44 protein-coding genes (1 of these 44 running past the window's edge) are annotated in these 57,671 nt (G+C 74.7%); 34 read left to right on the top strand and 10 right to left on the bottom strand.

From position 1 onward, the window contains the following. Positions 1–645 carry the final stretch of a cation:proton antiporter gene (locus KBX37_RS07665; protein ID WP_307848987.1) on the top strand. It extends 681 nt beyond the left edge of the window, so 645 of the gene's 1,326 nt are visible here — the last part of the coding sequence; the start codon falls outside the window, past its left edge; its stop codon occupies positions 643–645. On the opposite strand, the gene KBX37_RS07660 is transcribed toward KBX37_RS07665, so the two are convergent. The 5 genes from KBX37_RS07660 to modA form a co-directional block, all read right to left on the bottom strand. Continuing rightward, positions 627–1,925, bottom strand: coding sequence for an SLC13 family permease (locus KBX37_RS07660; protein ID WP_210775222.1), 1,299 nt, complete (start codon positions 1,923–1,925; stop codon positions 627–629). The genes KBX37_RS07665 and KBX37_RS07660 overlap by 19 nt on opposite strands. Further along, the gene (locus tag KBX37_RS07655) at positions 1,922–2,371 is read right to left on the bottom strand and encodes a CBS domain-containing protein (RefSeq protein ID WP_210775221.1); all 450 of its coding nucleotides are present in this window, start codon (positions 2,369–2,371) and stop codon (positions 1,922–1,924) included. The genes KBX37_RS07660 and KBX37_RS07655 overlap by 4 nt, the downstream gene beginning before the upstream one ends. A 151-nt stretch (positions 2,372–2,522) precedes the next feature. Next, positions 2,523–3,593 (bottom strand): ABC transporter ATP-binding protein, encoded by a 1,071-nt coding sequence (locus KBX37_RS07650; RefSeq protein ID WP_210775220.1) that lies wholly within the window; start codon positions 3,591–3,593, stop codon positions 2,523–2,525. Beyond that, on the bottom strand, positions 3,590–4,417 hold the full coding sequence (locus KBX37_RS07645) for an ABC transporter permease (protein ID WP_210775219.1): 828 nt from the start codon (positions 4,415–4,417) through the stop codon (positions 3,590–3,592). The genes KBX37_RS07650 and KBX37_RS07645 overlap by 4 nt, the downstream gene beginning before the upstream one ends. Beyond that, positions 4,414–5,196 (bottom strand): molybdate ABC transporter substrate-binding protein, encoded by a 783-nt coding sequence (gene modA, locus KBX37_RS07640; RefSeq protein WP_210775218.1) that lies wholly within the window; start codon positions 5,194–5,196, stop codon positions 4,414–4,416. The genes KBX37_RS07645 and modA overlap by 4 nt, the downstream gene beginning before the upstream one ends. 101 nt (positions 5,197–5,297) lie before the next feature. Here modA and KBX37_RS07635 point away from each other — a divergent pair, with 101 nt between their 5' ends. Continuing rightward, entirely contained in the window at positions 5,298–6,410 is a 1,113-nt protein-coding gene (locus KBX37_RS07635; RefSeq protein WP_210775217.1) for an RNA-guided endonuclease TnpB family protein, read from the top strand. 119 nt (positions 6,411–6,529) lie between these two features. Here the strand turns inward: KBX37_RS07635 and KBX37_RS07630 are convergent, their stop codons facing one another. Next, on the bottom strand, positions 6,530–6,949 hold the full coding sequence (locus tag KBX37_RS07630; RefSeq protein ID WP_210775216.1) for a molybdopterin-binding protein: 420 nt from the start codon (positions 6,947–6,949) through the stop codon (positions 6,530–6,532). Positions 6,950–7,088: 139 nt separating this feature from the next. Between KBX37_RS07630 and KBX37_RS07625 the strand changes: the two genes are divergently transcribed. The 7 genes from KBX37_RS07625 (at position 7,089) to fxsT (ending at position 16,859) form a co-directional block, all read left to right on the top strand. Then, on the top strand, positions 7,089–7,448 hold the full coding sequence (locus KBX37_RS07625; RefSeq protein ID WP_210775215.1) for a hypothetical protein: 360 nt from the start codon (positions 7,089–7,091) through the stop codon (positions 7,446–7,448). Positions 7,449–7,504: 56 nt separating this feature from the next. Further along, the gene (locus tag KBX37_RS07620) at positions 7,505–8,407 is read left to right on the top strand and encodes a DUF4231 domain-containing protein (protein WP_210775214.1); all 903 of its coding nucleotides are present in this window, start codon (positions 7,505–7,507) and stop codon (positions 8,405–8,407) included. 30 nt (positions 8,408–8,437) lie between these two features. After that, positions 8,438–8,680, top strand: coding sequence for an FxSxx-COOH cyclophane-containing RiPP peptide (gene fxsA / locus KBX37_RS07615; protein ID WP_210775213.1), 243 nt, complete (start codon positions 8,438–8,440; stop codon positions 8,678–8,680). Beyond that, positions 8,652–10,985, top strand: a complete 2,334-nt coding sequence (locus KBX37_RS07610; RefSeq protein ID WP_210775212.1) for an FxsB family cyclophane-forming radical SAM/SPASM peptide maturase — start codon at positions 8,652–8,654, stop codon at positions 10,983–10,985. The genes fxsA and KBX37_RS07610 overlap by 29 nt, the downstream gene beginning before the upstream one ends. Before the next feature lie 129 nt (positions 10,986–11,114). Further along, positions 11,115–11,795 (top strand): TIR-like protein FxsC, encoded by a 681-nt coding sequence (locus KBX37_RS07605; RefSeq protein ID WP_210775211.1) that lies wholly within the window; start codon positions 11,115–11,117, stop codon positions 11,793–11,795. Further along, positions 11,782–12,948, top strand: coding sequence for a TIR-like protein FxsC (locus tag KBX37_RS07600; RefSeq protein ID WP_210775210.1), 1,167 nt, complete (start codon positions 11,782–11,784; stop codon positions 12,946–12,948). The genes KBX37_RS07605 and KBX37_RS07600 overlap by 14 nt, the downstream gene beginning before the upstream one ends. Further along, positions 12,945–16,859: an FxSxx-COOH system tetratricopeptide repeat protein gene (fxsT, locus tag KBX37_RS07595; RefSeq protein ID WP_210775209.1), complete on the top strand. Its 3,915-nt coding sequence runs from the start codon at positions 12,945–12,947 to the stop codon at positions 16,857–16,859. Before KBX37_RS07600 ends, fxsT begins: the two co-directional genes overlap by 4 nt. Here fxsT and KBX37_RS07590 read toward each other — a convergent pair. Both KBX37_RS07590 and KBX37_RS07585 read right to left on the bottom strand, forming a co-directional pair. Further along, a complete protein-coding gene (locus tag KBX37_RS07590; RefSeq protein ID WP_210775208.1) occupies positions 16,853–17,806 on the bottom strand; it encodes an alpha/beta fold hydrolase in 954 nt (317 codons plus the stop codon). The genes fxsT and KBX37_RS07590 overlap by 7 nt on opposite strands. 232 nt (positions 17,807–18,038) lie before the next feature. Next, positions 18,039–19,052 (bottom strand): helix-turn-helix transcriptional regulator, encoded by a 1,014-nt coding sequence (locus KBX37_RS07585; protein WP_210775207.1) that lies wholly within the window; start codon positions 19,050–19,052, stop codon positions 18,039–18,041. Positions 19,053–19,263: 211 nt separating this feature from the next. Here KBX37_RS07585 and KBX37_RS07580 point away from each other — a divergent pair, with 211 nt between their 5' ends. From KBX37_RS07580 to KBX37_RS07465, 24 genes are all read left to right on the top strand, one after another. Further along, positions 19,264–20,199 carry a diacylglycerol kinase family protein gene (locus tag KBX37_RS07580; RefSeq protein WP_210775206.1) on the top strand — a complete coding sequence of 312 codons (936 nt, stop codon included), beginning with the start codon at positions 19,264–19,266 and terminating at the stop codon, positions 20,197–20,199. 32 nt (positions 20,200–20,231) lie between these two features. Beyond that, positions 20,232–20,897: a DUF998 domain-containing protein gene (locus KBX37_RS07575; protein WP_210775205.1), complete on the top strand. Its 666-nt coding sequence runs from the start codon at positions 20,232–20,234 to the stop codon at positions 20,895–20,897. 67 nt (positions 20,898–20,964) lie between these two features. Next, positions 20,965–21,735, top strand: coding sequence for a nucleotidyltransferase domain-containing protein (locus KBX37_RS07570; RefSeq protein WP_210775204.1), 771 nt, complete (start codon positions 20,965–20,967; stop codon positions 21,733–21,735). A gap of 220 nt (positions 21,736–21,955) precedes the next feature. Beyond that, positions 21,956–23,971, top strand: a complete 2,016-nt coding sequence (locus KBX37_RS07565; protein ID WP_210775203.1) for a phage tail sheath C-terminal domain-containing protein — start codon at positions 21,956–21,958, stop codon at positions 23,969–23,971. A 12-nt stretch (positions 23,972–23,983) separates the two neighbouring features. After that, positions 23,984–24,502: a phage tail protein gene (locus KBX37_RS07560; protein ID WP_210775202.1), complete on the top strand. Its 519-nt coding sequence runs from the start codon at positions 23,984–23,986 to the stop codon at positions 24,500–24,502. Continuing rightward, positions 24,499–25,200 (top strand): hypothetical protein, encoded by a 702-nt coding sequence (locus KBX37_RS07555; RefSeq protein ID WP_210775201.1) that lies wholly within the window; start codon positions 24,499–24,501, stop codon positions 25,198–25,200. The genes KBX37_RS07560 and KBX37_RS07555 overlap by 4 nt, the downstream gene beginning before the upstream one ends. Next, positions 25,197–25,952 (top strand): hypothetical protein, encoded by a 756-nt coding sequence (locus tag KBX37_RS07550; protein ID WP_210775200.1) that lies wholly within the window; start codon positions 25,197–25,199, stop codon positions 25,950–25,952. Before KBX37_RS07555 ends, KBX37_RS07550 begins: the two co-directional genes overlap by 4 nt. Then, entirely contained in the window at positions 25,949–27,235 is a 1,287-nt protein-coding gene (locus KBX37_RS07545) for a DUF4255 domain-containing protein (protein ID WP_210775199.1), read from the top strand. Before KBX37_RS07550 ends, KBX37_RS07545 begins: the two co-directional genes overlap by 4 nt. Beyond that, the gene (locus KBX37_RS07540) at positions 27,235–29,070 is read left to right on the top strand and encodes an ATP-binding protein (protein ID WP_210775198.1); all 1,836 of its coding nucleotides are present in this window, start codon (positions 27,235–27,237) and stop codon (positions 29,068–29,070) included. The genes KBX37_RS07545 and KBX37_RS07540 overlap by 1 nt, the downstream gene beginning before the upstream one ends. Further along, positions 29,067–29,393: a hypothetical protein gene (locus KBX37_RS07535; protein ID WP_210775197.1), complete on the top strand. Its 327-nt coding sequence runs from the start codon at positions 29,067–29,069 to the stop codon at positions 29,391–29,393. Before KBX37_RS07540 ends, KBX37_RS07535 begins: the two co-directional genes overlap by 4 nt. Further along, positions 29,306–36,835, top strand: a complete 7,530-nt coding sequence (locus KBX37_RS07530; protein WP_307848992.1) for a DUF4157 domain-containing protein — start codon at positions 29,306–29,308, stop codon at positions 36,833–36,835. The genes KBX37_RS07535 and KBX37_RS07530 overlap by 88 nt, the downstream gene beginning before the upstream one ends. After that, complete coding sequence (locus KBX37_RS07525) at positions 36,832–37,488, top strand: hypothetical protein (protein ID WP_154936630.1); 657 nt, start codon at positions 36,832–36,834, stop codon at positions 37,486–37,488. The genes KBX37_RS07530 and KBX37_RS07525 overlap by 4 nt, the downstream gene beginning before the upstream one ends. Further along, positions 37,485–37,913 (top strand): hypothetical protein, encoded by a 429-nt coding sequence (locus KBX37_RS07520; RefSeq protein WP_210775195.1) that lies wholly within the window; start codon positions 37,485–37,487, stop codon positions 37,911–37,913. The genes KBX37_RS07525 and KBX37_RS07520 overlap by 4 nt, the downstream gene beginning before the upstream one ends. Further along, entirely contained in the window at positions 37,906–39,057 is a 1,152-nt protein-coding gene (locus tag KBX37_RS07515; protein WP_210775194.1) for a hypothetical protein, read from the top strand. Before KBX37_RS07520 ends, KBX37_RS07515 begins: the two co-directional genes overlap by 8 nt. Beyond that, positions 39,054–39,557 (top strand): phage baseplate assembly protein V, encoded by a 504-nt coding sequence (locus KBX37_RS07510; protein WP_179805109.1) that lies wholly within the window; start codon positions 39,054–39,056, stop codon positions 39,555–39,557. Before KBX37_RS07515 ends, KBX37_RS07510 begins: the two co-directional genes overlap by 4 nt. Next, a complete protein-coding gene (locus tag KBX37_RS07505; protein WP_088961873.1) occupies positions 39,557–39,901 on the top strand; it encodes a hypothetical protein in 345 nt (114 codons plus the stop codon). The genes KBX37_RS07510 and KBX37_RS07505 overlap by 1 nt, the downstream gene beginning before the upstream one ends. Beyond that, positions 39,898–40,260 (top strand): GPW/gp25 family protein, encoded by a 363-nt coding sequence (locus KBX37_RS07500; RefSeq protein WP_088961874.1) that lies wholly within the window; start codon positions 39,898–39,900, stop codon positions 40,258–40,260. The genes KBX37_RS07505 and KBX37_RS07500 overlap by 4 nt, the downstream gene beginning before the upstream one ends. Then, a complete protein-coding gene (locus KBX37_RS07495; RefSeq protein WP_210775193.1) occupies positions 40,257–42,635 on the top strand; it encodes a baseplate J/gp47 family protein in 2,379 nt (792 codons plus the stop codon). Before KBX37_RS07500 ends, KBX37_RS07495 begins: the two co-directional genes overlap by 4 nt. Beyond that, positions 42,632–45,088, top strand: a complete 2,457-nt coding sequence (locus KBX37_RS07490) for a putative baseplate assembly protein (protein WP_210775192.1) — start codon at positions 42,632–42,634, stop codon at positions 45,086–45,088. The genes KBX37_RS07495 and KBX37_RS07490 overlap by 4 nt, the downstream gene beginning before the upstream one ends. Beyond that, complete coding sequence (locus tag KBX37_RS07485; protein ID WP_210775191.1) at positions 45,085–47,208, top strand: phage tail protein; 2,124 nt, start codon at positions 45,085–45,087, stop codon at positions 47,206–47,208. The genes KBX37_RS07490 and KBX37_RS07485 overlap by 4 nt, the downstream gene beginning before the upstream one ends. Then, a complete protein-coding gene (locus tag KBX37_RS07480; protein ID WP_210775190.1) occupies positions 47,205–50,639 on the top strand; it encodes a DUF6519 domain-containing protein in 3,435 nt (1,144 codons plus the stop codon). The genes KBX37_RS07485 and KBX37_RS07480 overlap by 4 nt, the downstream gene beginning before the upstream one ends. 258 nt (positions 50,640–50,897) lie before the next feature. Continuing rightward, complete coding sequence (locus KBX37_RS07475) at positions 50,898–51,326, top strand: hypothetical protein (protein ID WP_210775189.1); 429 nt, start codon at positions 50,898–50,900, stop codon at positions 51,324–51,326. Continuing rightward, on the top strand, positions 51,320–51,544 hold the full coding sequence (locus tag KBX37_RS07470; RefSeq protein WP_374103687.1) for a helix-turn-helix transcriptional regulator: 225 nt from the start codon (positions 51,320–51,322) through the stop codon (positions 51,542–51,544). Before KBX37_RS07475 ends, KBX37_RS07470 begins: the two co-directional genes overlap by 7 nt. Then, complete coding sequence (locus KBX37_RS07465) at positions 51,541–52,512, top strand: NAD(P)-dependent alcohol dehydrogenase (protein WP_210775188.1); 972 nt, start codon at positions 51,541–51,543, stop codon at positions 52,510–52,512. Before KBX37_RS07470 ends, KBX37_RS07465 begins: the two co-directional genes overlap by 4 nt. A 27-nt stretch (positions 52,513–52,539) precedes the next feature. Here KBX37_RS07465 and KBX37_RS35430 read toward each other — a convergent pair whose 3' ends face one another. Both KBX37_RS35430 and KBX37_RS07455 read right to left on the bottom strand, forming a co-directional pair. Next, the gene (locus KBX37_RS35430; RefSeq protein ID WP_210775187.1) at positions 52,540–54,039 is read right to left on the bottom strand and encodes a DivIVA domain-containing protein; all 1,500 of its coding nucleotides are present in this window, start codon (positions 54,037–54,039) and stop codon (positions 52,540–52,542) included. A gap of 329 nt (positions 54,040–54,368) precedes the next feature. After that, complete coding sequence (locus KBX37_RS07455) at positions 54,369–55,499, bottom strand: ROK family transcriptional regulator (protein ID WP_210775186.1); 1,131 nt, start codon at positions 55,497–55,499, stop codon at positions 54,369–54,371. A gap of 91 nt (positions 55,500–55,590) precedes the next feature. Here KBX37_RS07455 and KBX37_RS07450 point away from each other — a divergent pair, with 91 nt between their 5' ends. Then, positions 55,591–56,889: a DUF1479 domain-containing protein gene (locus KBX37_RS07450; RefSeq protein ID WP_210775185.1), complete on the top strand. Its 1,299-nt coding sequence runs from the start codon at positions 55,591–55,593 to the stop codon at positions 56,887–56,889. Positions 56,890–57,671 lie beyond the last annotated feature (782 nt).

Raw genomic sequence — 57,671 nt, 5'->3', positions numbered from 1 at the left:
GCGTTGGGCAAGGCCACCCACGGCAACCTGTTCCTGGCCGCGTTCGCCGCCGGGATCACCGTAGCCACGTTCGGGCCGCGGGAGCGCGCGGCGTTCGAGCACTTCGGGGAGAACGTCGCCGAGTTGCTGAAGCTGGCCGCGCTGCTGGTGTTCGGGGCGCTGATCTCGGTGGAGTTCCTCGGGGAGATCTCCTGGACCGGCTGGGTGTTCGCCGTCCTGGCGATCGTGGTCGCCCGGCCGGTCGCGCTGTGGATCTCGTTCCTGCGTTCCGGACTCGGCCTGCGGGAGCAGGCCGCCGCGATGTGGTTCGGGCCGAAGGGGTTCGCGTCGGTGGTCTACGGGCTGCTGGTGCTGGAGTCCGGCATCGCCGCCGGGGACGAGGTGTTCCACCTGGTCGCGCTGACGATCGTCATCTCCATTCTCGCGCACTCCTCGACCGACGTGGTGGTCGCCCGGGCCTTCGACGACACCCGGGAGGTCCCGGCCTGGCACGGGGCCCTGCGCCGAGCGCGGCGGTCGGTGACGACTTCCGGCCGGCGCGACGATCGCGCCGGTGCGTCCCCGCACAGCGAGCCGGTAGCGGGCGACGGACCGGCCGGTGACCGGCCCGCCGACCCGACCGGAGATCAGGCGAGCGCGAAGTAGCGCAGCCAGAGGTAGGGCACCGCGAGCCCGACGGTGATCAGGGTGACCACCAGGCCGTAGCGGGTGAACTGCCAGAAGGTGATGCGGTGTCCGGCGCGTTCGGCGAGGCCGAGCACGACGACGTTGGCCGACGCGCCGACGGCGGTGGCGTTGCCGCCCAGGTCGGCGCCGAGGGCGAGGGCCCACCAGAGCACCCGGGACTGCTCGGTGTCACCCTGGGCGTTGACCAGCTCGGCGACGACCGGGCTCATGGTGGCCACGTACGGGATGTTGTCCACGATCGCCGACAGGACGGCCGAGCCCCAGAGCAGCACCATGGTGGCGGGGAGCAGCCGGTCCGCCGTGGCGTCGATGGCGGCGCGCGAGATCTGCTCCACCACGCCGGTGTTGACCAGGGCGCCCACCATGACGAACAGGCCGGCGAAGAAGACCAGGGTGGGCCATTCGACGTCCCGGCTGATCTCCCCGGCGTCCAGGCGGGAGAGCGCGAGCAGCAGCAGCCCGCCGAGCAGCGCCACCACCGCCGGTTCCAGGTGCAGGGTGGTGTGCAGGACGAACGCGGCGGTCACCGCGCCGAGCACGGCCAGCCCGAGCACGAGCAGCCGCCGGTCCCGGATCGCGTCGGCCTCGCGCAGCGCGGCGATCTGCGCGGCCCGCTCGGGGTCGTAGCGGAACGCCGACCGGAACAGCACCCGGCACAGGCCGAGGAAGACCACCAGCAGCAGCGCGACGAAGGGGGCCAGGTGGACGAGGAAGTCGTTGTAGCTCAGGCCACCCCGGCTGGCGATGATGATGTTCGGCGGGTCGCCGACGAGGGTGGCGGTGCCGCCGATGTTGGAGGCCAGCGCCTCGGCGATCAGGAACGGCACCGCCGGCACGCCGAGGCGTTCGCAGACCAGGAACGTCACCGGGGCGATCAGCAGCACGGTGGTGACGTTGTCCAGCGCCGCCGAGGCCACGGCGGTGATCAGGACCAGGAGCACCATCACCCGGAACGGTCGGCCCCGGGCGCGTTTGGACGCCCACACCGCGACGTACTCGAACGCGCCCGTCCGCTTCAGCACGGCGACGATGAGCATCATCCCGACCAGCAGGAAGAGCACGTTCCAGTCGATGCCGGATTCTTCCGAGAAGAACGCGTGCTCGGTGTCGGTGGCCCCGATCAGGAACATCACCGCCGCCCCGCCGAGCGCGGCGGCGATCCGGTGGATCTTCTCGGTGGCGATCAGGACGTACGCGATCGTGAAGACGGCCACTGCCGCCCAGGCCAGCCCGCTCACGGCGTACCCAGCATCCGGTCGAGCAGCGCGTCGAGGCTGATCCCGCCGATCATCCGCTCCCCGCTGGCCGCCACCGCGACGAGCGGGCTGCGCTTCTGGGCCATCACCGCGGCGATCTCCAGGACGGTCGCACGCGGATCCACCACCGGGGGGTCCGTCTGCTCGGGGGGGAGCAGGTCCGCCACCGTCCGCCCTTCCACCCCCCGCAGGAACAGGTCCGCCGACGGTTCGTCGATCATCCGGGCCAGGGTCGGGTCCTCGCGGCAGTAGCTCGGGATCACCAGGCGGAGCACCTGGGTGCCCGGCAGCACCGTGACGGGGCAACCGGCGTCGTCGACCACGATCAGCCCGGGCAGGTTGTGGCCGGCCAGGAGCCGGGCCGCCTCCAGCGCGGACGTGTCGACGGTGATGGTGGGGAAGGGCACCGCGAGATCTCGGGCTCGCACCAAGGACTCCTGTGGGATCTGGTGGGGACAGGGCTCATCACACGCCGACCAGACTTCCCGGCACACCGGTGATCACTCTAGCCCCCCGGTCGGTCCCGGGCAGGCAGGCGACCGGCCGGACGAGCCGAGTTTCCTCCGCGCTCACCCGTGGCTACGCCGCTCCGGCCGGGTACGCCCGGGTCTCGCTGGCCTTGACCGCCGCCCACACCCGCTGCCCGGGCTCCAAGCGAAGCTGGGCGGCGGCGGCCGGGGTGACGTCGGCGGCGGCCGGGACCGGGCCGGCGAGCTGCACCCGCAGGTTGTCCCCGTGCCGCTGCACTCCGGCGACGGTGGCCGGCCAGGTGTTGCGGGGGCTGCCGTCGGGCTGCCGCGGGTGCAGGGCCACGGCGGCGGGCCGGAAGACCACGAAGGCGTCGCCGTCCAGCCGGTCGGCGGTGGCCAGGGCGAAGCCGTCGCCGAGGCGTACCTGGTGCCCGTCGGCGTGGCCCCGGTAGAGGTTCAGCCCGACGAGGCGGGCGACGTAGTCGGTGCGCGGGCGGGCGGTGACGGTGGCGGCGTCCCCCTCCTGCACCACCCGGCCGTCCTCGACGATGACCAGCCGGTCGGCCAGGGCAAGTGCGTCCAGCGGGTCGTGGGTGACCAGCAGCGTCGCGCCGTCGTGGTCGGCCAGGTGCCGGTGCAGGTGGGCCCGGGTGTCCAGGCGGGTCCGGGCGTCCAGCGCCGCCAGCGGCTCGTCGAGCAGGAGCAACCGCGGGCGTACGGCGAGCGCGCGGGCCAGGGCGACCCGCTGGGCCTGCCCGCCGGAGAGCTGCCGCGGCCGGCTCCGGGCGTGTCCGGACAGTCCGACCCGGTCCAGCCAGCCGGCCGCCTGCTCGCGGGCGGACCGTCGATCGAGGCCCTGCCGGCGGGGGCCGAACGCGACGTTGTCCAGCGCGCTCAGGTGCGGGAAGAGCAGGTAGTCCTGGAACACCACGCCGACCCGGCGCCGCTCCGGCGGGATCCAGCGGGCCCGGTCGGGCCGGTCCAGGTCGACGCCGTCGAGCAGGACGTGACCACCGGTGAGCGGCTGGAGCCCGGCGAGGGCGCGCAGGGCGGTGGTCTTGCCGGCGCCGTTCGGGCCGAGCAGCGCGACCACCTCGCCGGCGCCGACGGTCAGCCGGACGTCGAGGCGGAAGGCGGCCCGGTCGACGACCAGGTGGCCGTCCAGCAGCGGGGCGCTCACGGGCTGGTGATCCAGCGGTCACGCAGGCCGGCGAGGATCGCCACCGAGACGGTGAGCAGGATCAGGCTGAGCACGATCGCCGCGTCCAGGTCGGTCTCCAGGGCCAGGTAGACGGCGAGCGGCATGGTCTGGGTCCGGCCGGGATAGTTGCCGGCGAAGGTGATCGTCGCCCCGAACTCGCCCAGCGCCCGGGCCCAGCAGAGCACCGCGCCGGCCGCGACGCCGGGAGCGATCAGCGGCAGGGTGACGTGGGTGAAGGTGGTCCACCGGCCCGCGCCGAGGGTGGCCGCCGCCTCCTCGTAGCGGCTGTCCGCGCCGCGCAGCGCGCCCTCGACGGCGATGATCAGGAACGGCATCGCCACGAACGCCTCGGCGAGCACCACGCCGGTGGTGGTGAACGGCAGGGTGAGGCCGAAGGCGCCGTCCAGCCACCGCCCGAGCAGCCCGTTGCGGCCGAACACCAGCAGCAACGCCACGCCGCCGACCACCGGGGGCAGCACCAGCGGCACGGTGACCAGGGCCCGCACCACCCGGCGGCCGGGGAACTCCACCCGCGCCAGCAGCCAGGCCAGGGGTACGCCGCAGGCCAGGCAGAGCAGGGTGGCCAGGGTCGCGCACTGCACCGACAGCCGTAGCGCGGTGAGCACGCCCGGCGCGGTCAGCCGCTGCGGCAGCGTCGCCCACGGGGTACGCGCCAGCAGCCCGGCCAGCGGCAGCACCAGGAGGAGCAGCCCCAGCCCGGCCGGTACGAGCAGCGCGACCGGCACCCGCCGGCCGGGCCGTCGCCGGGTACGCGGCGCAGCGGCGTCCGGTGCGGCGGTCACGACCCGGTGGGCGGCTGGAAGCCGGCGTCGGTGAGCACGGCCCGGCCCTGGTCGGAGCGGACGTGCTCGACGAAGGCGCGGGCGGTGGTCGGGTTCGGCGCGTCCTTCAGCACCACCACCGGGTAGTCGTTGACCGCGCGGGCGGACTCGGGGAACTCGACGCCGTCCACCTTCGCGGCGGACCTGACGTCGGTGCGGTAGACCAGCGCGGCGTCGACCTCGCCGAGCGTCACCTTGGACAGCGCGCCCTTGACGTCCTGCTCCAGCGTCACCGGGGTCAGCTTCACGCCCGCCGCGGCGAGCACTCTGGTGGCGGCGCCGCCGCAGGGCACCTGCTCGGCGCAGAGCGCCACCTTGACGTCGGGCCGGGTCAGGTCGGCCAGCCCGGTGACCCGGCCGGGGTTGCCCTTCGGCACGGCGATGACGAGCTGGTTGCGGGCGAAGACGGTGGGGGAGCCGTCGGCGGCCCCGGCGTCGGTGACGGTGGCCATGTTCCTCGCGGCGGCCGAGGCGAACACGTCCGCCGGGGCGCCCTGGGTGATCTGGGTGGCCAGGGCCGAGCTGCCGGCGAAGTTGAAGGTGACCCGCACACCCGGGTGCGCGGCCTCGAACTGGCGGCCCAGCGTCGCGAAGGACTCGGTCAGCGACGCGGCGGCGAAGACGGTCACCGTGCCGGTGACCCCGCTCGGTCCGCCGTCGTCGGCGTCGCCGCCGCAGCCGGCGAGGCCGAACGCGGCCACCGTCGGCAGGACGGCCAGGGCGGTACGGATCCTCGTCATCAGTGTTGTGGCGTGGATACTCCCGCCTTCAGGTGGGGGAGGAAACGCCACTCCCTCCCCTCAGTGATCAATTTACATGAATCATTGGTACAATGTGAGACGTGGGTGAGGTGGTGAAGCGGGCGTACAAGTACCGCTTCTATCCGACTCCTGAGCAGGTCGAGCAGTTGAACCGGACGTTCGGCTGCGTGCGTCTGGTCTACAACCGGGCTCTCGACGCGCGGACCCGGGCGTGGGTCGTGGACCGGCAGCGGACCAGCTATGTGCAGACCTCGGCGTGGCTGACCGAGTGGAAACGCACCGACGAGCTGGCGTTCCTGAACGAGGTGTCGTCGGTGCCGCTGCAGCAGGCGCTGCGGCATCTGCAAGCCGGGTTCGCCGCGTTCTGGGACAAGCGTTCCCGATACCCCCGGTTCAAGTCCAAGCGCAAGTCCCGGGCCTCGGCGGAGTACACCCGCTCGGCGTTCCGCTGGCGCGACGGTCAGCTCACCCTCGCGAAGATGGGCGCACCGCTGGCCGTCGCGTGGTCCCGACCCCTCCCCGAAGGCGCACAGCCGTCCACGGTCACGGTGTCGAGGGATTCCGCTGGGCGCTGGTTCGTGTCCCTGCTGGTCCAGGACCCGACGATCCGGGCACTGCCACCCCTGAGCGCGGCGGTGGGGGTGGATGCGGGTATCACCAGCCTGGTCACTCTGTCCACCGGAGAGAAGGTCACCAACCCGCGTCACGAGCGGGCCGACCGGCGGAAACTGGCTACCGCGCAGCGGGAGTTGTCCCGCAAGGCCAAGGGCTCCGCCAACCGGACGAAAGCCCGGCTGAAGGTTGCCCGGATCCACGCCCGCATCGCCGACCGGCGCCGCGACCACCTGCACAAGCTGAGCACCCGACTCGTCCACGAGAATCAAACGGTCGTGATCGAAGACCTCAGCGTGCGCAACATGATCCGCAATCACAGTCTGGCCCGTGCCATCTCCGACGCTGCCTGGTCGGACCTGCGCGCGATGCTGGAGTACAAAGCCGCCTGGTACGGGCGGACGGTGATCGCGGTCGACCGCTGGTACCCGTCGTCCAAGACCTGCTCGACGTGTGGCCGCATCACCACGGCCATGCCGCTGACCGTCAGGTCGTGGACCTGCCCGGGATGCGCCACAGAGCATGACCGGGACGTCAACGCCGCCAGGAACATCCTCGCCGCCGGGCTGGCGGAGAGGTGAAACGCCTGTGGAGCTGACGTAAGACCTCACGGGAGTCCTCCCTACGGGCAGTCGGCGATGAAGCAGGAAACCCCACGGGCGACCACGGGGAATCCCCTCCCCTCAGGGAGGGGAGGATGTCAACAGCTGTTCCTCCCGCGCAGCAGCGGCGCGGCCCGCTCGACCACGACCGTGGTGGACTTGATCACGGCGACCGCGACCGAGCCGACCGTCAGGCCCAGCTCGTCGACCGCCTCCCGGCTCATCAGCGAGACCACCCGGAACGGGCCGGCCTGGATGTCGACCTGCGCCATCACCGTGTCCCGGACGACGGCGGTGACGATCCCGCGCAGCCGGTTGCGGGCCGAGGAGAACTCGGCGCGCCCGTCCGGCTCGGCGGCCTGGGCCCGGACGAAGCCGGCCAGCTCGACGCCGTCGACCAGCCGGTGGCCGTGCTCGTCCCGGGTCGCCGGCAGGCGTCCGGCGTCCACCCAGCGCCGCACGGTGTCGGTGCTGACGCCCAACAGCTCGGCGGCCTCGCTGATCCGGAACACGGTCACCGGATCACCCTAGCGGCTCGCGTCTGCGTGGCGAAAGCGGCAACGTGCCTTGCGTACCCGAGGGTGATGGCGGGCGGACGGCCGCATCTGCGGGTGCGGCGGTGCGAGAGAAGACGTCCCGCAGGGGCACAATGTGGCCATGCGGCAGGGCTTCGCTCACCAGGCGGTTCTCGACATGGCGCCGGACGCCGATCCGGGCGCGCCCGGGGCGGCCATCACCACGGCCCTCTGCGGCCACTGGGAACACGAGCCGCCCTGTCCGGTCGCGTCCCACCACACCCGGGCCGAACGGTCCGGTGACGAGGTACGCCTGCACATCCTCTTCGCCACCGAACCGCACCTGGTGGAGCGGGTGCGGCAGGACATCGACCGCGCCCTGGCGCGCGGCGAGCTGCGCGGCCCCGACGGCGGGACGACCCGGTGGCGGCTGCGGCTGAGCGGACCGAGCGAGCCGTCGCCGCAGGAGGCGGAGCACCTCGAGCGGTTGACCCGCGGCTAGCCCGTCCGCCGTCCGGCGTCCCCGGGCCGTGGGCGCGGCTGACCTACCATGCGGGCGTGGCGAACTTCGATGCGTCGGCGGCGGTCACGATGGTCTGGCAGCGGCAGAGTGTCTGGTCGCAGGCCGCGGTGGCCGAGAAACGGCGCGTCGTGCGCGCGCGGCGCACGGTCGCCGGCCTCACCATCGGCGCCGCCGTCGCCGGCTCCCTCGCCACCCAGCTCGGCGAGCCGCACCGGACGGCCAGCCGGGCGCTGGCCATCGTCGCCGCCGCCGCGCTGCTGCTGGTGCCGGTGGCGGCGAGGTGGACCTCGCGGGACACGGTGCACGCGTGGACCCGGCTGCGGTCGGTCTCCGAGGCGTTGAAGGCCGACGTCCACCGCTACCTGGCCGGGGTGGCGCCGTTCGCCGGCGCGGACCGCGACCGGGTGCTGCTGCGGCACGCCGACACCCTGCTCGACGACTCGGGTGACCTGGTCGGGCGGACCGTCGGCCTTGCGCCGGTCGCCCGGCCGCTGCCCGACGTCCAGGACGTGCCGAGCTATCTCAGCGCCCGGGTGCGGGGGCAGGTGGCGGGCTACTACACGCCGATGGCGCGGCGGATGGCCCGGCTGGCCGCGCGCGTCCGGTGGGCCGCGACGGCGGTGACCGTGGCCGGCGCCCTGCTCGCCGCGACCGTCGGGGTGCTCGGCGACGGGCTGGGCCTGACCGCGTGGCTCGGGGTCGCGGCGACCGTGACGACCGCCCTGGTCGGCTACGGGGCCGCGCAGCAGTACGAGGCCCAGCAGATCGAGTTCGCCCGGACGGCCGACCAGTTGACCCGGCTGTGCGTGACCCGCGAGGCCGGGCACGGCTGGACCGACGACGACGCGTTCGTCGCCGAGGCCGAGCGGATCATCTCGCTCTCCAACGAGGGCTGGATGGCGAAGATGATCGAAGAAGATGGCACAGCGCAGCAGTGACATCACAGCGGGTGAAATGTATTATCTTCGATGGTGTCGTCGACCGTGGATGTCGACCGACCATCAACCGCATATGGGGGAACCGACGTGGATCGCATCGCAGTCCGTCCCGACCCGACCCCGACCCCGAGCCCGCCGCCACTGGACGACCTGCGGCACACACCGCTCGGCCAGATCTCCCTCTCCCGGGCGCGTGCCGTCGCCCATGTCCACGACCGCAGGGTCGACCGTCCGACCGGCGTCGATGTCGCAGGCTTCGGCTCTTCGATCTGACGCTGGCGGGCCGGGCAGGAAGCCGCCCGGGCAGGTCAGCCCGCTGAGTCAGTACGTGCTCAAGCTGACCAGCCGCTGCGACCTCGCCTGCGACCACTGCTACGTCTACCAGCATCCCGACCAGTCCTGGCGCCACCAGCCACACGTGATGGCGGCGTCCACACTGGAACAGGCGGCGCGCCGGATCGCCGAACACGCCGCCGCGCACGGGCTCGACACCGTCCGCGTCGTGCTGCACGGCGGCGAGCCGCTGCTGGCCGGCGCGGGCGGCCTGGCCGCCGCCGCCGCCGAACTGCGCCGCCGGATCGACCCGGTGGCGCGGCTCGACCTGCGGATGCAGTCCAACGGCGTGCTGCTCACGCCGCGCATCTGCGACGTGCTCGTCGCGTACGACGTGAAGGTCGGCATCTCGCTCGACGGCGACCTGGCGGCCAACGACCTGCACCGCCGCTACGCCAGCGGTCAGAGCAGCCACGCCGCCGTGCTGCGCGGGCTGGCGCTGCTGCGCCGCCCCGAATACCGGTCCAGCTACGCGGGCATCCTGTGCACCATCGACCTGGCCAACGACCCGGTCGCGGGCTACGAGGCGCTGCTGGCCCAGGAGCCGCCGCAGATCGACTTCCTGCTCCCGCACGCCAACTGGGAGCGGCCCCCGGCGCGCCCCGAGGGGGTGCCCACCCCGTACGCCGACTGGCTGCTGGCGATCCACCGGCGGTGGCTGGCCGACGGGCGGCCGGTGCCGATCCGGCTGCTGGAATCCCTGCTCTCCACCGCGTCCGGCGGGGCCACCCGCACCGAGGCGGTCGGGCTGGGCTTCGCCGACCTGGTCGTCATCGAGACGGACGGGACCTTCGAGCAGGTCGACTCCCTCAAGTCCGCCTACGACGGCGCCCCGGCCACCGGGCTGGACATCTTTCGCCACCGGGTCGACGACGCCGCCGCCCACCCCATGATCGCCATCCGGCAGACCGGCCTCGCCGGACTCTGCGCCACCTGCCGGGAGTGCGAGGTCGTGCGGCAGTGCGGCGGCGGGCTCTTCGCCCACCGGTACCGCCCCGACACCGGCTTCGACAACCCGTCGGCCTACTGCGCAGACCTCAAGGAACTGATCCACGCGATGACGACCACCGACGTACCCGACCAGCGGCAGCCCAGCGACGCGCTGAGCCCGACGGTGCTCGACGACCTCGGCACCGGCTACGGCACCGTGGAGTCGACCCGCCACCTCGCCTCGGTCCACCTCGGGCTGGTCCGCGCGCTGCTGGTCGACCTCAGCCCCCGCGCGGCGCACGACGAGCGGGCCGCCGCCGGCTGGCAGCTGCTGGTCGACCTCGACCGCACCGCCCCCGAGGCCGTCCGCGCCGTGCTGGAGCACCCGTTCGTCCGTCGCTGGGCGCAGCGGTGCCGCGACGACGCGACCGCCGACCTGGCATACCTGGCGTGCGTCGCGGCCGCCGCCGCGATCCACGCCGGAGCCGACGCCGAGCTCACCGTGCCGGCGCGCGACGGGGCGCTGAGCCTGCCCACACTCGGCGCGCTGGCCGTCGACGCCGACGAGGAGGCGGTGCTCCTGTCCATCCACGACGGGGGGTTCACCGCGCGGGCCGGCGGGCGCCGGCTCACCGTGCGGCCCGGCCGGCCGGATGTCCCGGACGGGTGGCGGCCGGTGCGGGCGGCGGTCGCCGACGGGCACCACGTCCTGCTGGAGGACACCGACCCGTACCGGGACTGTTTCGCGGTGCCGGTCGCGGCCCGGCTGCCGGCGGCCACCGCCGACGAATGGACCCGGCAGCTGACCCGCGCGCTGCGCCGCGTCGACGTCGAGGCCGGCGGGTACGCCCCGGGCCTGCGGACGCTGCTGCGCACGGTGGTGCCGCTGCGGGCCGACGAGGGCGGGATGCAGCGCAGCGCCGCCGCCGGGGCCGCCTTCGGCGCGGTGGCCGTCGCGCCGGTCGGAGACGACGCGGCGCTCGCGGTGCTGCTGGTGCACGAGGTGCAGCACCTCAAGATGCACGCCGTGCTGGACGTCTGCGACCTGTTCGACCGGCACGACCGGCGCCGGCTGACCGTACCCTGGCGGGCGGACCCGCGACCGGTGGAGGGCGTCCTGCACGGCACGTACGCCCACCTGGCCGTCGCCGACGTGTGGCGTCGCCGGCCCGGCGGCGCGGCGGCGACCACCTTCCGCCGCTACCGCGACTGGACCGACGGCGCCCTCGACGCGCTGCTCGACCTCGGTGCGCTGACCGCCGCCGGCGAGCGGTTCGCGCACCGGATGCGCGACACGCTGGACAGCTGGTCGTGACCCCCGATGCCGCCGCGGTCACTGCTCCGGGCACCGATCGGCCCCGGTGCGGGTGACGGGGACACCCGGTATTGCGTACGCCGATACTGTGGACGGTTCAGGATGTCCCACGTCGGGCGGGAGCGGCAGGTGACCGAGGAAGAGTTCCGGGTCGACCCGTCCGCGCCCGTGTTCTTCCTCAGCTACGCCCGGACGAAGAACCGGGTCGCCGCGCCCCCGCGGGACACCAACAGCAAGGTGTTCCAGCTCTTCGTGGACCTCTCCGACCACGTGGTCGAGCTGCTCGGCCTGCCGCCGGGACGCCCGGCCGGCTTCATGGACCGGATGATCGACGGGGGGCAGCTCTGGACGGAGGACCTGGCCTTCGCCGCCGGTCACAGCCAGGTCTTCATCCCGCTGATCTCGCCGCAGTACCTCAACAGCGCCTGGTGCGCCCGCGAGTGGGACGCCTTCGCCCGCCGCCGGTTCACGCTGCGCCCCGGCGCGGCGGCCACGCCGGGGGAGACCCCGGTCATCCCGGTCAACTGGTCGGTGGTGGAGCGGCACCGGGTGCCGCCGGTCGTGTCGCAGCGGCAGATGTTCACCCCCACCCGGTTACCCTCGGACATCGCCCCGCAGTACCACGACGAGGGCATCTACGGCCTGCTCAGCCTCGGCAAGAACGGCAAGGACGCCTACGACGCGGTGGTGTGGCGCCTGGCGCAACGGGTCGCCAGGGCGTACCACACGCACTGGGTGCAGGCCCAGGTCCCCGCCGACCTGCAGCAGCTCCGCGCGACGTTCGAGGAGGTCGGGCATGACCTGGTCTGACGCTTCCTCGTCCGGCGCGCCACCGGGCCGGCAGACGTACTTCTTCCTCAGCTACGCCCATTCGGTGCCGCTGTCCGCGTCGGCCCGCCCCGACACCGACTTCTGGGTCAACCGGTTCTTCCAGGACCTCGGCGCCGCCGTGCGACGCGGCGCCCGCCGCACCGGCGAGCTGGACGTGGGGTTCTTCGATGGGCTGGTCAGCCCCGGCGCCGACCTCAAGCAGACGCTCACCGACGCGCTCAGCCTCGCCCACGTCTTCGTGCCGCTCTACTCGCCCAAGTACTTCAGCAACGCCTGGGCGGTCGGCGAGCGGGACTCGTTCCGCAGCCGGCTCACCCGGCTGGCGCCCGGCCGGGCCGCGCGGCACATCCTGCCGGTGCTCTGGCTGCCCCCGTCGCCCTGGGAGGAGCGGCCCGAGACGGCGCAGGCGCTGGAGCTGGTCGGCGACGGCGTCGAGCGGGCCGACTACGCCGAGAACGGGCTGCGCGCGCTGTGCAAGCTCAGCGCCTACCGCCGGCAGTACGAGAGCATCCTGTCCGTGCTCGCCGACCGGATCATCACGGTGGCGGAGAGCGAGCCGCTCGCCCCGTCCCGCGCCGCGACGGTGACCAGCAACCCGGTGACCGACAGCGGGGAGACCGCGCTGGTGGTCACCACGCTCACCCCGCACGACCCGCGCTGGCGGCCGTACGGCGACCAGCACGAGCTGGCCGTCGCCGACTACGTCGCGGCCACCGCCGAGCGGCTGGGCCTGTCCACCCGGGTGGTCGCCTTCGCCGACGCCCGCGCCCAGGCGCCGCAGTGCCCCACCGTCGTGCTGGTCGACGCCGCCATCGGCGCCGAGGCCGCGCGCGACGCGGTCGACGGGCTGCCCCGCTGGGCGGTGCCGCTGGTCATCGCCGCCGACGGTGAGCGTGGCGAGACGACGCCCGAGGCGATCGCCGGTACGTTGCAGGACGCGCGCTTTCCCCAGGTGCTGCCGGTGCGGGACATCGCGGAGTTCGAGCGCTGCGCGCCGCAGCTGGTGATCGAGGCCCGTAAGCAGTTCCTCCGACACGGTCCGGTCGATCCGCCCGACGGCCCGGCCGTGCCCCGGCCGAGCCTGCGTCCGGCCGGCGCATCAGACGTAGGGCGAGGGAAGGAAGACCGATGACGCGACCGCGCGATGGCCAGGTGGTCACCTTCTACTCATACAAGGGTGGCACCGGCCGCACGATGGCGCTGGCCAACACGGCCTGGATCCTGGCCGCGAACGGGCAGCGGGTGCTCGTCGCCGACTGGGACCTGGAATCCCCCGGCCTGCACCGGTTCTACGCGCCGTTCCTCGACCCCGAGCAGGTCGCCTCCACCGGCGGGGTGATGGACCTGATCCTGGAGTACGAGTGGGAGAACGCCCGGCGGCGCGCCGAGTCCGACGCCGCCGCCCGCCCCGGTGACTGGCACCGCCAGTTCGCCCGGGTGCACAAGTACGCCTTCTCGGTGAACTGGGAGTTCCCCGGCGGCGGCAGCCTCGACCTGCTGCTCGCCGGCCGGCACAACCCCGACTACGCCACCAGCGTCACCGGCCTGAACTGGGACAACTTCTACAACCGTCTCGGCGGCGCGCAGTTCTTCGACGCCCTGCGCGAGGACATGAAGCGGCACTACGACTACACGCTGATCGACAGCCGTACCGGCATCAGCGACGTCGCCGAGATCTGCACCATCCACCTGCCGGACGTGCTGGTGGACTGCTTCACCCTCAGCGACCAGGGCATCGACGGCGCCTCGGCGGTCGCCCGCCGGGTCCGGGGCTACGAGGGACGCCGCGCGCGGCGGGTGCTGCCGGTGCCGATGCGGGTCGACGACGGGGAGAAGGGCAAGCGGGACGCCGGCCGGACGCTGGCGATGCAGCGCTTCGCCGGCCTGCCCAGCGGCATGACCGACGCCGAACGCCAGGAGTACTGGCTGACCGTCGAGGTGCCCTACCGGGCGTACTACGCCTACGAGGAGACGCTGGCGACCTTCGGCGACGAGCCGGGCGGCCGGACCACCCTGCTGTCCGCGTACGAGACGTTGACCAGCCACATCACCAACGGCCGGATCGGCTCGCTGCCCCGGCTCGACGAGGCGCTGCGCCGGCAGACCGTCCAGCGCTTCGAGCGCAAGCCGGCCGTCCCCGACGAGCTGATCGTGCTGCGGCACGCCGCCGAGGACCAGGCCTGGGCGGAGTGGGTGCAGGCGGTGCTCACCGGCGCGGACCTGCGGGTGCTGACCGTCGCGCCGGGCGCCGTCGCGCCGGTGAAGGCCGACACCGCCTCCCGCGAGCTGCGGCTGGTCTCCCGGGCGTACGTCGCCGCGCGGGACCGGCTCGGCCCGGACATGGTCGGGCGCGGTGGCGCCACCCTGGCCGTGCACCTCGACGACACCCCGCCCGCCCCGGAAGTCCCCGTCGGCAGCTGGACCTCGGTGCACAACCGGAGCGTGGAGGCCGCCACCGAGCAACTGCTCAAGCTCGTCGGGCGGCCCACCGGCGACGGCGGGCGGGGCCTGCCGGGCGCCCGCTTCCCGGCCGTCGGGGCGGAGGTCTTCAACCCGCCCGGCCGCAACGTCCGCTTCACCGGCCGCGAGCTGCTGCTGCGCCGGCTGCGCGAGGAGCTGAAGGCCGGCGGCAACGAGCGCACCCCGGTGGCGCTGCTCGGCGGCGCCGGCATCGGCAAGACCCAGCTGGCCATCGAGTACGCGCACCGCTTCCGCGGCGCGTACGACATCGTCTGGTGGATCGACGCGGACCCGCCGCAGTTCGTCGACGTGCAGGTGTCCGACCTCGGCCGCGAACTCGGCCTGCCGGAGCTGCCGACCATCCCGGAGAAGACCCGGGCCGTGCGGCAGTGGCTCAGCCGCGCCGAGCGCCACGAGGACGGCGGCCAGCCACCCCGGTGGCTGCTGGTGTTCGACAACGCCGACCAGTACGAGCACGTCAAGGACTTCCTGCCGCAGGGCAACGGGCACGTCCTGGTCACCACTCGCAACCCGGACTGGGGGGACCTGGCCCGGGCCGTGGACGTGGAGGCGTTCCAGCGGACGGAGAGCGTGTCGCACCTGCGCGCCCGCATCGGCGAGCAGCTGATGAGCGTCGCCGAGGCCGAGCAGGTCGCCGAGGCGGTGGAGAACATCCCGATCCTGGTCGCGATGGCCGGCGCCTGGCTGGCCGACACCGGCACCCCGGTGGGCGACTACCTGGCCGGGCTGGAACGCACCGGCCCGGAGACCGACGTGTGGGGCCATTCCCTGCAGCGGCTCAAGGAGCAGTCCGCCGGCGCGTACCGGCTGCTCCAGCTCTCCTCGGTGCTGGCGCCGGAGATCTCCCTGGACCTGCTCTACGGCGACCAGGTGGCCCGGGTCATCGCGCCGCACGACCCGGTGGTGGCGGCCCGGGTCGCCGACCGGGTGTCCGAGCGGGACATCGCCGCGGCCCTGGTGCAGCGGATCAACCGGCTCGCGTTGATCAAGGTGGACCTGCACGCCCAGCGGGTGCAGGTGCACCGCCTGCTCCAGGCCGCGCTGCGGGTCCGGATGTCCGACACCGAGCTGAACGAGATCAAGCACGACGTGCACCGGATCCTCGCCGGGTCGCGCCCGTCGGGTGAGGTGGAGGATCCGGCCGTACAGGACCGGTTCCGCATCCTGTGGCCGCACCTGGACGGCTCCGACGCGGTCTCCTGCCAGGACGACAACGTCCGCCAGCTGGTGATCGACCGGATCCGGTACATCTACCTCAACGGCGGCTTCGAGCAGGGCGAGCAGTACGCGCGGCAGGCCGACAAGACGTGGTCGACGCGGCTGGAGGAGCTGTCACCGGACTCGCCGCCGCACCGGGCGCTGCGGGTGCAGCTGCTGCACCTGCGGTTCAACTGGGCGAACCTGCTACGCGGCCTGGGCCGGTTCGAGGAGGCCCGCCAGCTCGACGAGGACACCCTGCGCCAGCAGGAGGAACTGATCGGCGCCAGCCACCCGTACACGCTGATGACGGCCGGCAGTTACGCCGGCGACCTGCGCGCCCTCGGCCGCTACCGGGAGGCGCTGGAGCGGGACCTGCGCACCTACTCCGCCTCGGTGGAGGTGTTCGGCGAGGACAACCGTCGCACCCTGGTCGCCGCCAACAACCTGGCCGCCTCCTACCAGCTGATGGGCCAGTTCGTCCGGTCCCGGGAGCTGGACGAGAGCACCTACCGCCGGCTGCGGCTGGTGCTCGGCGCCGAGCACCCGCGGACCCTCTTCTCCGCCAGCAACCTGGCCCGGGACCTGCGCGAGGTCGGCGAGTACGAGCGGTCGGTGTCGCTGCTGCGGGGCGTGGTGGAGGGCTACCGCCGGCTCTTCGGCGAGCACTCCCGCGACGCGCTCGTCGCCCAGGCCAATCTCGCCGTCTCGCTGCGCAGCACCGGGGAGATCGACGAGGCGGCCGAGCTGCTCGACGTCGCCTACGAGCGGCTGCGCACCAGCTTCGGCCCGACCAGCCCGGACACCCTGTTCAGCTGGCTGAGTCGCACGGCGAACATGATGCTCCAGGGGCAGGGCGCCCGGGCCCGGGCCGAGCTGGCCGAGGTCGGGCAGATGTTCGCCCAGGTGTTCGGCGCCGAGCACCCGTACGCACTGGTCTGCCGCAACAACCTCGCGGTGGCGACCTGGGACGCGGGGGAGCACGCCACGGCCCGCACGCTCGCCGAGTCCGCCGCCGAGGCGCTGCGCGCGGCGCTGGAGGAGCGGCATCCGTTCGCGATGGCGGCGGCGAACAACGCCGCGGTCTTCGACATCAACTCCGGCGAGCTGGAGGAGGGCCGGGCGCGGCTGCGGACCGTCGTGGAGCGGATGGTCGAGGTGCTCGGCCCCGAACACCCCGACACCCTGCGCGGCCTGGGCAACCTGGAGGTCGTCCACCAGATGGCGTCGGGCGGGCTGGTGAGCATCGGCCGGACCCGGATCGCCGACCGGCTGGCCGACCGGATCGGTCAGCGGCATCCGAGCGTGCTGGTGCTGCGCGACGGCCGGCTGGTGCGCCGGGTCGTCGACCCGCACCCCTACTGATCGGGCCGGCTGCCGATCAGCACGTCCCGGCCCACCGGCGCGCCGACGTCGGTGAGCCAGCGCAGCATGCGCGGCAGCTCCTCGACGGCGTCGAAGTGCGCCGCGCCGGGCTGGACCTCCACCTCGGCGCCCGGAATCTGCCCGGCCAGCCACCGTGCGTGGCTGGCCGGGGCGAAGGTGTCCTCCGCGCCGTGCCACAGCCGCACCGGCGTCACCGCGGTGTCGATCGCCCCGAGGTCGAACTTCCAGCTCCGCCGCAGCGCCAGCACGTCGTCGATCCACCCGTACGGGCCGGCGCGCAGCGCCTCCTCGTAGGTGTCGGTGATGAGCCGGCGCAGCGCCGCGTCGTTGACCGCCCGCCGGTCCGCCGCGCTCATCTCCACCATCAGCTCCTCCAGCAGGAACCGTGGATCCTCGATCGCCCGCGCGGCGCGGCGCCGGATCTGCTCGATCACCGAGGCGGTGTCGCGATTGCCGTCGCCGCCGAAGCCGCGCACGTTGTCGCTGTTCATCCCGGCGAACCAGTCGAGCTGCGTGGCGTCGGACGGGGCGAAGCTGACCAGCACCGCGACCCGGGTCACCCGGCCGCGTAACGCGCCGTCGGCGGCGCAGGCAAGCGCGTGCGGGCCGCCGCCGGAGCGGCCGGCGACGGCGAAGTGCTCCAGCCCGAGCTGGTCGGCGATCGCCTCGACGTCGCGGGCGGCGTCGGCGACGTCGCGGCCCTCCCGCCGGTCGGAGTCGCCGTACCCGGGACGGTCGTGCGCGATGAGCCGGACGCCGAGCCGGTAGAGAACGATGCCGCGTGGCTTCGGACCACGGCGGCTGCCGGGGGTACCGTGGAGGAGGAAGACCGGAAACCCGTCGGGCGCGCCGGTGACCTCGTACGCCACGCGCTTGTTGTCCGCGCGGCGGGCGAATTCGGCCCCTGGTTCGCCATCTCGGGTCACTCCAGCCTGCCTTCCGGTGCTGCGTTCAGCCAACGTGCATAACCCGGCGGGTGAGGAAGCTGATCCGGCTGCGACAACCTCACTCAGCAGTCGAGCCTAACGGTCGGGCCGGTCGCGTCGCTACGGAGAGCATCGACAAGGGGCCGGATCTGTCGGAAACGACACCCGTCCGGTCTCTTATCCTGGAACTTCCGCCCGACGCCCTGACCGGCCGTTACGGGTGCCCGGCGGGTCACCGGTCGGCACCCGGGCGGCCCGCGCCGCACGCCTGCGGCCAGGCGTCGGTGGCCCACCCGCGGGCCGCGTCCGGGTCGGCGCCGGCGGCGCTCGGGTCGCCGTAGCGCCAGTGCAGCCGGTACTGGGCGCGCAGCCGGGGCCGGGGCACCTGCCACTCGTACGCGACGACGCCCTCGCGTTGCTGGCGGCGCGGGAGCACGTCGGCGGTCGTCTCGGAGGTGAACGACGTCTCGCTGCCCCAGACCGTGGGACGGGCGGCGGCGGGCAGGTCCAGCCGGATGGTGAGGCGGCGGGTGGGCAGCCGGATGTCGCGCTGCAACCAGTCGCCGAACTTCCACGCCGGCACCCGGTAAGCGTAGGCGAGCACGGTGTGCTGCCCGGGGTAGAGCGGCACGGGCGCGCCGCCGGTGTCGAACATCAGGGCGATCTTCAGGAAGGCGTCCCGGCTGCGGGTCACCCGCCAGCGCATCGGTTCCGGTCGGTCGGCGCCGATGGTGGCGGTGAAGTCGACCTCGTCCAGGGTGAGCGGGTGGCGGTTGTGGAAGTCCGTGGAGCGGGCCGGGTCGTCGGGGAACCGGTCGATGTCGATCTGCACGGTGTGCCGGGTGATCGGCTCGGTGCCGACGCTGTGCAGGACGCGCCGGAACCGGCACTCGTACCAGCCGTCGACGAGGGAGAGGGTGGCCTGCTCGTCGTCGATCACCAGGTGCGGCCCGGCGGGCGGTGGCACGGCGGTGGGGCCCAGGGCGGGGAGCCGGCCGTCGCCGCGCGCGCCGGCGAACTCGACGTACCGCTGCCAGATCCGGTTGCCGCTGTCGAGCACCAGTTCGACGCGGCGGGCGAACTCCTCGGTCGGCTGGTGCCGGCCGTTCTCGATGTGGCTGACGTACGAGGGGTCGAAGCCGGTCCGCTCCGCCAGTTCCTTCTTGGACAGTCGGCGCTGGTGTCGCCAGTGCGTCAGCTCCCGTACGAAAACCGCGGCCGCATCGTCCTGTATGGAGCCGTCCATGCCCCCGTCCCTGGGTGTCGGGCCTCAAGTGTGTCCCAGGTGTTGCGGCCGCGCCAGCCATGATTCGCCGGCCGGCAGCAGGTCCCGCCCGCCGGCGTCGAAACTGTGAACGGGGCGTTACCGGGCGGCCAACACCACCGCCGCGCGGCCGCCGGTCACCGCTCGTGCCGCGACGCGTGGGACTCCGGCCGTCTGGGTATCACCCCCGGTCATGAGCACGAGCAGCACGGCGACCGACGAGCGCCCCGCGACCAGCGCGAACGTGGGTACGGTCGCGGTCGTCGCCCATCGGAAGAAGACCCTCGGCGGCGGTCTCGACGAACTGCGCGCGGCCCTCGTCGCCGCCGGGGTCGAGGACCTGCTCTGGTACGAGGTGCCCAAGAGCCGCAAGGCGCCCAAGAAGGCCCGCAAGGCGCTGAAGAAGGGCGCCGAGCTGGTCTTCGTCTGGGGCGGCGACGGCATGGTGCAGCGCTGCGCCGACGCCCTCGCCGGATCGGACGCCGCCATGGCGATCCTGCCCGCCGGCACCGCCAACCTCTTCGCCGCCAACCTCGGCATCCCCACCGACCTCGCCGAGGCGGTCCGCGTCGGCCTGCACGGCCACCGCCGCCGGCTGGACCTGGGCCGGCTCAACGGCGAGCACTTCGCGGTGATGGCCGGCGCCGGCTTCGACGGGGACCTGATCCGGGAGGCCGACCGCACCCTCAAGGGCCGGCTCGGCCGGGCCGCGTACCTGTGGACCGGCCTGCGCCACGTCCGGGGCGAGCTGGTCCGTACCCGGATCCGGGTCGACGGGTCCGACTGGTTCGACGGCGACGCGAGCTGCGTGCTCTTCGGCAACGTCGGCACGATCACCGGGGGAGTACCCGCCTTCGACGACGCCCGCCCCGACGACGGCGCCCTGGAGATCGGCGTCTCCACCGCCAGCGGCGCGAGCGACTGGGCGCGCACCCTCGGCCGGATGGCCGCCGGCCGCTCCGAGGACTCGCCGTTCGTCCGGATCACCCGCGGTCGCCGGATCAAGGTCCGCTTCGCGGTGCCGAAGACGTACGAGCTGGACGGCGGCGCGCGGGGCGAGACGACCCGGCTGAAGGTCAGGGTGGTGCCGGGGGCGTTGACGGTCTGCTGCCCCGAGACGGACAGTTGAGGGGCGAACCGGCACGACCCGGGGGAGGGGCGATGGGCCCGTCACAGGACATGGTCACCGTCCGCCGCCTGCGCCGGGGCATCGGCGTGGTCGGTATCGCGATGCCGGTCGTGCTGACCCTCGGAAACGCTCTCTTCGCCGGGCGCCTCACGCTGCTCGAATCGATCAGCGGGGCGTACCACACGGGGATGCGGGACGTCTTCGTCGGCAGCATGTGCGCCATCGGCGTCTTCCTCATCTGCTACCGGTACCGGCCCCTCGACGACGTGCTGAGCAGCGTCGGCGGCGCGCTGGCGGTCGCGGTCGCGCTGTTCCCCACCGCCTCGGGCGCCCGGGACGACCCGGTCAGCGCGACCGACATCCTGGTCGGGCGGGTGCACCAGGTCTGCGCCGCCGCCCTGTTCCTGCTGCTGGCCGGCTTCTGCCTGTTCCTGTTCACCCGGACCGACCCGGCCGCCGGCCCGGTCACCCCGGAGAAGCTGGTCCGCAACCGCGTCTACCGGGTCTGCGGCACGATCATCGTCGTGGCGGTGGCGCTCGCGCCGGCCAGCACCCTGCTGCCGGAGACGGCGCAGGAGGCGGTGAAGCCGGTCTTCTGGTGCGAGACGGTCGCCGTGCTCGCCTTCGGCGTCGCGTGGCTGGTCAAGGGCGAGGCGATCATCCGGGACGGCAGCGGTCGGGGCGCGGACCCGAGCTGAGCGGTCCCGCCGTGCCCGTCGGGGGTGGCCTGCGGCCCGTCGACCGGGCCGAGGCAGGATGACGGCCATGGACCCGACCGTACGGCGCTATCTCGACGACCTGGTCGACGCGGCCCGCGACGTCCTCGACGACGACCTGGTGGGGGCGTACGCGGCCGGCTCGGTGGGCATGGGGGCGTACCAGCCGGGCCGCAGCGACGTCGACGTGGCGCTGGTCGTCGCCGAACCGCTGGACAGCCGACGCAAGCGCGACCTGGTGGACCGGCTGCGGCACGAGGCGCTGCCCTGCCCGGCGCGCGGCCTGGAACTGGTCGCCTACACCCGCGCGGTCGCCGGCGCCGGCACCCCCGAACCCGGTTTCGAGGTCGAGCTGAACACCGGGGCGCGGATGCCGTTCCGCGCCACCTGGGACCCGGCCGAGCGGCCCGCCGCCGACGGCCGCTTCTGGTACGGCCTGGACCGCGACATCCTGCACGAGCACGGGTACGCCCTGCTCGGCCCGCCCGCCGCCGACGTCTTCGCCGCCCTGGCCCCGGCCGACCTGCGCCGGCTGCTCGTCGAGGCGCTGCGCTGGTGGCTCGCCCTGCCCACCCCCGCCGACGACGCGCCCGCCCCGGGCGCCGAGGACGCGGTGCTCGGCGCCTGCCGGTCGTTGGTGAAGGCCCGGGACGGGGTGTGGCTGTCGACGGTCGCCGCCGGCGGCCGGCTGGCCGACGCCGGCTACGAGAGCGAGCTGATCGGGCGCTGCGTCGCCGCGCGCGCCGGGGGCGTTCCGCCCAGCGGCGCCGAGGCCCGGGCGTTCCAGCGGCGGGTGCTGGCGGAGATCGCCGGGAGCTGACCCGGCGGGCGTGAAGGGTCGGACGCCGGCGCATCGGCCGGCGGTGCCGGGGCGCGCGACGATCGGCGTCCGACGCCGGCCGGTGTGGTCGGCGGGGAGTGACCGGATGGACACTGTGTGTCGGGTACGCGTCTCGGCGCAGTCGGTTCCGCGCTAGAGCGGCCCGGCCCGGGGGCGGAGGGTGTGACCAGCCCACCCCGCACTCCGAGACGAGGTAGTCATGCCCGTGACTCCGAGCTACCCCGGCGTCTACATCGAGGAAGTCCCGAGCGGCGTCCGTCCCGTGATCGGTGTGGCGACCGGCGTGACCGCGTTCGTGGGATACGTCCGCACCGGGCCGGAGAACCGTGCTGTCCGGGTGAACACCTTCGGCGAGTTCGAGCGCCGCTTCGGCGGGGTGGACCGCGATTCCGAGCTGAGCCTGGCCGTGCAGCAGTTCTTCCGCAACGGCGGCTCGGCCGCCCTGGTCGTCCGGGTGCCGAAGAGCGACGCCCGTGCGGCGTCGGTGACACTGCTGGACAAGGTCGGCACCGGCCCGAAGTCGGCACTCGTGCTGGACGCCGCCAGCACCGGCCAGTGGGGCAGCAACCTGCTGGTCGACGTCGACCACGACGACGCCGCCGATCCGAAGATCTTCAACCTCAGCGTGCGCGACGGGTCCACCGGTGTCACCGAGCGGTTCACCGGCCTCTCCGTCGACCCGACCAGCGCCGCCTACGCCGTCACCCGGCTCAACGATCCCGACCGCGGCTCCTCCCTGGTGCGGGCCCGCCCCGGCGCGAGCGGCGCCGGCCGGCCGGTCCCCAGCGGCACCGTCGGGGCCGAGATCGGCACCCCCACCGTCGACGCCGGCAAGAACTACCGGCTCACCGTCCAGCCCGACCGGCCCACCAAGCCGGACCCGGCAGACGCCACCAGGACGGTGCCCGCCGTGGCGGCGGTGACGGTGACCGTGCTGGAGAAGGGCGAGCGACTGCCGTCCTCGCCCGCCGGGGTGGCCGCCCTGGTGCAGCGCAAGGTCAACGCCGCGCTCGGCGCCGCCGACGGGGCCGCCGGCCTGCGGGTCCGGGTCGTGCCCACCGCCGCCGGCGGGGTACGCCTCCTCGGCGACGTCGACCCGCTGGTCGCCCCGGCCGCCGTGGACGCCGCCTTCACCGTCGCCGGGGCGACCGCCTCCGGCGACGTCGCCGACGGCGCCGCCCTGCTCGGCCTGGGCGGGGCGACGACCAACGTGGGCCGGTACACGCCGGTCGGCGCGAAGCGGCTCGGCCAGGGTGACCTGGTCACCGGCGCCGACGGCAGCACGCTGCCCGGCACCGGGGCGCTGGTGGGTTCCGAGGCCGCCTACTCGGGCCTCTACGCCCTGCTCAAGACCGACCTGTTCAACCTGCTCTGCATCCCCGACGCCACCCGGGCCCGGCACGGCGATCCGAGCACCGTCGACAGTGGCGTGGACCCGGAGGCGATCTGGTCCGCGGCGTACGAGCTGTGCGAGCGGCGCCGGGCAATGCTGCTGGTCGACCCGCCGCCCGGGGTGGACGACCCGGACCGCGCCCTGGACTGGATCAACCAGCTCGGGGTCAAGGGGCCGAACGCGGTCGCGCACTTCCCCCGGCTGCGGATCCCCGACCCCTCCGACGGTTTCCAGCCGCGCACCGTGGCGCCCAGCGGCACCATCGCCGGCCTGTACGCCCGCCAGGACGCCGAGCGGGGCGTGTGGAAGGCCCCGGCCGGCACCGAGGCACAGCTGCGCGGCGTGACCACCCTGGTGTACCCGCTGACCGACGCCGAGAACGGCGTGCTCAACCCGCTCGGGCTCAACTGCCTGCGCACCTTCCCGGTGGTCGGCACGGTCAACTGGGGCGCCCGGACGACGGCCGGCGCCGATGTGCTGGCCAGCCAGTGGAAGTACACCCCGGTCCGCCGGCTGGCGCTCTACATCGAGGAGAGCGTGTTCCGGGGCACCCAGTGGGCCGTCTTCGAGCCGAACGACGAGCCGCTCTGGTCGCAGCTGCGGCTCAACCTGACGTCGTTCATGCAGGACCTGTTCCGCAAGGGCGCGTTCGCCGGGCGCACCCCGCGCGAGGCGTACCTGGTGCGCTGCGACGCGGAGACGACCACCAGCGACGACCGGGACCGCGGCGTGGTGAACGTGGTCGTCGGGTTCGCCCCGCTCAAACCCGCCGAGTTCGTGATCATCCGGATCCAGCAGCTCGCCGGCCAGAACCCGTCCTGAGAGGTGTGAGTCATGGCGCAGTTCGCCGTCAACCCGACCCGGTTCGACCCGTACAAGAACTTCAAGTTCCGGGTCAAGTGGGACGGCCGGTACGTGGCCGGGGTGAGCAAGGTCAGCGCGTTGAAGCGGACCACCGAGGTGGTCAAGCACCGCGACGGCGGCGACCCGTCCACCAGCCGCAAGTCGCCGGGGCGCAGCGAGTTCGAGGCGGTGACGCTGGAGCGGGGGCTGACCCACGACGCGGAGTTCGCCGCGTGGGCCGGGAAGATCTGGGCGCTGCACGCCGGGCTCGGCTCCGAGGTGTCGCTGGCCGACTTCCGCCGGGACATCACCATCGAGCTGCTCAACGAGGCTGGCCAGGTCGCCCAGTCGTACCGGCTGTTCCGGTGCTGGGTGTCGGAGTACCAGGCGCTGCCGGAGCTGGACGCCAACGCCAACGCGGTGGCGATCGAGCACATCAAGCTGGAGAACGAGGGCTGGGAGCGCGACGAGGCGGTCGCCGAGCCGGCCGAGCCCCGGCTCGGGTCGTGACCGGAGGGCGGCGGCTGAGCGAGGCGGAGCTGGTCTCCGCCTGGGACCACGCGCTCGACCGGCCGGCGGCACACCGTCCGCTGGTGCTGCTCGGCCGCCCCGACGCCGACCGGCTGCCGGTGGGCGTTGTGGCGGCCCTGCTGCTGCGGACCGCGGGGGACTGGACCGGTGGGCGGGTGGAGACCATCATGGACTGTCCGGCCTGTCCGGAACGCCTCGAGGTCGGCTTCACCGTGGCCGAGCTGCTGGCCGCCGCGCCGGAACCGGCCACCGGAACGTTCACCCTGGACTGGCGGGGGCACCGGCTGACGCTGCGCCTGCCCACCCCGGCCGACCTGACCGAGGCGGCACGCGCGGGTGACCCGGCGGCCGCCGAGCACCGGCTGCTCCAGACCTGTCTGCTCGCCGCCGAGCCGCCGGTGGCCGAGCCGGCCGAGCTGCTGCCGGCCGTGTCGGCGGCGATGGCCGAACGGGACCCGCTCGGGATGGTCGCCGTGGCGCTGACCTGCCCGGCCTGCGGCGCCGGCGCCGAGGCCCTGCTGGACCTGCCCGCCTGGGCGTGGCAGGCCGCCGACGCCCGGGTCCGGCGGCTGCTCGGCGAGGTGCACCGGCTGGCCCGCGCGTACGGCTGGTCGGAGGCGGAGGTGCTCGGCCTGGGCCCGCACCGCCGCGCCGCGTACCTGGAGCAGGTGCCATGACCGGCTACCTGGCCGCGCTGGCCGCCCTGGCCGTGGGCAGCGCGCACCGGCTCCAGCCGCGCACCCTCGGCCGGTTCGAACCCGAGCAGCCTGAGCCGGGCGGCGGGTTCGAGGCGTACGACCTCGAGCGGGACGCCCCCGTTCCACCGCGCCCCGCGACCCGTCCGCAGGCCGCGCCGTCGGCGCCGCCCGGCACCCCGCCGCCCGCCGTCGCGCCGGCACCGGTGCCACTGGTCGGGCTGCCGGCGGCGGCCACCGCGCCGGTCGAGCCGGTTCCGGCGGCCGTGCCGGCCGTCCCCGCCGCCCCGCCGCGCGAGGCGGCGCCGCCGCGTCCGGCCGCGCCCGAGCCGGTCATCCGGGAGGAGACGACCCGGGTGTTGCGGGAGTTCACCCTCGACCGGGTGGTGACCGGGCCACCACCGGCCGGGCCGGCGGAGCCGCCGCCCCCGCCCGCCGCGCCCGCCCCGCCGCCGCAGCCGGCACCGCCCCCGGTCGCGGCGCCCGTGGTACGGACCGCGCCGCTCGCCCCGCCGACGCGCGTCGCACCGGTGACCCGGGCCGCCGTCCGGGTGCCGGAGCGGCCCACCGTGCACGTCCACATCGGCCGGATCGATGTCCGGCTCGCACCCGGCCAGCGACCGGTCAGCGCCGCCGGGCCGCCGGTCCCGCCCGCCGCCCCGCCGCCCGCCGCCGAGCCGGGGCCGGCCCCCGAGCTGGAGGCCTACCTGCGCGACCCGGGAGGGCCACGATGAGCACCGCGTACGCCCTCGCCGCGGTCACCGCGGTGCTGCGCGGCCAGCTGATGGCGTACCTGCGCACCACCGGCGCCTCCTCGGCCGTCGGTGGGGTCACCGTGTCCGCCGGTCCGCCCGACCGGGTGACCGTGGGCAACCAGGAGGGCAACCAGGTCAATCTGTTCCTGAACCGGGTCACCCGCAACCCGTCCTGGGCCAACCTCGGCCCGCCGCCGCGCGACGCGGCCGGCGACGACGTCGCCGCGCCGCCGCTCGGCGTGGACCTGCACTACGTCGCGAGCGTCTACGGCCACGACCCGCTGACCAGCGAGATCCTGCTCGGGCACCTGCTGGCGATGCTGCACGAGACGCCGGTGCTCACCCGCACGGTGATCCGCCGGTCCCTCGCACCCGACCCGCCGGACCCGACCCTGCCCGCACCGGTCGCCGACTCCCGCCTCGCCGAGCAGTTCGAGCAGCTGCGGATCGCCACCACCAACAGCCCGGGCGGGGAGGAGACCTTCCGGCTCTGGTCGGCGTTCAGCGCGCCGTACCGGACCAGCGTCTTCTTCGACGTCTCGGTGGTGCTGATCGACCCGGTGCGCGGCGCGCGGGAACCGCTGCCGGTCCGCGCGGTCACCGCCGGCACCGTCGACGTCGCCGGGCCCGAGGTCGACCAGGTGCGGGCGGACGGCCCGACCGGCACCCCGGTCACCGCCGGGGCGACCCTGGTGGTCACCGGCCGCAACCTGTCCGGCCGGGACACCCGGATCCGGATCGGCGCGGCCAGCGCCAGCCCGGCGTCCGCCACCGCCGGGGAGCTGCGGGTGCCGCTGGCCGCCTTCGACCGGCCGGTGCCGGCCGGGATCTCCGGACTGGTCGTCACGCACGCCGTCGACCTCGGCGACCCGCCCAGCCCCCGGCCGGCGCTCAGCTCCGACGCGGTGCCGGTCACCTACCGTCCGCTGATCACCGTCACGCCCGGCGACGTGGTGGTCGACTCCACCCGCACCGTCGACGGGGTGCCGCTGCGCACCGGCGCGGTCACCGTCACCGTCGACCCGCGCGTCGGCGCGACCCAGCAGGTGACCCTCTCGCTGACCGGCAGCATCGGCACCGTGCTGCCCGCACCGCCCGGCAACGGCGTCGCGCCGGGCGCCGACAGCACCGACCGGATCCGCTTCGGCTTCCGCGACCTGCCCGCCGGCACCTACCTGGCCCGGCTGCGGGTGGACGGGGTGGACAGCCCGCTGACCGCCGACCCCTCCGGCCGGTACACCGGACCGTCGGTGGTGCTGTGATGCCCGCCCCGCGCCCCGCCGCCCGCTGGCCCGCCCCGCCGGTCGCCGCCACCGCCGACGACGGGCTGCCCGCCGAGGTGGACCGGATCCGACTGCTGCTCAAGGGCGACCCGGCGGACCGCCCGCCCGCCGGCTGCCCCGCGCTGGACCGGATCGCCGGCGGCTTCGGGCTCAGCGGGTTCGAACGCGACGTCCTGGTCGCCGCGATGGCCGGGGAGCTCGGGCTGCTGGACCGTCCCCCCACCTTCGCCTGGTGCCTGGACACCCTGCCCGGCCCGCACTGGGACGCGCTGGCCGCCGACCGGCCGCTGCGCGCCGCCCGGCTGGTCGAAGTCGGTGACGGGCCGCTGCCGCACGCCCCGGTCCGTCCCGACGAGCGGATCCTGCACGAGGTGCGCGGTGCCGGCCGCCTCGACGAGCGGCTCCGGCCGTACCTGGCGGACCTGCCCGCCCCACCGGCCACCCTGCCGGCGAGCCGGCGACAGGCCGCGACCCAGCTGGCCGAGGCGTGGCAGGCCGGCCGCCGCGCGCTGCGGATCTGCGGGCCGGACCGGGCCGACCGGACCGACGTGGTCGCGCTGGCCGTCGCCACGGTGCGGCGTACCGGTCACCGGGTCTCCGCCGTCGACCTGCCCCGCGCCGTCACCGACCGGGACGCCTTCGCCCGGCTGTGGAACCGGGAGGTGGTACTGGCCGACCCGGTCCTGGTGGTCGAGCTGGCCGGCGACGAGCCGCCCGAGCTGCTGACCACCGTGGAGTACCTGCTGGCCCGGATCATCGGTGACGTCCTGGTCTCCACCCCACGGGCCGTGCCGCTGCACGGGGTCGGCGTCGGGCCGGTCGTGGACCGGCCGACCCGCGACGAGCAGCGGGAGCTGTGGCGGCGGGTGCTGCCCGGCCGCACCGGCGGGCCGGCCGCCGCACTGGCCCGCGAGTTCGACCTGGCGCACAGCGACATCCTCGCCACCGCCGGGCGGCCCGGCGCCGATCCGGTCACCGCCGCCCGCGACCTGGTCCGCGCCGGGGTACGCCGGGACCTCGACGGCCTCGCCGAGCGGATTGAAGTCCGGGCCGGCTGGGACGACCTGGTGCTGCCCGCGCCGGCGCGCGAGCAGCTGCGCCAGCTCACCGCCGCCGCCGCGGGCCGGGTGCTGCTCGCCGAGCGGGGCTTCGGCCGGCGCAGCGCCCGGGGGCTGGGCGTCACCGCGCTGTTCGCCGGGCCGAGCGGCACCGGCAAGACCCTCGCCGCCGAGGTGGTGGCCGGCGCGCTCGGCCTGGACCTGCACCGCATCGACCTGGCCACCGTGGTGAGCAAGTGGATCGGGGAGACCGAGAAGCAGCTGCGCCGGATCTTCGACGCCGCCGAACGCGGCGGCACCGTGCTGCTCTTCGACGAGGCCGACGCGCTGTTCGGCCGGCGCTCGGAGGTGAAGGACAGCCACGACCGGTACGCCAACATCGAGGTGTCGTACCTGCTGCAACGGATGGAGCAGTACCGGGGCGTGGCGGTGCTGACCACCAACATGCGCACTGCGATCGACCCGGCGTTCCTGCGCCGGCTGCGGGTGGTGGTCCCGTTCGGACACCCCGGCCCGGCCGAGCGGGCCGACCTGTGGCGGCAGGCCTTCCCGCCCGGGCTGGCCACCGACGGCCTCGACCTGGCCCGGCTCGCCGAGCTGGACCTCACCGGCGGGGACATCCACACCATCGCCCTGCGCGCCGCGCTCGTCGCGTCCGGCGACGGCGCCCCGGTCGGGATGCGACACGTCCTCGACGCGGTCGCCGCCGAGTACGCCAAGCACGACCGGCCCGCGGACCCGGGGTTGTGGACATGAACATCGAGGTGGACGTCCGCGAGCTGGTCCTCACCGGGGTCGAGGTGCCCGATCCGGCCGCGCTCGCCGCCGCCGTGACCGTGGCACTGACCAGGCTGCTCACCGACCGGGGCCTGCCGCGGACCGCCCCCGCGCCCGGGCCGCTGCGCGCCCGCCCCGACGCCGACCTGCCGGCCGCCCTGGCCGAGGCGATCTGGGCCGGGCTGGGCCGCCCCGGACACCCGGAGCCGGGCCGCTGCCCGAGCGCGAGGCGGCGGTCCACGCCGCGCCGGCCCCGGACCGGGACGACGCCCCGGCCCGGGACGAGGCGCTGGCCGCGCTGACCAGTGACCTGGTCGGCCGGTGGGCTCCCGCGCTGGGCCTGCGGCCGGACGCCGTGCGGGTGCACCTCGGCGACGCCGGGCGCCGGGCCGGCAACCACGGGGCCCGGGGCCTCTTCGCCGACGGCGCGCTCTACCTGGCCCCCGGCTTCGATCCGCAACGGGCCGCCGGGCGGGCCCTGCTGGCCCACGAACTCGGGCACCTGGCGCAGGCGAGCGCGGCGCCCGGGGCGTACCCGAACCGGACCGATCCGGAGGCCGAGGCCCGGCAGTTCGCCGAGGCGGCCGCGGCCGGCCGCCCGCTGTGGGCGCCGGCCGCGCGGCTGCCCACCGGCGCGGTCGCCGCCGACACGGGCGCCGTCGGCACCGCCCCGTCGCCCCCGGCCCGCACGGCGGCGGCGAGCGAGACCGAGACCGGGCTGCTGGAGTCGCAGCTCAGCGAGATCGTCGACCGGCGCTACCGTGCGGAGCGGGCCCGGCTGATCGACCTGCTCGACGGGTTGTGGGTCTCCGGCGACGACGTGCGGGGCTGCCTGCGGGTGCTCGACACGATGCCCTTCCTGGTCGCCCGCAACCTGGTGCACAGCCTGCCCGCGAACCGCCGCACCGACCTGGCCCGCAACCTCGACGACGACCACCACCGGCTCTACCCGGGCGCCGCCCTCGCCGCGCTCGGCGGCCAGACGCCCTACCTGCTGCGGGTCCTCGAAGCCGGCAACGTGCACGGGCTGAGCACCGAAGGGCTCGGCCCGGTCGAGCGGCGCACGGCGCTGAACGTGGTGCGCGCGCTGCGCGACAGCGTCCTGCGGGAACTGCTCAACGGCGACCGCAAGGTCTTCTTCCACGCTCTGGTGGCCGAGCGGACGCCACGCGGCACCGACGCCGCCGCGCTGCGGGCACAGCTCACCGCACTCGGCGGGGTCGACGACGAGAGCCGACGGCTGGACGGGGACGCCGACCTGCGGACGGTGTCGCGGCGGGCCGAGCGGCTGATCGGCGAGCATCGGGCCGCCGAGGCGCTGGACCTGCTCGCCGCGCTCGCCACCGCGCCGCCCACCGCCGGGGGCGCGGCCGCCACCGCGCCGAGCGGCGGCGCGGCCGGCGCGGGTACGGCCACCGCCGGCCCGCCGGAACCCGGTGCGCGGCTGCGCCACGTGGTACGCCGGCTCGACGACGCCGGCCGGCTCGACGTGCTCCTCGACGACCTGCCGTGGGAGGAGAAGCGGATCGGCGCGACCCTCGGCCCCCGGCTGCTCGTCGTCCTGGCCGCCCGCGAGGAGCACCAGAACCTGACCCGGATCGAGGGGCTGCTGTCGTACGGGGTCTTCGACTGGGCGATCCGCGACCACGAGGCCCGCTTCGCGTACCTGCTGGTGCGCAGCCTGCCGCTGGCCGCGCAGGACCGGTGGCGGCGGCTGGAGCAGGGCCGGTGGTTCGCCCGGCTGGAGGAGAACATCCCCGCCGAGGACATCCTCGGCGGCCGGTACACCGGGGTGGGCAGCCTCGCCGAACCGCTCGACCCGGCCCGCCGCAGCGCCGGGCAGGTCGACGCCGGTCGGGTCGTCGAGGAGATCCACCGGGAGGTGCAGGCCGGGCTGGACGGGTCGCGGGCGGTCGCGCTGGTCCGCCGGCTGATCGGCCTCGACCAGCCGACCGGCGCGGTGACCGGCGGGGCGGCCCGGGGCCGGGAGACGCTGCGCACCGCCGTGCACCGGCTCGACGCGCTGCGCGACCTGGACCGGATCCTCGACGCGCTGCCCGACGCCCACCTCACCCACGAGATGTGGCGGACCGAGGTGCTGGACCTGCTGGCCCTGCGGGACCCCGCCCACCTGGAACGGCAGGCCCGCCAGCTGCTCGCCGTCGGCCTGACCGACTGGGCGGTCAACCCGCGCGAGGCGTGGCTCGCCTTCCAGCTGGTGCGGAACCTGCCGGTGGCCGACCAGGCCCGGCTGGAGGCCGAGGACCCGGACCGCTGGGCCCGGATGCGCTCGGCGATGACCCCGGAGATGCGGGCCTCCCTGGCCGTCACCGCGATCTCCGGCCCGCGCCGGATCGAGGCCCGGGACCAGCTCCGCGACCGGCTGCGCGACGACCGGCTGTGGCGGGCGGACCGGGCCACCGAGCTGCGCTCGCTGATCGTCCAGCTGTACGCCCTCGACGACCGCCGCTGGGTGTTCCTGCGCTCCCGCGACGCCCGGGCCGACCAGGTCTCCGGCCTGCGCGAGCTGGTCGACCAGCTGCGGCTCTTCCACGCCCGGTTGCGGCCGTCGTTCGAACCCGAGACGCTGCGCACCGACGACGCGCCCACCGTGGTCGGTGACCTGGCCCGGCTGGTCGCGGTCGGGCTGAAGCTGCTCTTCCTCAGCCGGACCGGGCTGAGCATGTTCACCCAGGAGGTCACCCTCCGCGAGTTCGACCTGCACGACGCGCAGTGGATCAGCGGCGACCTCGGCGGTGCCCGGCTGAGTGACACCGACCGCGCGCACACCAACGAGCTGTCCGCGTCGGTCGACGCCCGGCAGGGCATCCTCCGCGCCCGGCTGCCCCGCTTGGAGCTCGACGGGTTCAACCGGACGTTCACCGGCAGCTCCCTGCGCACCGGCCGGGTCGTCCTCACCGGCCTGGACATCGTGGCCTCCTTCTCCGACCGGGGCTACGAGCGGCCGGTCGGCGCGCAGGCCGGGATGACCGGGCTGAGCGTCTCCGACGTGGTCTACGCCAGCGACTCGCTGCCGGGCGGGATCCTCGGGCTGACCCGTTTCGGCCTGTCCAACCTGGCCTTCCGGGCCGGGGCGACCGGTCGGGAGGACGTCACCGAGCCCAGCCGGCGGGGCTGGATCGGTATCCCGCTGATCGACCCGCTGATCCACCTGCTGCACAACGTGATCTCGTTCTACGGCGGCCTGCCGTTCCTGTCGAAGATCAGCGACGCCCTGCTCGCCCCGTACACGGCCGGGGCGCCCTTCCTGGCCCGCCAGTTCACCTCGCTGAGCGCCGGGGAGATCTTCACGCCGCTGGCCAACGCCACCATCGGCCTGCTCACCGACGGCGTGATGCGCCCGCCGCGCACGGTGGGGGAGCGGGCCACCGACGCCGTCGCCATGCTGCACTCGCTGCGGGTCAGCTTCGCCAGCGCCACCGCCGAGGGGCTCTCCTTCGCCGGGATGCAGCAGGTCGGCCGGATCGAGGTCGGTCGGACCCTGATCGGGCTGGGCAACAGCCTGCCGGCCCGGCTGCGCGCCGAGCAGGACTCGCTGCGGGAACGGCTCGGCCGGGCGACGGTCGCCGAACGCGCCGCGTTGCAGGACCGACTGAGCCGGGTGACCCGGCAGCTGACCGAGCTGGAGCCGCTGGAGCGGGAGCTGCACCGGCTGGAGGCCCGACACCGCTGGAACGCCGAGTCGCTGACCGAGCCCGAACGGCGTCGCCTGGTCGCGCTCTCGGACCAGCTCCGCCAGACGGCGGGCGGCACCCTGGACATCGGCAGGATCCAGGTGACCGGGCTGACCGGCCGGGTCGAGGCCGCCGGTCTGGAGATCGACCCGATCCACGCCGAGGGCTCGGTGCCTTCCCGGTCGGGCGAGTACCTGCCCGACGACGAGCTGATCGCCCGGTTCCGCCGGGACCGCACCGCCCCGGACGCCGCCACCCTCGCCCAGGGCAGCACCGCGTCGGTCACCGCCGCCGGCGTACGACTGCTGCCCGGCGCGGCCGGGCAGCCCGCGCTCCGGGTCACCGCCGCCGAGCTGCCCACCCGGGAGCAGGTCGCCGCCCAGCTCGGCGCGCTGCCCGACGAGCCGCAGTGGGCGGCCCGCCGCGCCGAGCTCACCCGCTGGCTGACCGACCTCGACCGGCTGCGCGTCCTGGCGGCCCGTCCCGCCGAGCCGGTGGACGCGGCGGGCCGGTACGTCCCGGGTCACCGCAGCGCGGCCGAGGAACGCGAGTTCCAGGAGCTGCGGGAACGGGCCCGGCGGTACTTCGGCCTGTCGGTCGGCGGGCTGACCGTCAGTGGGCTGAGCGCGGGCCTGGACCCGGCCACCCTGGGCGCCGAGATCCGGGTGGCCGCGGTGACCGCCACCGACGTCCGCAGCGGCGCGACCACCGTGGAGCGGATCGAGGCCCACCGGCTGCGGGCCCGCGCCGACCTGGATGTCACCGGCGGCGGCCTGCTCCCCGCCGAGCTGAGCGGCCCGGCGACCGAGGCCGGCCTGCCCACCGGCCGGGCCGCCGTGGGGTACGGCGTCGGCGACCTCACCGTCACCGGGCTGTCCGGCCCGGGTACGACGGCCGGACGGATCGCCTTCACCGCGCCCGCCCGCGCCGACGGCAGCCCCGGCGAGGCGATCCACGGTCGGGTGGTGCCGCAGGGCGACGACCTGCGCCTGCCGGACCTGGTCGTGGAGCGCACCGAGCTGACCGGGGTCACCATGCGGTCGGCCACCCGCAGCCTCTACTCCCGGGGCAGCACCCGGATCGGCCGGATGAGCCTCGACATGCTGGTCCGCACCGCGCCCGCCGCCACCGGCCGCCAGGTCCGGGGCGCGCTGATCCGCACCATGGTGATCGACCGGATCGACGCCGACCGGATCGGCATGGACGTCACCGAGCCGGCGCCCGGCTACTCGGTGGAGGTCGTCTCCGGCGCGCTGGTCGGCGTCCGGGTGCAGGACCGGGAGCTGGACCTGTCCGGCGAGGAGATGACCTACTCGGGCCGGCTGAGCATCGGCCAGCTCGACCAGCTCCGGTTCAGTGTGCTGTCCCGGGCGCTGCCGGGCGGCCCGACCACCATCACCGGCACGGTCGGCGGCCAGCCGGTCGGCCCGGCCGCCGCCGCCGTCACGGTGGACCTGATCCGGGCCGGCGCGCACCGGGTCGACCCGGCCACCGGCCGGATCCTCAGCGACCCCACGGACAGCCAGCAGATCACCCTCAGCGGGGTCACCCTCGCCGACACGACCCTGCGCACCCCCGACGGCTCCGTCACCGTCCGCCGGGCCGGGCTGGGCGGCCGGATCGTCACCGAGCACGCCGGCGGGCTGCGGTTCGAGGACATCGGCCCGTCCCGGATCGAGCTGTCCGGGATCGACTGGCGGGCCGGCGACGGCCGGATCGTCTCCCACGGCCCCACCGTGCTGGACGGTCTCACCGTCACCGGTCGCTGGGACAGCGCCCCGGAGCGGACCGGTCCCGACGGGCAGGTCCGGCCGCCCGGCGACGCCGAATTGCTCGTCGAGCGCCTGCACATCGACCGGATCACCAGCCGGGACCTGCGCTACCGCAGCGGCGTGCTCGACGTCGGCCTGGGCCGCCCGGTGCCCACCCCGGCCGGGCAGCCGAACCTGCCGCCGCTGGAGATCCTCGACGTGAACGTGCGGGGTCTGCGCTGGTCGCGGGCGGCGGGGCTGGTCGCCGGCCGGATCACCACCGGCGCCACCCGGCTGGAGATCGCCGGGCGGGTCGACGCGGCGCTGCGGGTCGACGCCGCGCTGTCGGCCGCCCAGATCACTTTGGCCTTCGGCCGGGGCGGCCACGTCGAGGCCCGGGTGACCGGTGCCGAGGGGCACCTCGGCACCGGCGCCAACCCGGGCGAGCACACCCAGCACGTCGGTTTCCAGGGCCTGGACACCGGACTGGTCAGCATCCGCCCGGACGGGATCGACATCGGCGCGAACGGCGGCCCGGGGCTGCGGCTGGCGACCGTGTCGGTGGACGCGCTCAACTGGCAGGGCCAGTCCCTGGGCCTGCGCATCCGGCCGGGCGAGGGCGCCATCACCCTGCTCGACATCCGGGCGCGGGCCCGGATCGACCTGCACCCGCCGGGCACGCCCGGCGGCCGGTTCCGCCGGCTGCTGCTGCGCGAGCTGGTGGTCGGGCAGACCCGGGCCAGCGGCCTGCTGGTCGACCTCGGCGACGGCACCACCATCCGGCTGGATCCCGACCACGAGGCGGTGCTCGGCGAACTGCGGCTGCGCCCGGCCCCGCCGCTGGACGGCTTCCTGGTCGAACCGACTCACACCGCGCAGGGCATGCGAATCATGGGCGGGCTGGACCTGGGCGCGATCAGCGCACCCCGGGTCGGCTTCGACATCGGCACCTTCCTCTCCGGCGGCACCGCCGACTTCGGCGCGGCGGGGCTGACCGTGGACTTCCTCGACCACGGCGGCCTGCGGCTGAACCTGCGCCAGCCCAGCCTCACCGCGATCCGCGCCCAGGTCACCGCCGACGCCCGGCGGGAGCTGCGGCTGCTCGGCGCGCCCGACGACCGGCCGGAGTACGGCCTGCGGTTCACCTCCATCGGATACGAGCAGGGCGGTGCCGGCCTAGGCCCGAGCGGGCCCCCGCCCGCCACCATCACCGCCACCGGGGGCGAGATCAGCGGCCTGACCTTCGTCGACCACGGCATCGGGTTGTACGTGTTCGTGCAGCGTGGACTGCTCGGCGACCTCACCCACGAGATCACCTCCGGCGCGGGCGTGCTGCCCTCGCTGGACATCCGCGACGCCACCTTCGCGCTCGACCTCGGCATGTTGCTGGGCGGCGGGCCGAGCCCGACTCCCGCCTCGACCACCAGCCAGCAGCGCCGCCGGGAGATGGCCACGGCCTGGGACGGGCTGCTGCACGTGCTGAACACCTACCACCTGGGCGAGGTCCTCGACAGCCTCAACGGCCGGCTCGACTTCGACGTGGTGCACTCCGGGTTCGTCTGGGGCGAGCGGACCTGGGAGGCCCGGCTGGCCTTCCACGACGGGGCAGTGGACTACCGGCGGATGACGGGCGCGCTGCCGTGGTGGACACCGGGGCGGTTCACCATGGAGGGTGAGGAACTCGTCTACCGGGTGACCCTGCCCACCGTGGCGGACCCGTCCGGGCTCGGCCCGCAGGAGCCGAACACCGTCGACCTGCTGCGCTGGCGGCTGCCCATCGGCGAGGTCCGGCCGGCCCGGGAAGAGCACCTGATCGAGCTGAACCGGCTGCTGCGGCCCACCCCGGAGTCCCGGGACGAACTGCTGCACACCATCGCCGACGTCCGCAGCGACCAACCGTCGCCGCCCGGGCGGCTGGCGATCCGCAACATCGACGCCGATCTGTCGGTCAACAACCCCCGGGAGATCACCCTCCCGCTCGGCCACGGCAACGAGATCGTCCTGGCCCCCGACGCCCTGCTCGGCCTGCGGATCGGCGGCGGGATCAGCCGGGCGGCCGACGGCAGCGACCAGCCGGGGGCGCTGCGACCGATCTCCCTGAGCAGCGCGACCGTGGCGCGGGTGAACCTGCTCTTCACCGGCCTGGAGCTGCAGACCGGCCAGATTCGGGTCACCGACGTGACCAACTGCTCGCTGACCTTCGACGGGCTCAACCCCCGGCAGTTGCAGGGGCGGATCACCCGGGCCGTCGCGGACCAGATCCGCTGGCGCCGACCCTCGACAGGAGGCACCCCGTGACCAGTCCGCTCAGCCCCCGCCTGCTCCGCGCCGGCCTGGTGGTCCTCGACCCGGACAGCGGCCGGACCCGGCGGGTGATCACCCTGCAGTACAACCCGGACGCGCTGACCCGGGGCTTCCAGCTCAAGACCGGCGGCGCCGAGGGCGGTGCGAAGGGCGAGGCGCTGCGGATCACCGGACCGCCGGTGCAGACGCTCACCCTGGAGGCCGAACTGGACGCCGCCGACCAGCTCGCCGAACCGCGGTCCAACGCCGACGCGGTGGAGCTCGGCCTGACCGCGCAGCTGGCCGCCCTGGAGTCGCTGGCCTATCCCAGCCTGACCGCCGTGCAGGACGCCGCGGCGCTGCTGGCCGCCGGAACCCTGGAGGTGGTGCCGCCACCGGCGCCGCTGGTGCTGCTGGCCTTCGGGCGGCGCCGGCTCTGGCCGGTACGGATCACCGAGCTAACCATCACCGAGGAGGCGTTCGACCCGATGCTGAACCCCATCCGCGCGAAGATCCGGCTGGGCCTGCGGGTGCTGACGGTCAACGACGTCGGCACCGCCGGCCGGGCCGGTGGCCTCGCCATGGCCGCCCACCAGCAGCTCGAACAGCTCGCCGGCCGGGCGCGCGGCGGCCGGCTGACCGACCTCGGAATCGACCGGCTGCCGTGACCGCGCCGCTGCCGCCCGAGACCGACCCGGCCCTGGTCGCCGCCCGCAGCCGGGTCGCCGAGACGCTGCTCGCCGCGACCGGCGGCAGCACCGCCGGCGTACCGGTGGCGGGCACGATCGCGCCGGAGAGCCGGTACGCCACGGTGGGCACCGCGGTGACCGTGGACCCGGACACCGGGCAGGAGGTCGTCCACCTGCGCCGCCGGTTCGTGCCGCCCGCCGACCGGCTCGCCACCGCCGGCTGGGAGCAGGTGGCCGACGGCGACCGGGTCGACCTGCTGGCCGCCCGTACGGTCGGCGACCCGACCGCGTTCTGGCAGCTCTGCGACGCCAATGGCGCCTTCGACCCGGCCGAGCTGGAGCAGCCGGGCCGGGTGGTCCGGGTCGCGCTGCCCGAGGGGTTCCCCGGAGCCGGCGATGCCTAGGGGAGTGCGGCTGCAACTGCTGGTCGGGCCGCTGACCTTCGGGCCCGCCCCGTACGAGCTCGTCGAGGCCCTGCAGGAGGCGCAGGTGACCCAGAACGCGGGCCAGCGCTCCGGCTTCCAGCTGCGGTTCGCCCTCGGCCGAGGCTCGCTGGTGGAGCGGATGCTCGCCGACGGCAGCCTCGACCCGCCGACCCGGGTGCTGCTGGTCCTGCACCTGGACGGCCGCCCGCAGGTGCTCTCCGACGGCGTGGTGACCCGCCACGACGTGGCCCGCAGCAACGAGGCCGGCGCGTCGACGCTGACCCTGACCGGGGTCGACGTGAGCCAGATGATGGACCTGATCGACCTGTCGGGCCTGCCCATGCCGATGCCCGCCGAGGCGCGGGTGCTCACCCTGCTGGCGCCGTTCGCCGCGTACGGCGTGCTGCCGATGCTGGTGCCCAGCGTGCTGGTGTTCGCCCCGAACCCGATCCAGCGGGTCCCGGCCGTGCGCGGCACCACCTTCGCGTACGTGTCGCAGCTGGCCGACGAGGTCGGCTACACCTTCTACGTGGAGCCGGGTCCCACGCCCGGGATGAACACCGCGTACTGGGGGCCGGAGGTCCGGGCCGGGCGGGCGCAGCCGGCGCTGACCGTCAACGCCGACGCCTTCTCCAACGTGGAGTCGCTGTCCTTCTCGTTCGACGGGGTGCAGAAGACCGTCTACCTGCTCACCGCGTTCCCGGAGCAGGTCCGGGTGCCGATCCCGCTGCCGGTGCCGGACGTCAGCCCGCTGAACCCGCCGCTGGGCCGCAAGATCCCGATCCCGCTGTCGTACCGGCGGATGAACATCGGCCGGGCGGACCCGAGCCGTACCGACGACGCCACCGCCCGGATGGACGTGGTGCAGACCCTCGCCCGGGGCCTGGCCCGCGCCGCCCAGTCGGCGAACGTGATCACCGGCTCGGGCTCGCTGGACGTGCTGCGCTACGGCCGCCTGCTGCAGTGCCGCCGGCTGGTCGGGGTGCGCGGCGCCGGACGCGCCTACGACGGCGAGTACGTGGTGAAGAGCGTGACCACCACGGTCAAGGCCGGCGAGGTCAAGCAGCGGTTCAATCTCAGCCGCAACGCCCAGCTCTCCACCTCGGGAAGGGTCGACGCATGACCAGGTACTACGGCAAGTATCGCGGCACGGTGGTCAACCACATCGACCCGTTGCAGCAGGGCCGGATCCAGGTGACCGTCCCCGACGTCACGCTGCCGCCGTCCACCTGGGCGATGCCCTGCTTCCCGCTGGCCGGCATCCAGTCCGGCATGTACGCCGTGCCGCTGCCCGGCACCGGGGTCTGGGTGGAGTTCGAGCAGGGCGACTCCGACCACCCGATCTGGACCGGCTGCTGGTACGGCTCGAAGGCGGAGATCCCCGCCCTGGTGTCCGCCGCCCCGCCACCCACCCCGCCGATCGTGCTGCAGACCCCCGGGCAGGCCACGGTGATGGTCTCCGACGCCCCGGGGCCAGCCGGCGGCATCCTGCTCAAGACGCTCACCGGGGCGATGATCTCGATAAACGACACCGGAATCGTCATCTCCAACGGCAAGGGCGCCTCGATCACCCTGGTCGGGCCGACCGTGGCCGTCAACCAGACCGCGCTGACGGTGACCTGATGCCCGGCCCGCTGCTGCACGTCGGCGCCGTGCTCTCCTGCCCGCACGCCGGGCCGGTCACCCCGCAGACCGGCAACTCCCGGGTGCTGGTGGGCGGCCTGCCGGTGGTGACCGCCGCCGACGCGTACCCGGTGACCGGCTGCCCGTTCCAGGTGCCGGTCGGCGCGGGCACCAAACCCCAGCCCTGCGTCCGGATCCAGTGGACCACCCCGGCGGCGCGGGTGCTGGTCAACGGCCAGCCGGCGATGCTCGCCGTCAGCGTCGGGCTGGGCGTGAGCGCCGAGGGCATCCCGCAGGGGCCACCGACGGTGGCCGGCTTCCAGATCAGGGCGGTGGCATCGTGACCTACCCGGCCTTTCCCTGGCGTCCCGACAACCGGGGCCGCTCCGGGCTGGCGAGCCCGCAGCGGCACGTCGCCGACCTGGTCGAGGCGGTGCTGTTCACCTCGCCCGGTGAGCGGGTGAACCGGCCGGACTTCGGCGCCGGCCTGGGCCAGCTGCTCTTCGCCCCGGTCGACGAGGCGGTGGTCGGCGCGGCCGAGTTGCAGGCGCGCAGCGCGTTGCAGCGCTGGCTCGGCGAGCTGATCGAGGTCGACGACGTCCGGGTCGACCTGGCGGAGGCCACGGTCCGGGTGCACGTCGGCTACCGGCTGCGCGCCACCGGCCGGCCGGCCGAGGTCGCCATCGTGAGGGGGAGCAGATGACCGTGCGGTGCACCGACGACGAGCGCCGGGCCGAGGTGGCCCGCCCGGGCAGCGGGTTCAACGGCATCGACTGGGTCGAGGTGGACGCGGCCGACCAGAAGCTGCTGCGGGTGGGGTTCCTGCACCCGCTGCCGGGCCAGCCCGACGGGGTACCCACCGGCGCCGCGCTGGCCGCCGGCAACGTGGTCGTCGAGGGCGGGGTGCGGATCACCGGCGTACGGGTGGTCAGCGTCTCCGCCGCCGGCGCGGAGCTGACCGTCCGGGTGGACCGGGCCGGCGACTTCTCCCCGTACACGCTGCGGCTGGTGCGCTCGGCGGTGGACGACCGGGTGCCGGCCGGCTTCGACCCGGTGCTCGCGGAGGCGACGTTCTCCTTCAAGGCGAACTGCCCGAGCGACCTGGACCCGGCCCCGGCGGCCCCGGCCGGGCCGCCGCCCCGCCCGGCCGGCGCGCCGGCCGACTACCTCGCCAAGGACAACGCGGGGGTCCGGCCGCGGATGCTGGACCGGGTGGCGGCCCTGCCCGGCTGGGCGGAACGCAACCCGGCCGACCCGCTGATCACCGTGGTGGAGGCGCTGGCGCACGTCGCCGACCGGCTCTCGTACCGGCAGGACGCCGCCGGCACCGAGGCGTACCTGGGCACCGCTCGCAGCCGGATCTCGGTCCGCCGGCACGCCCGGCTGCTCGACTACGCCGTCCACGACGGCTGCGCCGCCCGCGCCTGGCTCAGCGTGCGGGTCACCGCCGGTTCGGACGCCGAGACCCAGGGCATCCCGGCGGGCACCCCGGTCCTGGCCGCCGACCGGGCCACCCCGGCGGTGCCGGCCGCCGACGCGGTGGCGCTGCTGGCCGGCGGCGCCACCGGGTTCGAGACGCTGACCGCGCTCACCGCGCGGGCCAGCCGCAACGAGATCGCCCTGCACGTCTGGGGCGGCCGGGACTGCTGCCTGCCCGCCGGCGCGGTCGGGGCGACCCTGCTCGACCAGCCGGCCCCCGGCCTGGCCCCCGGCGACCTGCTGCTGCTGGAGGAGGTGGTCTCGCCGGCGACCGGGCGCCGGGCGGACGCCGACCCGACGCGGCGGCAGGTGGTCCGGCTGACCTCGGTACGCCCCGGCACCGACCCGGTCGCGCGGGTGAACGTGCTGGAGGTCGGGTGGAGCGCCGCCGACCGGCTGGCCTTCCCGCTCACCGTGACCGCCCCGGTGGCCGGCTCCGGCACCGACCATCTGGTCACCTGCGCGGTCGCCCGGGGCAACGTGGTGGCCGCCCAGCACGCCATCGGAGTACGCGGCCAGCTCCCGCCCGCCGAGGAGACCCGCTGGCGACCGCTGCTGACCGCCGAGCCGGTGGCCGCGGCCACCCCGTTCCCCGCCGACACCCCGGCCAGCCAGGCGCTGACCCAGGACCCGCGCGCCGCGCTGCCGCTGATCCGGCTGGAGACCACCGAGGGCAGTTGGCGGCCCCGCCGGGACCTGCTCAACGCCGACCGGTTCGACCAGGGGTTCGTGCCCGAGCGCGAGGGCGACGGCCGGGTCGTCCTGCGCTTCGGCGACGACGTGTCCGGTCGCCGCCCACCGGCCGGCACGGTGTTCGAGGTGACCTGGTGGCGCGGCGGCGGCGCGGCCGGCAACCTCGGCCACGACGCCCTGACCACCCTGGTGACGGACCGCTCCGGCGTGCTGGCCGTGACCAACCCGCTGCCCGCCGTCGGCGGCACCGACCCGGAGCACACCGAGCACGCCCGCCAGCACGCCCCGGTCGCCTTCGGAACCCAGGAACGGGCGGTGACCACCGCCGACTGGGTGGCCGCCGCGCTGCGCCTGCCGGAGGTGGACAACGCCACCGCCCGGATCCGCTGGACCGGTTCCTGGTGGACGGTGTTCCTCACCCTCGACCTGCGCGGCGGGCAGCGGCTGGACGGCGAGCCCGGGCTGGCCCGCCGGCTGGCCGGGCGACTGGACCGGTTCCGGGTGGCCGGGTACGACCTGCAACTGCGCGACCCGGTCGACCTGCCGGTCGAGCTGCGGCTGTGGGTGTGCGTCACGCCCGGGGCGTTCCGCTCCGACGTGCGGCGGGCCCTGCTGGACCTCTTCTCCGACCGGGACCTGCCCGACGGGAGCCGGGGCTTCTTCCACCCGGACCGGCTCAGCTTCGGCACGCCGCTCTACCTGAGCCAGCTCCTCGCCGCCGCCGTCACCGTCCCGGGCGTCACCGACGTACGGGTCACCGAGCTGCACCCGGTCGGGGTGGCGCCCGGCGGCGAGCTGACCGCGCGGGTGCTCCGCGCGGGCGACACCGAGGTGATCCGCCTCGACAACGATCCCAGCGTGCCCGAGCACGGCATCCTGCACCTCGACCTGGTGGGTGGACTGTGACGACACGAGCGGGCCGTGGGCCCAACCCGCCCGGCCGGGCCGGCGTGAGCTACCGGCTGGGCCGGCAGGCGGACTTCGCCGCCGACATGCTCGCCCGGCTCGGGGCCCGCCCCGAGCTGGCCGGGCTGACCACCCGCGAGGTCGACGACCCGGCCGTGGCCCTGCTGCACGCCTGGGCGACCACGCTGGACGTGCTCGCCTTCTATCAGGAGCGGATCGCCAACGAGGGCTTCCTCGGCACCGCCACCGAGCGCGGCTCGGTGCTGATGCTGGCCCGGGCCATCGGGTACGAGCTGCGGCCCGGTGTCGCCGCCACGACCTGGTTGTCGTTCACCGTCACCGCCACCCCCGGCGCGCCGGACGGGGTGCCGATCCCGGCGGGCAGCCAGGCGCAGAGCGTCCCCGGCCCCGGCGAGCTGCCGCAGGTGTTCGAGACCGTCGAGCCGCTGGTCGCCCGGCCGGAGCTCAACGCGGTGGGGCTGCGGGTCACCGAGCCCCGGCCGCCCCGCCCCGGCGACGAGACGTTGACGCTGGCCGGCGCCGACACCGTCCTGCCGGCCGGCAGCGCGCTGCTGGTGCTCGGCCCGGACTGGTTCGACGTGCGGCGGGTCCGGGCCGCCACGGCGGTGCTGCCCGCGCCACAGGCCGGCGGGGACGGCCGGCAGGCGGTGCCCGCGTACACGGTGGTGACGCTGGACGCGCCGCTGGCCGCGCAGGTCCTCCCGGTCTCGTTGCGCCCCCGGGTCACCGGGGTGCAGGTGCACCTGCTCGCCCAGCGGGCCGCGCTGTTCGGCTTCAACGCCCAGCCGTGGTCGGCGCTGCCGGTGGCGCTGCGGGTCGGCGAGCTGAACCCGGGCACCAGCCAGGTGCTGCCCGGCGCGTACGCCAGCCGCAAGGACACCTGGGCCGACGCCAAGCTCGCCGCCACCGAGCGCGATCTGCACCTGGACCAGTCGTACCCGGGGGTCCTGGCCGGCTCCTGGGTGGTGCTGGAGACCGCCGGGGCGGCGCAGGTGCGGTGGGTGAGCGCGGTGGCCGAGGTGCCGGTGGCGGACTTCGGCATCGCCGCCCGGACCACCCGGATCACCGTCACGGGCGGCGACTCGAACACGTTCTCCCGGCGGAGCACCACCGTGCTCGGCGACAGCCGGCAGCTCGCCGTGGCCCCGCGACCGGAGACCGCCCCGCTGGCGAAGGTGGCCACCCTGGAGCTGGCCCGCCCGACGCCCGGCCTGGAACCCGGCCGTCGGCTGGTGCTCACCGGCGCCGACCCGACCGGCGCGGCGGTCTCCGAGGTGGTCACCGTGCTGCGGGTACGCGGCCCGTCCACGGTGGATCTCGACAGCACCATCGCCCACACCTACCGGCGCGACAGCGTCCGGGTGCTCGGCAACGTGGCGAAGGCGACGCACGGCGAGAGCCGGGCCGAGGTGCTCGGCGGCGGCGACGCCCGGCAGGCGTTCCAGCGGTTCACCCTCCGGCACGCGCCACTGAGCCACGTACCCGCCGCCACCGCCAGCGGGGCGCGCACCACCCTGGCGGTGTGGGTGGACGGGGTCCGCTGGCAGGAGGTCCCCGCGCTGCTCGGCCAGGCTCCCACCGCCCGGGTCTACACCGTCCGCCGGGCCGACGACGGCACCGTCACCGTCATCTTCGGCGACGGCCGCACCGGCGCCCGGCTGCCCACCGGGCAGGACAACGTGGTGGCCACCTACCGGTCCGGCATCGGCCGGTCGGCCGACCTGGCGGCGGGGCGGCTGACCATCCCGCTGTCCCGCCCGCTGGGCCTGATGGAGGTCACGAACCCGGTGCCGGCGGCCGGCGCCGACGACCCGGAGAACGTGGACCGGGCGCGCCGCAACGCGCCGCTGGCGGTGCGTACCCTCGGCCGGGTCGTCTCCCTCGACGACCACGCGGACTTCGCACGGGCCTTCGCCGGCGTCGGGAAGGCCCGCGCCGACCTGGTCTGGGACGGCGAGCGGCAGATCGTCCTGCTCACTGTCGCCGGGCCGGACGGCGCCGCGATCCCGGACGGCGCGCAGCTGCGCACGGACCTGCTCCGCGCGCTGGACGCCGCCCGGCAACCCGCCGTGCCGGTCCGGATCCTCGGCCACCGCCGCCGCCGGGTCGCGGTGACCGCCCGGCTGCTGGTCGCCCCCGGGCACCGCTTCGTCGCGGTCGCCGCCGCGGCCCGTGCGGCCCTGGTCGCCGGCCTGTCCTTCGACGCTCGGGACTACGCCCGACCGGTACGCGCCAGCGAGGTGCAGGCCCTGCTGCACCGGGTGTCCGGGGTGGCCGGCGTGGTGCTGGAACTCCTGCACGACGCGGAGCTGCCCCCGGGCCGGGCGGACGTGATCGTGGCCGCGCCGGCCCGCCGCGCCGGCGACCTGCTGCTCCCCGCCGACCTGCTCACCGCGGACGCCGGCGACGTCACCCTGTTGGAGGCATCGTGAGGGCCGAGGAGATCTGGGGGCTGCTGCCCGCCGCGCTGCGCAGCGAGGACGAGGCCGCCGGGGGTGTGCTGCGCGCCCTGGTCGAGGTGATGGCCGAGCAGGCCGCCCGGCTCGGCGCCGACGTCGACCAGCTCTCCGACGACTGGTTCGTGGAGACCTGCGCCGAGTGGGTGGTGCCCTACCTGGGCGAGCTGGTGGGCGCGGGCCGGCTGCACCCACTGCCCGACGCGGCCGCCTTCTCCGACCGGGCCCGGGTGGCCGACACCATCCGGTTCCGGCGCCGCAAGGGCACCGCCGCCGCGCTGGAGGAGCTGACCCGAGCGAACACCGGCTGGAGCACCGCCGCCGTCGAGTTCTTCGAGCGGCTGGTGATCACCCAGCACGTCAACCACCCGAAGACCGCGCCGGCCACCGCGGCGATCCGGGACGTCGGGCCGCTGGAACTGGTCGGCGGGCCGTTCGAACCGGTCTGCCGCACGGTCGACGTGCGGGCGATGGGCGCCGGCCAGGGCCGCCCGAACATCCCGAACATCGGCATGTACGTGTGGCCGCTGCCGTCGTACCGGCTGGAGCGGGCCACCGCCGCCCCGGCGGCCGACCCGCCGGACGGCCGGTGGTGGATCGAGCCGGTCGGGGTGGGCCGGCAGCTGACCGGGCCGACCGTGACCGAGCCGGACATCGACCACCACGCCGACGAGGCGAACGTGCCGGGCCCGTTGCGCCGCCGCCCGCTGCGCGACGAGCTGGCCGCGCTGGGCTCCGCCGCGCCGCCCGCCCCGGAGGAGCTGCGCTGGTTCCGCGAGGACGACCCCTCCTTCGTGGTGTGGATCCAGCCGACCGCGGCGGACGACCTGCGCGCCGTACCCCTGGAACACCTGCGGATCTGCGACCTGACCGGATGGGAGCTGCCCACCGGCAGCCTGGTCCGGGTCGACCCGGTGCTCGGCCGGGTCACCGTCGCCAGCGGGCGGCCGGTGCACCGCCTGGCACTCTCCTGGTGGTACGCGTTCAGCGCCGACGTCGGCGCCGGCCCGTACCCCCGCCGGGGTGACCTCGGCGCGGCCGGCGGCCCGGTGGACTGGCAGCTCGGGGTGAGCGCGACGGAGCCGCCCCGCGCGGGCGAGGTGGTCGCCTCGCTCGGCGAGGCCGTCACCGCCTGGCACGACTGGCAGGCGGCCCATCCCGGCACCGCCGGCCGGATCGTGCTGCTGGACAGCCACCGCTACGCCGAGACCGTCGCGGTGCGCGTCGGGCAGGGCAGCCGGCTCACCCTGCTGGCCGCCCAATGGCCCCGGCCGCCGGACCGGCCCCGCCGGCAGGCCGACCTGGACCCGGTCGGCGTGCGGCCCTGCCTGCTGGGCGGCCTGTCGGTCACCGGCGCCGGCGCGGGGGACCGCCCCGGCGAGCTGGTCGTCGACGGCCTGCTGGTGGCCGGCCCGGTGACGGTGGCCGCGCCGTCCGCCGGCGGCCCGGGGCTGGGACGGCTGGAGCTGCGGCACTGCACGGTCGGGCCCGGCGCGACCGGGCTGACCGTGGCGGCCGGCAACGAGCGGGTCGAGGTGGCGATGCACCGGTGCGTCACCGGGTCGCTGGCCGTCGGCGACGGCCCGCTCACCGTCACCGACACCCTGGTGCACGGCGGGATCGGCGCCGCGGACGCCGAGGTCGAGCTGGCCGGGGTGACCGTGCTCGGCGCGACCGGCGCGCGGGTGCTGACCGCCACCGACTGCCTGCTCGACGGGGTGGTCACGGTGGCCCGCCGGCAGCAGGGGTACCTGCGGTTCAGCTACCTGCGGCCCGGCTCGGTCACCCCGCGCCGGTACCGCTGCCAGCCGGACCTGGCCGTGCAGGCCCGGCCCGGCGACCCGGACGTGGCCACCCGGGTCGGGCCGGCCTTCGCCAGCACCCGGTACGGGGACGCGACGTACGGCCGGCTCGCCGAGACCGCCGCCGCCGAGCTGCGCACCGGCGCGGAGTCCGGTGCCGAGATGGGCGCGTTCCGACGCGCGCTCACCCCGCAACGCCTCAACAACCTGGCCCTCGCCCTGCGGGAGTACCTGCCGCTGGGGCGGGTGGCATCTCCCTTGCCCGTGCTGCCGACCGGAGGAACCACACCATGAAGGGCGACATCAGCCGCTCGACGTTCGACCAGCGGCGGCACGCGACGAGCGTGCGCAAACAGCAGGGCCGGGTGGACCTGGACGCGGACTGGAACGAGCAGCAGGACATCCAGGCGCACCTGCGGGCGACCGCGCTGACCGACCTGGTCGGCCCGGCCGGCGCGCCGCTGACCAACGGGGCGTTCGCGCTGACCGGGGGCGGCGGCGACCTGAAGCTGTCGGCCGGCCGCTACTACCTCGACGGGGTGCTCTGCGAGAACGACGCGCAGGTCTCCGTCTTCGCCCAACCCGACCTGCCGGCCGCCGGCCCGTTCGTGCGCAGGCTCGACGGCACCTGGCTGGCCGCCGGCGCCGCCGTCCCCGCCGGGGTGTACGTGGCCTGGCTCCAGGCCTGGCCGCAGCACGTCACCGCCATCGAGGACGCCAGCCTGCGCGAGGTGGCCCTGGGCGGGCCGGACACCGCCACCCGGCTGCGCACCGTCTGGCAGGTCCGGCTGGTGCAGGCCGGCCCGCCGAACACCCCGGTGGGGTGCGCCGACACCCCGCCCGGCTGGGCCGAGCTGACCGCCGCCTCCACCGGCACCCTCGCGGTCCGCGCCGATCCCACCGGCGCGCCGGGCGGCGACTGCGTCATCCCGACCGGTTCCCCGTACACCGGGCTGGACAACCAGTGCTACCGGGTGGAGATCCTCGCCGGCGGCGCTCCCGGCGCGGCGACCTACGTGTGGTCCCGGGACAACGGCTCCACGGTGGCGACCTGGGAGAGCGTCGACGTCGACGTGCTGACGGTGAAGGTGCCCGGCCGCGACGGCAGCGCGGGCTTCGCCAACGGGTCCTGGCTGGAGCTGACCGACGACACCCGGGAGCAGAACGCGACGCCGGGCACGCTGGTGCAGGTCGACCGGGTGGAGGGCGACCGGATCGTGATCCGCCCGGCCACCGCCACCGGCAGCCTGAACCGCGCCGACTTCCCCCGGCGGCCGCGGGTGCGCCGCTGGGACGGCCGGGGCACCGTCCCCACCGGCGGCGCCGAGCTGGACCTGGAACTCGGCATCAAGATCCGGTTCGCAGCGGCGGGCAGCTACCGGACCGGGGACTGGTGGTCCTTTCCCGCCCGCTCGGCCGTGCACGACGTCCAGTGGCCGAGGACCGGCACGATGCCGGTGGCGCAGACCCCGCACGGCCCGCGCCGGGCCCATGGCCGGCTGGGCGTCCTCGGGTACGACGGCAGCCAGTGGAGCGTGCTGCGCGACTGCCGCCCGGTCTTCGCCCCGCTGACCGGTCAGGTGACCCTGAGCCTGCTCGGCGGGGACGGCCAGGAGGCCGTGCCGGTGCCGAACAGCCCGGCGACGCTGGTGCCGCTCGGCCACGACCTGGTGGCGGGCGTCTCCACGGGCGGGCAACCGGTGGCGAAGGCCCGGGTGCGGTTCACCGTCACCATCGGCCAGGGGAAGCTGACCGCCGGCGCGACCACCGCGAGCACGGTCACCGTGGAGACCGGCACGGACGGCCGGGCCCGCTGCGCCTGGCAGCTCGACTCGGGCACCGCCACGCAGGAGGTGACCGCCCAGCTCCTCGACGAGGCGATGCAGCCGGCCCACCTGCCGCTCACCTTCACCGCGAGCCTCTCCCGCGCCGACCGGGTGTCGTACGACCCGACCGGGCGGCCGTCGCTGGCCGGGGCGACCACCGTGCAGGCCGCCATCAACCAGCTCGCCGCGGCCAGCACGGGCGGCTGGGCGACGTTGACGCTGCGGCCGGGCATCGACTGGGTGCAGGCGTTGAACACGCTGCCCGCCGGGGACGCGCTGATCTGCTTCGCGCCCGGGCTCTACACCAGCAACACCCCGGTGACCTTCAGCAACCGGGCGAACATCCGGCTGCTCGGCAGCGGGCCGGCGAGCCGGATCCAGGTGCAGGGCCACGAGTACGCGCTGCTCTTCGCCAACTGCGGCTCGGTGTCGGTGTCGCACCTGTTTGTGGAGACCCCGGGGCCGGCCGACAGCTCGGGGCGGCTCGGTCCGATCAGCGCGATCAACTGCACGGAGGTGACCGTCGAGCACGTCCGGCTGGCCGGGGTGGCCGGCGCCGCGCCGCGCAGCACCTGCCTGACCGTGCGCAACGACCAGGGCACCCCGCCCGGCCGGGTCCGGGTGCTCGACTCGGACTTCCTGATCGGTCACGGCCAGCAGGGCGTGCTCCTGGTCAACCCGGACCACGCCGTCGTCACCCGCTGCCGGTTCAGCACCCCGCCCCGACCGCTCTCGCTGACCCTCCAGGAGCTGGTCAAGGACGAGAAGTTCCGCGGCGAGCTGGCCACCCAGCTGGTCGGCCGGCTGGCGCTGGACCGGACCGACCGGCTGGAACGCGGCGACTTCAACACCGTGGTCCGGGTCGGGCAGTGGGGCGTGCGGATGAACTCGACGGTGCCGGAGAGCGAGTGGCGGACCCTGGCCGCCCTGCACCCGCCGACGCCGGAGGACCTGCGCTCGGACCAGAGCGCCGGGGCGTACCTGCACCGGCTGGCGGACCTGGCCGCCGCGGACCCGGGCCGGCTGCCCAGCTACAAACGGCAGCTCACCTCGCTCAAGGGCCGCCTCGGCGACGCCGCCGGGCGGATCTTCGACACCGACGAGGGGCGCAAGGCGCTGCGGGACTACCTGGTCGGCGAGGGCGTCAACGTGCGCAGGGCCGACGACATCGCCCGGGACCGGCGGGACGTCGCCCTGCCGGCGCCCGGGGCCAGCCTGCGCTTCGACTCCGCCCTGGGGCAGGGCGCCTGGGAGGCGGCGCTGGCCGCGTCGCCGCCGTCGCGCCCGGTGCAGACGCCGTCGGCGGCGGCCAAGCACCTGCGCTCGGTCGCCGACCGGATCCTGCTGGAGCCGGCGTTCGGCGACCGGTATGCCGCCGGGTACCGCAAGGAACTGGCGGCCGCGGCCGAGGCGTCGATCGGGGCCTGCGGGGTGGTGATCGGCGGCGGCACGGCCGTCGGTGACGTGGAGGTCTCCGACTGCCGCTTCGACCAGGTGGCCGAGGGCGTCCACATCGGGGTGTCGTACCACCCCGGTCCGCCCATCCAGGGCCGGACGATCCGGGTGACCGGCAACGACATCCACCTGGTCAAGGCCTGGTGGCGGGGGGAGGGGACGATCCGCGGTATCAAGATCGGCAGCATGCGCAACGTCTTCGTCTCGGACAACCGGATCTCCGTCTCCGGCGGCACCGGCCTGGGGATCTGGGCGTTCGCGGCCGGGGGGCCGATCCTGGCCGTGCGGGACAACCTGGTGCAGAACTGCAACCCCGGCATCATGGTCAACCCGCTCTGGTCGGGCGCCCCCGCGAAGCGCCTCTGGTCGGTGACCGACAACGTGTCGATGGACGGCCTGATCCGGGTCGAGGGCGGAGCACGGAACGCGGGCAACGTGAGCTGAGCTGTCACATGGGTGACTGCGTGGGCTCTTCCGGCGTCCTACGCTTTCGGTGACTGCCACTTAGCACGGTTGCGGATTGCGGATGTGGTCTAGGGGTTCAACTCCTCTGGTAGTCGCTCAACAAGGCAAGGCGGGTCCTCACGGGCCCGCCTTGTCTGCGTGTGCCATCGTCCCGACGTGTAAAGAATTCTTGACATGCCTGGCTGCGGGGCATACCGTCCGGGGTGTCAAAAATACTTTACACACCCGGGAGGGCCCGTGGCGTTCGAAGAGAAACGCGCCTGGATGATGGCCGTGGTCGCGGTCGTCGGCTACGCCACGTACGTCGCCGTCGTCCTCGGCCGCGCCGACGGCCGCCCGCTGGCCGACGTGCCGTACGCCGACGCCCTGCTCTGGACGATCGCCGGCGCGATCGCGGCGTCGATCGTCGCGCACATCGTCATCTCGATCGTCTCGCCCGAGGGCGCCAACCAGTCCGACCAGCGCGACCGGGAGATCCACCGCACCGGGGAGCACATCGGCCAGTCGTTCGTGGTCGTCGGCGGGGTCGCCGCGCTCGGCATGGCACTGGTCCGCTGGGACCACTTCTGGATCGCCAACGTCATCTACCTGTGCTTCGTGCTCTCCGCCGTGGTCGGCTCCACCGCCAAGATCGTCGCCTACCGGCGGGGCTTCCAGTCGTGGTGAGACCGACCCGGATCACCAACTCCATCCGCGCCCTGCGCGCCGCGCACGGCGACATGACCCAGGCCGAACTGGCCCGCCGCGTCGGCGTGACCCGGCAGACCGTCATCGCCATCGAACAGGGCCGCTACTCGCCGTCGCTGGAGATGGCCTTCCAGATCGCCGCCGTGTTCGACGTTCCCGTCACCGACGTGTTCCAGTACCCCCAGGAGGGCTCGTGAAAGCCATCGTCCAGGACCGCTACGGCTCCGCCGACGGGTGGGAACTGCGGGACATCGACCCGCCCCGGGTCGGCGACGACGACGTGCTCGTCCGGGTCCACGCCGCCGGCGTCGACCCCGGCGTCTGGCACCTGATGACCGGCCTGCCGTACCCGATCCGCCTCGGCTACGGGCTGCGCCGCCCCCGCCACCGCGTCCCCGGCATGGACCTCGCCGGCGTCGTCGAGGCAGTCGGCCGCCACGTCACCCGCTTCGCCCCCGGCGACGAGGTCTACGGCACCGGCGCCGGCAGCTACGCCGAGTACGCCCTCGCACCGCAGCACAAGCTCGCCCGCAAGCCCGCCGCACTCACCTTCGCCGAGGCCGCCGCCATCCCGGTCTCCGGCCAGACGGCGCTCACCGCCGTCCGGGACGCCGCGACGGTCCGCCCCGACCAGCGGGTGCTCGTCATCGGCGCCGGCGGCGGCGTCGGCTCGTACGCCGTGCAGCTCGCCACGGCGGCCGGCGCCCACGTCACCGGCGTCTGCGGACCCACCAAACCCGACCTCGTGACGTCCCTCGGCGCGACCGACGTCATCGACCACACCCGAGAGGACATCACCGACCGGGGCGTGCGATACGACGTCATCATCGACACCGCCGGCAACCGCACCCTGACCCACCTGCGCCGCGCCCTCACCCCGACCGGCACGCTGGTGCTCGTCGGCGGCGAGGCCGCCACCGGCAAGCTGCTGCAGGGCTTCGACCGGCAACTGCGCGCGCTGCTGCTCTCCCCGCTGGTCGGCCAGCGGCTGATCCCCCTGGTGGCCAAGGAGAGCAGCGAGAACCTCGACGCCCTCACCGCGCTGGTCGACGCCGGCCGGCTCCGGCCCGTCCTCGACCGGAGCTGGCCGCTGGCCGAGGCGGCCGACGCGATCCGGCACCTGCGCGGCGGCCACGCCCGGGGCAAGAACGTCGTCCTGCCCTGACCGACGCGACCGCCGGCGCGCCACCGCTCAGCTGCTCGGGACCACCTCGGGCCGGTGCGCCGCCGGCGGCACGTACGGTTCGGGGGCCGGCCGCTCGTGCGCCGGCCGCTCGTGCGCCGGCCGTCCATGCGCCAGCCGCTCGGGCGCGGGCCAATCGGCCACCGGCCGCTCGGCCACCGGCGGTTCGACGGCCGGCTGCTCGGCCTCCGGCTCCTCCGGCGTCCCGTCCGCCGGCCGCTCCCCGCCGGGGCGGACGGCCAGCATCGGGTACTCGGCGGTCTCCCCGCCACCCGCGGCGGCCGCCATCACCGCCGCGGCCGCCAGGTCCGCAACCCGCTTGGCCTCCCGCTGCACCCGGGCCCGGACGTCCTTGGCGTGCCGCTCGACCGACTCGGCCGCCTGCCGGGCCTCCTCCAACCGCTTGGTCTCAGCGGCCAGGCTCCGGCGGGTCTCCTCCAGCCGGCGCTGCGTCTGCACGAGATCCCGCTCGGTGGTGTCGCCCTCCTGCTGGATCTCGGCGAGCTGCTGCCGGGCGGTCTCCAACTCCTCGCTCACCTGCGTCAGCGCCTGCTGCCGCTCCGCGATCTCCTGCTGCACCGCGGTGAGCTGCTCCTGCTGCGCCGCCATCTGCTCGTCGGCGCGCTGGCGCACCTCGGTGGCGTACTGCTGCGCCTCGGCGATCAGCGCCTGCATCTGCTGCTCCGCGGCGCTGTGCTGGTTGGTCAGCTCCTGCTCGGCCGCCGCCCGGTGCTCGGCCAGCTCCTGCTCGGCGGCGGCCCGCCGCTCGGCGATCTCCTTCTCGGCGGTGGCCTGCCACTGGGCCAGCTCCTGCTGGCTCTGCGCCCGCGCCGCCTGGATCTCCTGCTGGATCTGGGTACGGGCCGCCTTGGTCAGCGCCTCCGCCGCCGTGCGGGTCTGGGTGATCTGCTTGGCGGTCTGTTCGCTGATCCGCTTCGCCTCCTGCTGGGCGCGCTCGTGCGCGGCCTCACCCTCCGCCCGCAGCTTCTCGGCCCGCTCGTGGATCTCGGCCAGCTCCCGCTCGGCCGCCGACCGGCGCTCCTCGTGCACCCTGTCCTGCTCGGCCTGGCGCGCGGACAGTTCCTCGTCGAGGTCCCGCAGCGACTGGACGGTCCGCTCCCGCGCCTCGGTCAGCACCTTCTCGGCCTCGGCCTGCAGGCTGGTCGCCCGCTGCGTCGCCGTCTCGGTGATCACTCCGGCCTGCTTCTCGGCCAGCGCCAGGATCTGGTCCACCATCGGGCCCAGGTCGCGGAAGGACGCCCGGTCCACCTGGGCGGGGCGCTGCCGCAGTTCGGTCAGCTCCGCCTGGAGGCGCTGGATGTGCGTGGTGAGGCCGTGCACCTGGCTCGCCGCCTGGTCCCGCTCGGTCGACAGCGTCGCGAGCTGACCGTCGGTCTGCTCGATGTACCGGTCCACCTGCCGCTTGTCGTACCCGCGCAGGGCGGTCTCGAAATGCGGCCGTCCGGCCGCATCGTCACGCAGCGCGAACGGCTCTTCGCCGTTGGACATGCCGCACCCTCCGTACTGTGTGAACGCCACGCGGATGGACGCCCACGGGCCATGATGTGGCGCAACGCTACCGTCGTCCAGCCCCGGACAATAGGCCCGCCCCGGTGATCGAGACGCGGTGAGGGGCACCTGTTGCGAAGGTGGCCTCCGCGGGGTCACGGCCTCCGGTGCGGGTGTCGCCCGCACCGGCGGTGCGGTGCCTCGGTCGGACCGTCGTCCGGGCGGCCCGCTCGCCGACGGTGACGTCCCTTGAGTGGGTCGGGGTGCGGGCCTTGAGTGGGTCGGGGTGCGGGCCTTGGGTGGGTCGGGGTGCGGGTTCGCCGGCCGGGTCAGGCTGGTGTTCGCCGAGGGGCCGCGACGATGGCCGAGCGGAGGCGGGCGAGGGCGTCGGTGCGCGCGCCGGTCAGGGACGGTTCCCTGGTCAGTCGGGCCGCGCGGATTTCGACGTGCCGGGGCAGGCGGCCGAAGGCGGCGGTGACGGCGTCGAGGACCGCCGGGCCCCACGGCCCGCCGAGGACGACCAGCTGCGGGTCGGTGAGCGCGACGATGGCGGCGAGGACCCCGCTCACCGCCGCTCCGATCGCCTCCCGGGTGGCCGACGACGCGTCGGCCAGCTCGCGGAGCCGGTCGACGTCGATCGCCGTGCTGCCGGGCCGGCGCAGCCCCAGGTCACGGAAGACCTCGATGAACCGGGTCGCCCGACCGTCCGGGCCGATGGTGATCAGGTGCGCGATCTCGCCGGCGAGGCCGGCGTGCCCCCGGCGTACCTGGCCGTCGCTGACCACCGCGCAGCCCAGTCCCTCGCCGAGGAAGAGGTACGCGAAGTCGGTCAGGCTGCTCGGATCGGTGTCGCGCTCGGCCTGGGCCGCCCAGTTGACGTCGTTGTCGACGACGACCGGCCCCTGGACCTGCGGCGCGAGCACGCCGACCGGGTCCAGTTCGCCGAGCAGGAACGGCGCGTCGGGGAGCCGGATCAGCCGGCCGGTGGTGCGCTGCACCGGGTCGGCGGCGCTGACGACCGCCAGTCGGGTGGCCCGTCCCGTGCTCCGCTGGGCCTGCGTGGCGGCGGCCCGCAGCGCGGCCGTGACCTGCTCGGGCCGGGCCGGGCGGCTGATCTCGTGGTGCGTCCGGGCCAGGGTGTCTCCGTAGGCGTCGACGCACTCGGCCACCACCCCGTCGGGCGCGATGCCGACCACCAGGGCGGTGCCGACCGCGTCGGCGAGCGCGTAGTACGAGCCGACGCGCCCCCGGCCGCGTCCGCCGGGGGTGCGTTCTCCCGTGTCCACGACCAGCCCCGCCTCGGTCAGCCGGCGCACGCTCTCGCCCACCGTCGGCTTGGACAGGCCGCTGCGGGCCGCCAGGTCGGCCCGGGTCAGGCGTCTGGCCTGCATCAACTCGCGGAGCACGTGTTCGTCGGTCAGCGAGCGGAGCAGCTCCAGCGAGGGCTTGGCGGCGGTCACGCCACGATTCTAGTCAGGAGTCTTGCCTAGAAAGCGCCCCGCCACCTAGAGTCCTTTCAAAGAAGGAGCCTTAACTAGAAGGAGTCCTGCCGTGACCACCCAAGCCGCCCGCACGACCACCCCGCTCCCGCCGCTGCCGCACTGGGAGTCGACGCCGACCGACCTGCCCGGCGCCATCCGGGAGATCAAGGCGGCGCTGCGCGCCCGGATCGAGGCCTCCGGCCGGACGGTCGAGGAGGTGTTCGCCGTCGTCGAGCAGCGGATCCAGGCGGAGGTCGACGAGATCGTCGCGGCCCGCGACCGCGGCGAGCCGGTCTGGCCGGTCATCGGGTACGCCGACATCGAGGCGGGCACGGTGCCAGCCGAGACCCTGCGGGCGGTGCGCCGGCGCGGGTGCCTCGTCGTGCGCGGACACTTCGACCGGGAGCAGGCCCTCGGCTGGGACCGCGACATCGTCGACTACGTGGCGGGCAACGGCTTCTTCGACGCTTATCGCGGCCCTGGCGACGACTTCTTCGGCAGCGTGGGTTCGAAGCCCGAGATCTACCCGATCTACTGGTCGCCGGCGCAGATGCAGGCCCGCCAGAGCGACCGGATGGCCCGGGTGCAGGCGTTCCTCAACAGCCAGTGGAAGCACGAGTCCGAGGGCGTGCGGTGGTTCGACCCGCACCGCGACTCGCTCTACCCCGACCGGATCCGCCGCCGGCTGCCGGGCGCGGACTCCCAGGGCCTCGGCACCCACCTCGACCCCGGCACCCTCGACCTGTGGATGACCGAGGCGTACCAGCAGACCTTCCGCCACCTCTTCGACGGCACCGTCGAGCAGTACGACCCGTGGGACGCCGCCCACCGCACCGCCGGACCGCAGTACCCGGGCACCACCATGTGCTCCGCCTTCCGCACCTTCCAGGGCTGGACCGCGCTGTCCGACATGGACCACGACCAGGGGGTGCTGCACACCGTGCCGATCCCCGGGGCCATGGCGTACCTGATGCTCCGGCCGCTGCTGGCCGACGTGCCCGAGGATGACATGTGCGGGGTGACGGTCAACCAGGTCTTCCCCGCCAACCAGACCTGGCACCCGCTGCTGATGCGCGCCCTCGTCGGCATCCCCGACGTCCGGGCCGGCGACTCCGTCTGGTGGCACTGCGACATGATCCACAGCGTGGCGCCGGTGCAGGACCAGCAGGGCTGGGGCAACGTCATGTACATCCCCGCCGCGCCCTGGTGCCCGCGCAACGAGCGGTACGCGGCCAGCGTCCGGGAGGCCTTCCACACCGGGTCCAGTCCCGCCGACTTTCCCGAGGAGCACTACGAGCGCAGCTGGCCCGACCGCTTCCCGCCCGAGAGCCTGAACTCCACCGGCCGGCGCGGCCTCGGCCTCGACTGAGCCGTAGCCAGGTCGGAAAGGCCAGGGCCGGCTCCTTGGCATAACCGGCCCGCCCGGGATTCGGCGGAGCGGCGGAAACGGCTGACGGCGCCGATGTGACGGGGGACGCACGCCGCCAATTTGACGATCAACTCGCGGTCCGCGTAACTTTCTCTCTGCCAGCGCGGAACGGACGAAACAGGCGAAAGACTTGGTAGGCCGGGCGCGGGAATGAGCTTCCGGTTCTGGGGGTTGTACTCCTCGGAACCCGGGACCGGGCGGTGCCCCGAAGACGCTGCGAGGCGGATTTGGTGGGGCGGAGCCGACCGGGTATGGTTCATCGCCGGTAGGGAACCGGGCGTGCGTGCGGGAGACCGTGGCGGCCGGCCTGTCGGAAGCCATGAGGACAGCGGTGAGAGCCGGTGGTTTTGTGGTGCCCGTAATTGTGGTGGAAGTGGTGTGGATCGCGATAGAGCGGTTTGACACGGCGGATATCGGCGGGTAACGTGGTAAAAGTGCCCGGCGCGGAAGCGCCGGTCGCGTCAGAGCGGAAATGCCCCAGGTCGGGGGTTCCACGGATGTGGGGCTTTCGGGTGGTGTGTGGTTGTTCTTTGAGAACTCAACAGGGTGCTTGAAAAGCCAGTGCCAATTATGATTTATACCCCGGACTGGCAGTTCTTCTTCGGGAGTGCTGTTGGTTGGGATTCCTTTGGCAACATTTTTGTTGTCAGGACAGTTTTTCGACAAGTTTTTGTTGGAGAGTTTGATCCTGGCTCAGGACGAACGCTGGCGGCGTGCTTAAC

It is taken from the genome of Micromonospora sp. U56 (assembly GCF_018070095.1).
Taxonomy (GTDB): Bacteria; Actinomycetota; Actinomycetes; order Mycobacteriales; family Micromonosporaceae; genus Micromonospora; species Micromonospora purpureochromogenes.
Note: the sequence above shows the minus strand (reverse complement) of the source record. Positions and strands in the feature narration are given on the sequence as shown.

Coding starts and splice junctions, on each gene's coding strand:
- modA (WP_210775218.1), bottom strand. CDS start 5,196: ATGACGAGGATCCGTACCGCCCTGGCCGTCCTGCCGACGGTGGCCGCG.
- KBX37_RS07625 (WP_210775215.1), top strand. CDS start 7,089: ATGCGGCAGGGCTTCGCTCACCAGGCGGTTCTCGACATGGCGCCGGAC.
- fxsA (WP_210775213.1), top strand. CDS start 8,438: ATGGTGTCGTCGACCGTGGATGTCGACCGACCATCAACCGCATATGGG.
- KBX37_RS07610 (WP_210775212.1), top strand. CDS start 8,652: ATGTCGCAGGCTTCGGCTCTTCGATCTGACGCTGGCGGGCCGGGCAGG.
- KBX37_RS07600 (WP_210775210.1), top strand. CDS start 11,782: ATGACCTGGTCTGACGCTTCCTCGTCCGGCGCGCCACCGGGCCGGCAG.
- fxsT (WP_210775209.1), top strand. CDS start 12,945: ATGACGCGACCGCGCGATGGCCAGGTGGTCACCTTCTACTCATACAAG.
- KBX37_RS07585 (WP_210775207.1), bottom strand. CDS start 19,052: ATGGACGGCTCCATACAGGACGATGCGGCCGCGGTTTTCGTACGGGAG.
- KBX37_RS07580 (WP_210775206.1), top strand. CDS start 19,264: ATGAGCACGAGCAGCACGGCGACCGACGAGCGCCCCGCGACCAGCGCG.
- KBX37_RS07575 (WP_210775205.1), top strand. CDS start 20,232: ATGGGCCCGTCACAGGACATGGTCACCGTCCGCCGCCTGCGCCGGGGC.
- KBX37_RS07570 (WP_210775204.1), top strand. CDS start 20,965: ATGGACCCGACCGTACGGCGCTATCTCGACGACCTGGTCGACGCGGCC.
- KBX37_RS07565 (WP_210775203.1), top strand. CDS start 21,956: ATGCCCGTGACTCCGAGCTACCCCGGCGTCTACATCGAGGAAGTCCCG.
- KBX37_RS07560 (WP_210775202.1), top strand. CDS start 23,984: ATGGCGCAGTTCGCCGTCAACCCGACCCGGTTCGACCCGTACAAGAAC.
- KBX37_RS07550 (WP_210775200.1), top strand. CDS start 25,197: ATGACCGGCTACCTGGCCGCGCTGGCCGCCCTGGCCGTGGGCAGCGCG.
- KBX37_RS07545 (WP_210775199.1), top strand. CDS start 25,949: ATGAGCACCGCGTACGCCCTCGCCGCGGTCACCGCGGTGCTGCGCGGC.
- KBX37_RS07540 (WP_210775198.1), top strand. CDS start 27,235: ATGCCCGCCCCGCGCCCCGCCGCCCGCTGGCCCGCCCCGCCGGTCGCC.
- KBX37_RS07535 (WP_210775197.1), top strand. CDS start 29,067: ATGAACATCGAGGTGGACGTCCGCGAGCTGGTCCTCACCGGGGTCGAG.
- KBX37_RS07515 (WP_210775194.1), top strand. CDS start 37,906: ATGCCTAGGGGAGTGCGGCTGCAACTGCTGGTCGGGCCGCTGACCTTC.
- KBX37_RS07510 (WP_179805109.1), top strand. CDS start 39,054: ATGACCAGGTACTACGGCAAGTATCGCGGCACGGTGGTCAACCACATC.
- KBX37_RS07505 (WP_088961873.1), top strand. CDS start 39,557: ATGCCCGGCCCGCTGCTGCACGTCGGCGCCGTGCTCTCCTGCCCGCAC.
- KBX37_RS07495 (WP_210775193.1), top strand. CDS start 40,257: ATGACCGTGCGGTGCACCGACGACGAGCGCCGGGCCGAGGTGGCCCGC.
- KBX37_RS07480 (WP_210775190.1), top strand. CDS start 47,205: ATGAAGGGCGACATCAGCCGCTCGACGTTCGACCAGCGGCGGCACGCG.
- KBX37_RS35430 (WP_210775187.1), bottom strand. CDS start 54,039: ATGTCCAACGGCGAAGAGCCGTTCGCGCTGCGTGACGATGCGGCCGGA.